This is a genomic window from Vibrio sp. 10N.261.51.A3 (assembly GCF_041471965.1).
Taxonomy (GTDB): Bacteria; Pseudomonadota; Gammaproteobacteria; order Enterobacterales; family Vibrionaceae; genus Vibrio; species Vibrio crassostreae_C.
In genome coordinates, this window is the sequence record NZ_JBFRPK010000021.1 from 1 (window position 1) to 57,671 (window position 57,671).

The 57,671-nt window shown below is 44.5% G+C and carries 44 protein-coding genes and 1 tRNA gene; 9 read left to right on the top strand and 36 right to left on the bottom strand.

Translation table 11 applies throughout. The features are described 5' to 3' along the window. Positions 1 to 68: 68 nt before the first annotated feature. From AB4371_RS05265 to AB4371_RS05290, 6 genes are all read right to left on the bottom strand, one after another. The gene (locus AB4371_RS05265; protein WP_372149187.1) at positions 69 to 3,512 is read right to left on the bottom strand and encodes a hypothetical protein; all 3,444 of its coding nucleotides are present in this window, start codon (positions 3,510 to 3,512) and stop codon (positions 69 to 71) included. Positions 3,513 to 3,585: 73 nt separating this feature from the next. Then, positions 3,586 to 4,575 (bottom strand): ABC transporter ATP-binding protein, encoded by a 990-nt coding sequence (locus AB4371_RS05270; protein ID WP_372149189.1) that lies wholly within the window; start codon positions 4,573 to 4,575, stop codon positions 3,586 to 3,588. 10 nt (positions 4,576 to 4,585) lie between these two features. Next, on the bottom strand, positions 4,586 to 5,539 hold the full coding sequence (locus AB4371_RS05275) for an ABC transporter ATP-binding protein (protein ID WP_019821072.1): 954 nt from the start codon (positions 5,537 to 5,539) through the stop codon (positions 4,586 to 4,588). Beyond that, positions 5,539 to 6,516 carry an ABC transporter permease subunit gene (locus AB4371_RS05280; RefSeq protein WP_019821070.1) on the bottom strand — a complete coding sequence of 326 codons (978 nt, stop codon included), beginning with the start codon at positions 6,514 to 6,516 and terminating at the stop codon, positions 5,539 to 5,541. Before AB4371_RS05280 ends, AB4371_RS05275 begins: the two co-directional genes overlap by 1 nt. Before the next feature lie 20 nt (positions 6,517 to 6,536). Then, a complete protein-coding gene (locus tag AB4371_RS05285) occupies positions 6,537 to 7,511 on the bottom strand; it encodes an ABC transporter permease (RefSeq protein ID WP_017071753.1) in 975 nt (324 codons plus the stop codon). Positions 7,512 to 7,566: 55 nt separating this feature from the next. Next, a complete protein-coding gene (locus AB4371_RS05290; RefSeq protein WP_017071752.1) occupies positions 7,567 to 9,201 on the bottom strand; it encodes an ABC transporter substrate-binding protein in 1,635 nt (544 codons plus the stop codon). 499 nt (positions 9,202 to 9,700) lie between these two features. Between AB4371_RS05290 and AB4371_RS05295 the strand changes: the two genes are divergently transcribed. Beyond that, positions 9,701 to 10,480 carry an ABC transporter substrate-binding protein gene (locus tag AB4371_RS05295; RefSeq protein WP_372149192.1) on the top strand — a complete coding sequence of 260 codons (780 nt, stop codon included), beginning with the start codon at positions 9,701 to 9,703 and terminating at the stop codon, positions 10,478 to 10,480. Positions 10,481 to 10,597: 117 nt separating this feature from the next. Here AB4371_RS05295 and AB4371_RS05300 read toward each other — a convergent pair whose 3' ends face one another. The 6 genes from AB4371_RS05300 to AB4371_RS05325 all read right to left on the bottom strand — a co-directional run bounded on the left by AB4371_RS05300 (position 10,598) and on the right by AB4371_RS05325 (position 18,147). After that, positions 10,598 to 11,851: a D-amino acid dehydrogenase gene (locus AB4371_RS05300; protein WP_372073325.1), complete on the bottom strand. Its 1,254-nt coding sequence runs from the start codon at positions 11,849 to 11,851 to the stop codon at positions 10,598 to 10,600. Between the two features lie 226 nt (positions 11,852 to 12,077). After that, complete coding sequence (locus AB4371_RS05305; protein ID WP_136973584.1) at positions 12,078 to 13,004, bottom strand: LysR family transcriptional regulator; 927 nt, start codon at positions 13,002 to 13,004, stop codon at positions 12,078 to 12,080. Between the two features lie 251 nt (positions 13,005 to 13,255). After that, on the bottom strand, positions 13,256 to 14,470 hold the full coding sequence (gene gltS, locus AB4371_RS05310; RefSeq protein WP_017062061.1) for a sodium/glutamate symporter: 1,215 nt from the start codon (positions 14,468 to 14,470) through the stop codon (positions 13,256 to 13,258). Positions 14,471 to 14,724: 254 nt separating this feature from the next. Continuing rightward, positions 14,725 to 14,815, bottom strand: a tRNA-Ser gene (locus tag AB4371_RS05315). 180 nt (positions 14,816 to 14,995) lie between these two features. Next, positions 14,996 to 15,445, bottom strand: coding sequence for an L-alanine exporter AlaE (locus AB4371_RS05320; protein WP_017062062.1), 450 nt, complete (start codon positions 15,443 to 15,445; stop codon positions 14,996 to 14,998). Between the two features lie 248 nt (positions 15,446 to 15,693). Further along, positions 15,694 to 18,147: an ATP-binding protein gene (locus tag AB4371_RS05325; protein WP_372149195.1), complete on the bottom strand. Its 2,454-nt coding sequence runs from the start codon at positions 18,145 to 18,147 to the stop codon at positions 15,694 to 15,696. A gap of 171 nt (positions 18,148 to 18,318) precedes the next feature. Here AB4371_RS05325 and AB4371_RS05330 point away from each other — a divergent pair, with 171 nt between their 5' ends. After that, on the top strand, positions 18,319 to 18,888 hold the full coding sequence (locus tag AB4371_RS05330; protein WP_017083925.1) for a UPF0149 family protein: 570 nt from the start codon (positions 18,319 to 18,321) through the stop codon (positions 18,886 to 18,888). 75 nt (positions 18,889 to 18,963) lie between these two features. Here AB4371_RS05330 and AB4371_RS05335 read toward each other — a convergent pair whose 3' ends face one another. The 18 genes from AB4371_RS05335 to aspS form a co-directional block, all read right to left on the bottom strand. After that, positions 18,964 to 19,995 (bottom strand): potassium channel family protein, encoded by a 1,032-nt coding sequence (locus AB4371_RS05335; protein ID WP_017063519.1) that lies wholly within the window; start codon positions 19,993 to 19,995, stop codon positions 18,964 to 18,966. A 175-nt stretch (positions 19,996 to 20,170) separates the two neighbouring features. After that, complete coding sequence (gene nadA, locus AB4371_RS05340) at positions 20,171 to 21,232, bottom strand: quinolinate synthase NadA (RefSeq protein ID WP_017062067.1); 1,062 nt, start codon at positions 21,230 to 21,232, stop codon at positions 20,171 to 20,173. Between the two features lie 209 nt (positions 21,233 to 21,441). Then, positions 21,442 to 22,224, bottom strand: coding sequence for a tol-pal system protein YbgF (gene ybgF / locus AB4371_RS05345; RefSeq protein ID WP_017062068.1), 783 nt, complete (start codon positions 22,222 to 22,224; stop codon positions 21,442 to 21,444). A 33-nt stretch (positions 22,225 to 22,257) separates the two neighbouring features. Next, positions 22,258 to 22,800 carry a peptidoglycan-associated lipoprotein Pal gene (gene pal, locus AB4371_RS05350; RefSeq protein ID WP_017062069.1) on the bottom strand — a complete coding sequence of 181 codons (543 nt, stop codon included), beginning with the start codon at positions 22,798 to 22,800 and terminating at the stop codon, positions 22,258 to 22,260. 113 nt (positions 22,801 to 22,913) lie between these two features. Beyond that, complete coding sequence (gene tolB / locus AB4371_RS05355) at positions 22,914 to 24,266, bottom strand: Tol-Pal system beta propeller repeat protein TolB (RefSeq protein ID WP_017062070.1); 1,353 nt, start codon at positions 24,264 to 24,266, stop codon at positions 22,914 to 22,916. Between the two features lie 12 nt (positions 24,267 to 24,278). Next, positions 24,279 to 25,346, bottom strand: coding sequence for a cell envelope integrity protein TolA (gene tolA, locus AB4371_RS05360; RefSeq protein ID WP_017062071.1), 1,068 nt, complete (start codon positions 25,344 to 25,346; stop codon positions 24,279 to 24,281). A gap of 13 nt (positions 25,347 to 25,359) precedes the next feature. Continuing rightward, on the bottom strand, positions 25,360 to 25,803 hold the full coding sequence (gene tolR / locus AB4371_RS05365; protein ID WP_017062072.1) for a protein TolR: 444 nt from the start codon (positions 25,801 to 25,803) through the stop codon (positions 25,360 to 25,362). Between the two features lie 3 nt (positions 25,804 to 25,806). Further along, the gene (gene tolQ, locus AB4371_RS05370) at positions 25,807 to 26,490 is read right to left on the bottom strand and encodes a protein TolQ (protein WP_017062073.1); all 684 of its coding nucleotides are present in this window, start codon (positions 26,488 to 26,490) and stop codon (positions 25,807 to 25,809) included. Continuing rightward, on the bottom strand, positions 26,480 to 26,917 hold the full coding sequence (gene ybgC / locus AB4371_RS05375; protein WP_017062074.1) for a tol-pal system-associated acyl-CoA thioesterase: 438 nt from the start codon (positions 26,915 to 26,917) through the stop codon (positions 26,480 to 26,482). Before ybgC ends, tolQ begins: the two co-directional genes overlap by 11 nt. 172 nt (positions 26,918 to 27,089) lie before the next feature. Then, complete coding sequence (ybgE, locus tag AB4371_RS05380) at positions 27,090 to 27,392, bottom strand: cyd operon protein YbgE (protein WP_372149198.1); 303 nt, start codon at positions 27,390 to 27,392, stop codon at positions 27,090 to 27,092. Beyond that, positions 27,385 to 27,492, bottom strand: a complete 108-nt coding sequence (gene cydX / locus AB4371_RS05385) for a cytochrome bd-I oxidase subunit CydX (RefSeq protein ID WP_000270284.1) — start codon at positions 27,490 to 27,492, stop codon at positions 27,385 to 27,387. Before cydX ends, ybgE begins: the two co-directional genes overlap by 8 nt. Before the next feature lie 31 nt (positions 27,493 to 27,523). Then, entirely contained in the window at positions 27,524 to 28,660 is a 1,137-nt protein-coding gene (cydB, locus tag AB4371_RS05390; RefSeq protein WP_017062076.1) for a cytochrome d ubiquinol oxidase subunit II, read from the bottom strand. Between the two features lie 13 nt (positions 28,661 to 28,673). Further along, complete coding sequence (gene cydA / locus AB4371_RS05395) at positions 28,674 to 30,260, bottom strand: cytochrome ubiquinol oxidase subunit I (RefSeq protein ID WP_017062077.1); 1,587 nt, start codon at positions 30,258 to 30,260, stop codon at positions 28,674 to 28,676. Positions 30,261 to 30,812: 552 nt separating this feature from the next. Further along, positions 30,813 to 31,829, bottom strand: coding sequence for a Holliday junction branch migration DNA helicase RuvB (ruvB, locus tag AB4371_RS05400; RefSeq protein WP_017062078.1), 1,017 nt, complete (start codon positions 31,827 to 31,829; stop codon positions 30,813 to 30,815). A gap of 103 nt (positions 31,830 to 31,932) precedes the next feature. Continuing rightward, entirely contained in the window at positions 31,933 to 32,544 is a 612-nt protein-coding gene (ruvA, locus tag AB4371_RS05405) for a Holliday junction branch migration protein RuvA (RefSeq protein WP_017062079.1), read from the bottom strand. A gap of 92 nt (positions 32,545 to 32,636) precedes the next feature. Then, a complete protein-coding gene (locus AB4371_RS05410; protein WP_372149201.1) occupies positions 32,637 to 34,097 on the bottom strand; it encodes a methyl-accepting chemotaxis protein in 1,461 nt (486 codons plus the stop codon). A 214-nt stretch (positions 34,098 to 34,311) separates the two neighbouring features. Then, entirely contained in the window at positions 34,312 to 34,833 is a 522-nt protein-coding gene (gene ruvC / locus AB4371_RS05415; RefSeq protein ID WP_008219936.1) for a crossover junction endodeoxyribonuclease RuvC, read from the bottom strand. A gap of 172 nt (positions 34,834 to 35,005) precedes the next feature. Beyond that, positions 35,006 to 36,784, bottom strand: a complete 1,779-nt coding sequence (gene aspS, locus AB4371_RS05420; protein ID WP_019821025.1) for an aspartate--tRNA ligase — start codon at positions 36,782 to 36,784, stop codon at positions 35,006 to 35,008. Between the two features lie 280 nt (positions 36,785 to 37,064). Between aspS and AB4371_RS05425 the strand changes: the two genes are divergently transcribed. The 6 genes from AB4371_RS05425 (at position 37,065) to AB4371_RS05450 (ending at position 43,556) form a co-directional block, all read left to right on the top strand. Further along, the gene (locus AB4371_RS05425; protein WP_372149204.1) at positions 37,065 to 37,970 is read left to right on the top strand and encodes a DUF72 domain-containing protein; all 906 of its coding nucleotides are present in this window, start codon (positions 37,065 to 37,067) and stop codon (positions 37,968 to 37,970) included. A 139-nt stretch (positions 37,971 to 38,109) separates the two neighbouring features. After that, entirely contained in the window at positions 38,110 to 38,838 is a 729-nt protein-coding gene (gene cmoA, locus AB4371_RS05430; protein ID WP_017062083.1) for a carboxy-S-adenosyl-L-methionine synthase CmoA, read from the top strand. A gap of 186 nt (positions 38,839 to 39,024) precedes the next feature. Continuing rightward, positions 39,025 to 39,996: a tRNA 5-methoxyuridine(34)/uridine 5-oxyacetic acid(34) synthase CmoB gene (gene cmoB / locus AB4371_RS05435; RefSeq protein ID WP_017062084.1), complete on the top strand. Its 972-nt coding sequence runs from the start codon at positions 39,025 to 39,027 to the stop codon at positions 39,994 to 39,996. 312 nt (positions 39,997 to 40,308) lie between these two features. Beyond that, entirely contained in the window at positions 40,309 to 41,049 is a 741-nt protein-coding gene (locus AB4371_RS05440; RefSeq protein ID WP_372054612.1) for an ATP-dependent zinc protease, read from the top strand. A 17-nt stretch (positions 41,050 to 41,066) separates the two neighbouring features. Next, entirely contained in the window at positions 41,067 to 42,572 is a 1,506-nt protein-coding gene (locus tag AB4371_RS05445; protein ID WP_372054614.1) for an inactive transglutaminase family protein, read from the top strand. Between the two features lie 3 nt (positions 42,573 to 42,575). Next, complete coding sequence (locus AB4371_RS05450; RefSeq protein ID WP_372054616.1) at positions 42,576 to 43,556, top strand: alpha-L-glutamate ligase-like protein; 981 nt, start codon at positions 42,576 to 42,578, stop codon at positions 43,554 to 43,556. Between the two features lie 124 nt (positions 43,557 to 43,680). On the opposite strand, the gene fdhF is transcribed toward AB4371_RS05450, so the two are convergent. The 5 genes from fdhF to cmoM form a co-directional block, all read right to left on the bottom strand. Further along, positions 43,681 to 47,910, bottom strand: coding sequence for a formate dehydrogenase subunit alpha (gene fdhF / locus AB4371_RS05455; protein WP_372149207.1), 4,230 nt, complete (start codon positions 47,908 to 47,910; stop codon positions 43,681 to 43,683). Between the two features lie 402 nt (positions 47,911 to 48,312). Then, positions 48,313 to 52,773, bottom strand: a complete 4,461-nt coding sequence (mukB, locus tag AB4371_RS05460; RefSeq protein WP_372149210.1) for a chromosome partition protein MukB — start codon at positions 52,771 to 52,773, stop codon at positions 48,313 to 48,315. Then, positions 52,770 to 53,576 carry a chromosome partition protein MukE gene (gene mukE, locus AB4371_RS05465; RefSeq protein WP_372149212.1) on the bottom strand — a complete coding sequence of 269 codons (807 nt, stop codon included), beginning with the start codon at positions 53,574 to 53,576 and terminating at the stop codon, positions 52,770 to 52,772. Before mukE ends, mukB begins: the two co-directional genes overlap by 4 nt. Further along, positions 53,557 to 54,894 (bottom strand): chromosome partition protein MukF, encoded by a 1,338-nt coding sequence (gene mukF, locus AB4371_RS05470; protein ID WP_372149215.1) that lies wholly within the window; start codon positions 54,892 to 54,894, stop codon positions 53,557 to 53,559. The genes mukE and mukF overlap by 20 nt, the downstream gene beginning before the upstream one ends. A gap of 125 nt (positions 54,895 to 55,019) precedes the next feature. Beyond that, positions 55,020 to 55,805, bottom strand: a complete 786-nt coding sequence (gene cmoM, locus AB4371_RS05475) for a tRNA uridine 5-oxyacetic acid(34) methyltransferase CmoM (protein WP_017063509.1) — start codon at positions 55,803 to 55,805, stop codon at positions 55,020 to 55,022. A gap of 115 nt (positions 55,806 to 55,920) precedes the next feature. Here cmoM and elyC point away from each other — a divergent pair, with 115 nt between their 5' ends. Then, on the top strand, positions 55,921 to 56,772 hold the full coding sequence (gene elyC / locus AB4371_RS05480) for an envelope biogenesis factor ElyC (RefSeq protein WP_102332487.1): 852 nt from the start codon (positions 55,921 to 55,923) through the stop codon (positions 56,770 to 56,772). Between the two features lie 166 nt (positions 56,773 to 56,938). Here the strand turns inward: elyC and torR are convergent, their stop codons facing one another. Continuing rightward, positions 56,939 to 57,652, bottom strand: coding sequence for a two-component system response regulator TorR (gene torR, locus AB4371_RS05485; protein ID WP_017067841.1), 714 nt, complete (start codon positions 57,650 to 57,652; stop codon positions 56,939 to 56,941). Positions 57,653 to 57,671 lie beyond the last annotated feature (19 nt).

A 57,671-nucleotide genomic window follows, 5' to 3' on the forward strand; every position in this document is an offset into this window, starting at 1 on the left:
ATGCTCGGCGCACAAAGAAAGGCTCTAAGTATTCACTTAGAGCCTTTTTATTTCACTTCAAATTAGAATTAGAGTAACTGGTGCTTTGACAACACGACAACGACTTTCTCAATGAGACCACTACGAGAAAAGAGCTGTGAAGCCATTTCATGATTTAGCGTTAACGATGCAAATGCCTCACTTGTTCCGTCTTTAAACTGAACTTCAATACCCTGTGTTGGCTCATCATTGAGTTGGTAAATAAATGGTACCTGACAGTAAGTAAAAGCCAGTTGCCCAGCCTGAACAATAAAGCTCTGCATTTGTCCTTCAATATTTTGGCAGTCAAAAGTCGCCGCTTTTTGTAAGAACTCTTTAGGACTAAGAAGTGAAGGGTTAATTACAATTGTTCCATCAACGACCTCTAGACCTAGCTCGCCAAAACGGGTAATCACTTCTTCCTTAACTTGTCCTGTCATCCCTGGCTGCTGTGCTCCAGAGTGCTTTGGCGTATGAGAATACGGATCCGTCGGAAACGCACCGTAGTTTTCCGGCGTTTTGTTGAAACCAATACCAGCTCTCACTTTGTAATAGTAATCCGCTAATTTAAGAGTTTCCTGGCTATTAGAATCCATACTCCAAGCATGCTGATAGTTTTCTTGCACAGCTAGCAGCAACTTAGAAACCATATGCCAATAGATACAACCTAAACCTTCATAACCAAACATGGTTCCCGAACGCCCAGTAAAGGCTTTATGGTTGAATACACGCTCATACAAACTAGATACATGACAAAATTCATCATCACTAATTGACGGGTAATCGGCTTTAATTTCATCAATCGCAGCCTGAAGGAAACCTTTGTTTTCAAAGCTTGAATTGAAGTGGTAAGAACCTTTGCTGTCTTGGTTTACTAATCGGTTATCTTTGGCAACAACCATCATGCTTAACAATTTGCTCTGGTCAATGTCTTTAGCGTCTAAACAGTTTTTGTCCATAAAAGAAGCCAGCTCACGGTCAGGGTAAAGCATGAAGCTATTTTGATCAGCACGATACATGTCACTGGCAAACAATTTATCCAACAACTCAACCGCTTGCTTAGATGATAATAGACCCGAGCTCAATACTGCAACTTGCCCTTCTAGCATAGGGTAAAGCTCTTCAACCATTAAGCTCTCACCAGAACAACTCAAGATGTTATACGCATTGTACAAACCGTCTTCACGCAAGTTGTTTGCAATCGTAGAATCTAGGACTTTTAAGCTCGCGCCCATCAATTGAACAATCGCTTCTTTCTCAACTTTCGTTTTCCCTGAGAATCCATTTACTCGGTACACGCGCTCACGATAATTAGCAGCGGATTTAGCCAGCTTAGTCAGCATTGCTTTACGCGTTTGACGAGTGACCGTATCTTGACGAATCTCTGTATTTGCCTCTGAAACGATCTGTGTAACAGAAGACATCCACTCAAACACTTCTTTGGAAATACTGTATGACGATGGTGACTTCTCTAACAGGCGCTGCATAAAGGCAACATAGCGACGCATGTAGTACAAGGTTACCATTGAGAGGCCGTTGCCAACGATAGCGTTGTTTGCATCATTCCATTCTGGACGTTGTGTATTGAGCCAAATACCACCATCAAGCACTAAGTTACTCAATTTCGCCAATAAAGGGACGAGTATCTTCTCCATTAAGTTGACCATATAAACTTCTTGGTCACCCGTCATCAACAAGCGACCGTCACTGCCTAAGCTCTTTACACGTTGCTCTGTCAATTCCTGCAAGTCTTGGTTGAACTCTACGGTATCTTTAGGGTTATCAAAGAGGCCTTGAACTCCACAAAGCTCGTAAGGCACGTTGGCATAACTAAAAATGTCACTCTCTAGTAATTCGATAAGATCGCTTTGCTCAAATTTGTCTGCTAACTCAAGGAATTTTAATAGATAAATGATTTGATGATCGCCCCAGTAACCAATGTTACTCCAAGGATCATCCGCCTCTAACAGCTCCCAATCTACACCATCTTTAGTAATTCGATACGGATTGTAACCATCCACCGTTGAAGCATTAACAAACTTAGAGATGAATGATTTGATGAACCCTGGATAACTAAGAGCCATCGCTTCCCAGTTTTGGAAAATATCACGCCAGTTGCCTTGATAAGAAAGTAAGCGTTCGCCATTTTCATCTTTAAGCTTAATCTCATAGTGGTTCCAAGGGCGACTAGGGTCACCATGACGACGTCCAAAAGTAAGCGGTAGATACTCGTAGCTCAATCGAACTAATTGAGAATCCCCTGTCGCTTTAGCGCGCGAAACTAATTCAGAATGGCTGAAAACATCCCCTAACTGATCAAAAAAGTCTTGATGGCGGCCAGCTACCTGAGAGTTGGCCTTTTCCATAGTTTTAACTACGTCAACCTTTTCTAACATATAGCCGTTTTCAAACACGCCACCACGCATGTTATTGAACAACACATTGGCATAATGGTGAACGCTGGTATTTTCTTCAGCTGTTATTTGCCACGCATCCGCGCCAGACATTAATGTGATCAATTCATCTTGATTATCTGCAACGCTCTTTTCTAAAGCTAGTGCTAGGTTAGCAGGAACAGAGAGCTCAGATTGAAGCTGACAGATATCGGAATGAGTCTTGTCTATATCAGCGACAATCGACCAAACTTTGGTTTGATGTGCTCGCAGCGTCAGAGACTTATGAACTAAATAGCTCCCTCTAACCCCTTTCGTTAAAGGTTCACTTTTAACCGCTCGACCTTTTCTGAACGCATTAACTTGAGCACTCGTCAATAAAATTTGGCTGCTTTCCGTTTCTAAGCTGAAGACTGTCGTCGCTAGCAAAGATTCAGCAGGGTCGGCTCTATCGCTCAATTTCGCGTACATGCTGAACAGAGCTAATGAACTACCATCAACTTGTTCATTCCACTTGTACGCATCAACTAATGCACTTCTTGTTTGGAGAGCTGATAACGGAGCGCCTGAAGGAAGTATATTTTGTAAGCCATCTAGTGCTTCGACTTTACGCTCAAAGCTCGCGAGGTTGGTCAGTTTTGAACGACGAATAAAGCCGTATTTTTCACTCGTATTCCAGCTGTATTGGAACTGTAGTTGCAAAGTATGGTTTATCTCTTCAAATACAATCTTGTCTCCAATCGTATTTTTATAAAGATTGCGTTCAACATCAAAAATACCATCATGGAATGTATTAAACGGTTCCCAAAGTACAACCTTGTCGCCATGTTCAATACGGAAGATGGATTTTGAGCCGGTGTTTTCCGCATTTTCATGAATATGGTCAACAGACTTGTAAGGAAAAAGCGCATTTTCCGGACGAATGCGTCCAGCTGAAAGGCTGCCTGTTGATGAAATAAATAACCAGTGATCGCTCGACGATACAACGCTAATAAAGAATGGCGTCATTTGGTCAACATTAGAGATTTGGTAGTAACGCTCACCATCTAAATCAACGAACTTGCCATCGACCTCTGGTGTTAAGTTGTAGTCTTGTTTCATATCAAAATTCCAAAAATTCTTACACTTAAATTTTGAAAGCGCTTTCTTTTACGTTTCAAAAAGGATTTAAAGTTTACAAATGATGACAACGAGCAAAATGCTCTTCTGCAATTTGAGTCGGTTCTGGTATTGATTGCGTGCAAAGTTTGTCAGCTTTCATACAACGGCTTGCGAACGGGCAACCTACGCTACTTGGCTTCCAAGAAGGGATATCGCCTTTTTTCACGTTCATGTCACGCTTGCCCGATTTACCGACTTCTGGCACAGCTGACAACAACAACTGAGAATACGGATGTTGCGGGTTCTGAGTGACGTTGTCGCTATTGCCCCATTCGACCATATGTCCTACATACATCACCGCCGTTTTCTCAGCAAAATAACGCGCCGTCGCAATGTCATGAGTGATGTACATGAACGAAATACCATGCTTATCTTTCAAGTCAGCCATTAGGTTTAGGATTCCTAATCGCACAGACACATCAAGCATAGAGATAGGTTCATCAGCTAGGATAACTTCAGGGCTAACAGCAATTGCGCGTGCAATTGCGACACGCTGTCGTTGTCCACCACTTAGTTCATGGGGGTACTTCTCTGCGGTCTCTTTAACTGGTGTAAGCCCAACCATTTCAAGCAATTCATAAACGAGGTTCGGAATCGCTTTTTTTTCTGCTCGTTTATGGATAAGTAATGGTCGCGCAATATGGTGGTAAATCGTATGTACAGGATTCAACGAGCCAAACGGGTCTTGAAAAATCATTTGCACTTGGCGTGCATATTCAAGCTCACCATATTTTTCAATATAATCAGACAGAGGCTCACCTTTGAATTCGATATCTCCAGCCGTCTTATCGTAAATTCGGGTAAGAATTCGAGCTCCTGTGCTTTTCCCTGAGCCAGATTCGCCAACAATCGCTAATGCTTCTCCTTTACGAAGATCAAATGAAACATCATTTACGGCTCGCATCATATTGCTTTTGACTGACTGGCCAAGTGGGAAATCTTTTACCAAATTCTTAACTGATAAGATAACTTCGCTTTTATCAACGTTCTTTAAAGTATTCATAATCTTTCGCTCAAACTAGGTGACAAGATACGTGATGCCCAGTCGCAATAGCGCCCAAACGAGGCTCACTTTTAATGCACATTGAAATGCATTCGCCACATCGCTCTTGGAAGTTACATCCTTGAGGTGTATCCAAAAGGTTGACAGGATTCCCAGGGATCCCGTAGAGACGTTCTTTTGGCCCATGAATAGTCGGGAATGAAGAGATAAGCCCTTTTGTATAAGGATGCTTAGGTTCACTAAATACCGTTTTCGCATCACCTAATTCAATAAGGTTACCCGCATACATCACGCCAATTCGATCAGCAATTTCGCCCATGAGGCTTAAGTCGTGACTAATAAACAGAATAGAGAAGCCAAACTTACTCTTAAGCTCATACAGTTCATTCAAGATTTCACGTTCAACCACTACATCAAGTGCCGTTGTTGGCTCGTCCATGATGATCAGTTTAGGTTCCAGCGCCAAAGCAATAGCAATAACAACTCGCTGACGCATCCCTCCACTCAGTTGATGAGGAAAGCTCGACATTCTATCGCCATGAATCCCAACAGTTCCTAACAGCTCGACCGCACGATCGTGAGCCTGTTTATAAGGTATTTTTTTGTGCGCTAGAATAACGTCCGTTAGCTGCTCACCGATGGTAATAACGGGATTAAGTGAATTCATTGCGCTTTGAAAAACAATAGAAACGTCATTCCAACGGAAGTCACGTAGCTGCTTGTTATTCATCTTTAAAACATCCTGCCCTTTGTAGAGTATTTCACCCTCAGAGATAAGCGCTGGTGCTTTATGTAAGCGTGATATAGCAAAAGCCAATGTACTTTTACCGCAACCAGATTCACCGGCAATACCGAGCGTTTCACCGGGCGCAATGGAAATACTAACGTCATTAACGGCTCTTGCTACGCCATTAGGAGAAACGTAATCAACACACAGGTTATTAATTTCTAATAGATTGCTCATTATAGGCCTCGGCGTTTATCTGCTTCTTTTTTAAGTTTGTGCCACAGTTTGATGTGTGGGCCCGTACGTAATTTAGGGTTGCTCACTTGGTCAATAGACATGTTAATCAATGCGAGTCCACCACCAGTAATCGCTAACGCTAGTGCAGGCACCAGCATTTCCCACCATGCACCGGTATATAACGATGAAGAGGTCTGTGCCCAATACAACATAGAGCCCCAACTCACCTCTGTTGCATCACCTAAACCTAAAATACCTAGACCAGCTTCGGAGCCCATTGCGTAGATAACCGTGCCTAGGAAGCCACCAAAAACAATCGAAACTAAGTTTGGTAAGATCTCGACTAAAATAATGCGGATTTTTGACTCCCCCATCACCTCGGCAGAAATGATGAACTCTTTGCTTCTAATTGCCATGGTCTGTGCACGAATCACCCTAGCCCCCCAAGGCCAGGAGGTTATTCCTAACAACACGGTAATAACCAGCGAACCGACCTGCCCTAAGAATGCGGCGAGAACAATCAGCAAGGGTAATTGTGGAAACACAAGAAATACGTTAGTAATGAAGTTCAAGCGTTCATCGACTTTTCCACCAAAGTAACCAGATGAAACCCCAACTAGCACTGCTATTGTCATGGCTATTACGCCCGCAGAGATCGCAACAGTAAGCGACTTTCTTGCTCCAAATAGAACCTGGCTATATACATCACGTCCGCTACGAGTCGTGCCCATAATATGCTCAGAGCTTGGTGCAACATGTGGACGTGCTACGCGCTTTTCTGGGTTATGAGTCGATAATACAGGTGCAAATAACGCCCCGGCTAAGACAATCGTAAGTAAAAAAGTACCTATAATGGCCGGGGGGTTACCGTAGAAAAATGCGTAAGCTTTACCGAGAGTTTTCTTTACGTTTTTCCACGACCATTTTGGCTCACGTACTGGCATATTCGGCTGGTTAGCGGTTTTTTGAGTGTCCATTAAATTATCCATCATGCGCCTCAATTCGAGATTCTAGGGTCAAGCCAGACATATAGGAGGTCGGCAATAAAGTTAGCGGTTAGTACCGCTGTCACCAAGATAAGAAGAATGGCTTGGATAAGTGGGTAATCACGAGCAACGATGCCTTTAAGAAGGATGTTCCCCAAGCCTTGGTAGTTAAAAACCACTTCGGTCATGATTGAACCTGCGAATGAGAATCCGATTGCCATTGCAATAGCGGTCGCAACAGGAAGGATGGCATTTCGACCAGCATAGCGAGACATAACACGATAACTACTCAAGCCTTTGGCCTCTGCCATCGTTACGTAATCCTCACCCAACACGTTGATCATCGCATTACGCATATTGAAGACCCATGTTGCGATACCAACCAAGACCATTGAGCCCATAGGCAACACAGCGTGTTTAGCCACACTAGAAATAAACTCCCATGTAAAACCTGGCTCTAGCGATGGGTCATAAGTGTATGCCAAAGGTAATAGTTCGAGTTTTAAACCGAAGAAATAGAACAACAGTAACGCGGTCACGATGTACGGGAAGTTACTAATAAATGCCAAAACTGGCGGAACAATTTGTCCAAATAGCCCTTCACGTCGATACGATGCATACGTACCAATACTGACACCAATGATAAGAGCAACAATCAGCGAACCAAGCGCTAGGAACATAGTCCACGGCAGTGCCATAGCAAGGACATCTGAAACACTTACAGGAAACATAAGCACTGAAGGTCCCAGATCAAGAGTGAATACGCTTTTCATATACGCGAAGTATTGTTCGAAAACATTGCCATCAACAAAACCGTACATTTCACGAACAGCATCCATTTGAGCAGGATCCATTCGACCTTGAGCTGCAGCGAAAAGAGCATCAACAGGATCTCCTGGCATTAGGCGAGGCAACATGAAATTAAACGAGATAGCGATTAAGAAAGCGGTAAAATAGAAGCCAAATCGGCGAATTAAAAACGACATAAAAATCTTTTAACCTAGGGGCCACAACCTAAGCTGTAGCCCTCTCAAAAATAACTTACTTAAGGTGTAGATTGTTGAGAATTATTACTCTCTTACCACCGTCGTACCATACTGGCTGTACGTATGGGTCTTTTTCACTTGGCCAACCAACAATATGTTTAGTACTGTATTGGAACCAAGTTGGGTTAGAAAATAGAGGGATAAAGGGAAGGTTTTCAGCCGTAAATTCCTGAAGTTCACTCAACACTTTCTCTTGCTGCTCTGCATCACCAATTTTGCCGAAGCTGTCGATCAATGCGTCGATTTCTGGTGAATTAACACCGTGACCAGCATGCCAAGTTTTTCCGATTCGAGACGTTGAGAAGTACTCTTGGTACGCCAAGATTGGATTTGTCGCGACCATTGACCAGTTAATTGACATGGTATATTTGCTTTCTTTCAAATTGCTGTCATATACCGCCCAATCCACAGTCTTAACGTTTGCTTTCACACCCACTTCTTCAAAGTATTCAGATACCATCTGAACCACTTGGATCCAGTCGGTCCAACCGTTTACAACCTCGATATCAAACTCAACCGTTTCCCCGTTTGCTTTGTCGCGGAATCCATCACCGTTTTTGTCAACTAAGCCCGCTTCATCAAGTAAAGCGTTTGCTCTTTCAACATCGTACTTAGTTAGATAACCATATTTCTTAGATACATTTTTATCAATGTGCGTTTCGTATAGCTCACCGATGCCACCAGCATTGAAGTTTGCGGTCGGATAACCGTAAGCAGCAATATCAACGATGGTTTCACGATCAAGAGCCATAGAAAGTGCTTGTCGTACTCTTAGGTCATCAAATGGCGCTTCTTTGGTATTTACGTAAAGGTGGATAGCATCATTCGCTGGATACCAAAAATGGTTATTTTCTTTATCCATATCGACAAATGTTGACTCAACGTCAGCAATAAAATTTGAACCCCAATCAATCTCACCTTTGATTAAGGCAGGTTGGATCTGAGAGTTGTCATTGTAAGAACGGAAGTTGATGCAATCTAAATAAGGTCTATTTTCTAAATAGTAATTTGGGTTTCGGCACAGCTCCATCTGTTGCGGTTTAATGTATTTAACCGTCGTCATTGGGCCACTACCTACCGGGTTAAGGTTGGTAAACGTTGTCAGCTCTTCAACTTTCGACCAAATATGCTTTGGTACAATATGGTAACGCTCTAAGTTCCAAGCAAATGTAGAATCCGCTTCCGTCAGCTCAAACACGACGGTTCGCGCGTCAATAGATTTGATTTCTTTTAAATTACCTGAAGACCAAATACCTTTCTGGTCAAAAGCTGGTGCCTCTTTAGTCAACATAAAGCTAAAAACAACGTCGTCTGCAGTTAACTTTGAACCATCAGACCACTTCAAATTCTCTCGTAACTTAAGCGTCAATGTTTTCAGGTCAGTTGAATACTCAACCGACTCAGCCAGGCGATAATCAACATCACCTGTCATGTTGTTGAATACGACCAATGGCTCAAACATTACCCCATGCAGCAAGTCTTTAGTTGTATAAGGGTTAAAGTTTTCAACAAAGCCAGTATTGATAATTGGCACCGTTAGTGTGCCACCCTGCTTAACTTCATCTGCTTGTACAGAGGCTCCGAATAAAGCTCCAATGGCGAGCGAAGCAATCAATGTCTTTTTGTGCATCACGTTGTCCTTTTAATGATAATAACCAGAAAGAAAGCGCTTTCTTTTAACTTTAAAAAAGGGGGTGTTTTCGTATTCACTATCGGCAACTCGCATCAAGAAACCGCTTTCTTTAGGTGGATAATAAGCCGATAGAATGATTCTTCAACTTACATTTCGGTGAAACGAACCATAGATCACAAATTTAGAATAGATTGAGAATAGAAATACACAACAGTGCCATTCGTCACATTAATTGTTCACTAACACGAAAAATAATTTAAAAACAATAAGTTAAAATTCACTAATGGTACCCCCATGGTCTTTCCTAATCGTCGAACCTCTAACCCATCAATGAACTTATGTGCTTTCTTTAAAATAGCCTTTCCGTCGCGATTCTCAACATACATAGACTGTATCTATGTATGATTCTCTCAAAAACAAAAGAAAGCGCTTTCTTGGACGCTAAACCTATGTCAGCATACCAGTCATAAAATGTAAGTTCCCCCTTAGGACAACTATGTTTAACTTTTGGAATGGCAATAAATCAGGTAAAAGACAGCACTATGAGTTGGAGCTAATTCATAGCTTGTTGAATTGGGATCCGAACGAACCTATTGTCGTTCACAGCGATAATACAGACTTTCCAAGAGCTGAGGATGAAGGAAATATATTCCGCAAGAATTATGATGTACTCGTCACGGTGGCGGGAAACCGTAAATTTGCTGATAAGCCTGCAATCAAACTCAACTCTCCAATTTGTAAAGGCTTATTAGGACACCGTATCCTGATAATTAGGGAACAAGATCAACCCACATTCCATAATATCAACAGCAATAAACTGAAATCACTTATCGCTGGAATTCCTGCGACATGGGCTGATGCTGAGCTGTTTAGAGCAAATGGATATCGAGTACTAGAGCAAGGAACGTTACCAGAGATTCTGAAACTTCTCTCAGATAAAAAATGTGATTATGTGTCACTCGGAGCCAATGAAGTTGAAAGCATATACCAAGAACATACCTATTCCCTGGATGGGTTAGTCATAGAAAAAAGTATTATGCTTTATTACCCTCTTCCTCTGGTCTTCTATGTCCACCCAGACAAGGCTCAACTGGCTCAATTACTTGAGGACAAACTGCAAGACTACAAACTCAGTGGTGATTTCGAGCTATTGTTTAACCAACATTTCTGGGACGTAGTGAGATCCATTGGATTAGAACATCGCAAAGCTATTAACCTCGTAAATAAGGAGCTACCGCCAGAGCTAAGATCATTTAAGTCTCAAGTCATCTCGTGATTATAAATAGAGGAGACTTAAAACCATGCACCTAGATTTACAACATTAGGTGCATCCGCTTCATGCTCCTAATGTCGATATCATCAAACCATAGGCAAGATAACTAACGGCTTGCTTTTACATATAGCGGTGGATACTCAAGTCATCAGTTTTTATATCACTAGCAGAGCCACTGACCACGCTTGCCAAGATCTTTCCTGAGCCACATGCCATTGTCCAACCTAATGTCCCATGTCCAGTATTTGTAAATAGGTTCTTGATAGGCGTCTTACCGATAATAGGCGTACCATCCGGCGTCATTGGTCTTAACCCAGTCCAGTATTCAGCCTTAGAAAAGTCACCCGCTTGTGGGAAAAGATCTTTAATCACCATATCAATCGTGGCTTTGCGTTTTTCAGGGATAAGGTAATTAAACCCCGCAAGTTCTGCCGTCCCTGCAATGCGAATACGATCATCAAATCGCGTCATCGCTACCTTGTAAGTTTCATCCATCACAGTCGAGGTTGGTGACTTATCTGCATTCACGATCGGCAGTGTTAGCGAATAGCCTTTCACTGGATAAACCGGGATCGACAAATCGACTTGCTTCAACAGTTCTCGAGAATAGCTTCCTGAAGCGACCACGTAAGCATCCGCTTTGAACTCGCCTTGAGTCGTTGTAATACTCTCAATGGTTTGATTCTGATGATTGAGCCTAACCACTTCGGTATTAAACACGAACTGAACGCCGAGTTGCTTGGCTTTTTCGGTCAAGGTTAAACAGAACTGATGACAATCACCGGTTTCATCGTGTGGTAAATACAGGCCGCCCACCAGCTTGTCTTTAACGTCTGCTAAACCAGACTCCACTGACAGACACTGTTCAACATCAAACAGCGAGTGTTCGATTCCACTCTCTGTTAATAGCTTCATATCCTGCTGAATAGCGTCCAATTGTTTTTCGCTTCTGAATACTTGCAAGGTGCCTTTCTGCCGGCCCTCATAAGCCAAATCTTCACTGATTCTTAGATGAGTCAGGCAATCTCGGCTGTAGTTAGCGACTCGTAACATCCGCGATTTATTCTGTGCGTACTTGGCTTCATTACAGTTGGCGAGCATCTTAGTCGCCCAAGACATTAACTCTGGAGAAAGAGAAGGCTTCACTTTAAGTGGCGCATGTTCTTGGGTAAGCCATTTCATCGCTTTCAAAGGGATGCCCGGTGCCGCCCATGGTGATGAATAACCGTAAGAAATTTGCCCGGCATTCGCAAAACTGGTTTCTTTGCCACTGCTATCTTGACGATCGATAACCGTCACCGAGTGGCCCTCTTTCGCCAGATACCAAGCACTGGTCAAGCCAATCACACCGCTGCCAATTACAATTACTTCCATTCTCTTCCCCTAATGCCCGACAAAGCCAAAACCAGCCGAACACAACTGTCAGTGTAAAACTCGTTTCGTTAATGGTTTGTAACTTATTCCGTACGTGTTGACTTAACAATAGAGAGAGCGTTGACAAAAACTCAATTCGACTTAAAAACGAATTCGGCAGTTTGAAAGTGTGATATTGGCGGTATTTGAAAGCTTAGGTAGGAGTCGCTAAGTAAATCAACTAAGCCTAGATATTATAAGCGTCATGGCTTAAGAAAGTGGCGTTCTCGAGTAAGAAATCCAACAAGGTTTCGGCTTGTAGCGTAAGTGCACGGCCTTTCAAAGATTGAACCTTAACCGTCGCCTTCGATAGCATCTCCAACTCGGTCGCAACCACTTCAATCTGCCCTGACTTTATTTCATCGATCACAGTGAGCTTAGGCATAAAGGTGACGCCCAACCCTGCTGAAACGAAGTTAGTCAGTGCCGTGACTGAGTTAGTTTGAAGTTTTGGCTGCAAGGTAAGATGGGAAATTTGTTCAGCCTGCTTTACTAGCCTCCCCATACCGGTCGAGTTATCGATCAAGGCGAGAGAAGCGTCTTGAATATCTTGCATTACCACTGGTGCATCTTTCATCGTAAGGAAGTGCCCCTTCGGAGCAATCAATTCGAGCGGATGACTACGCTCGACGTGTGAATGCAGTTTAGGATGAGGTGCAGACGCATAGGTGATCGCGAAATCTATCTGTTGATCTTCTAACATTTTCACGGCATCCAATGCACCTGCAATTTCAATCGATAAATTGATATCAGGGTATCGAGCCATGAAGGTTTGCATCGGTTTAGAGACCAAGTTAGTAATAAATCCTTCTCCAATCGCGATGCTAACATTACCGCCCTTGAGGTTTTTAAGCTTGGTTAGTCGAGCAAGCACAGCGGCCTCTCCACGAACAATGGAACGGTAGTAATTCAGCAGTTCATTACCCGCTTCGGTTAACAGTGATTGGCGGTTGTTGCGCTCCCATACTTTCATTTCCGCTTGCGCTTCTAACTGTGTCAACATCCGACTCATCGCGGCAGGGTCAACGTTCATCATCTTAGATGCCTTACGTAACGACCTGTATTTTGATAACGCGTTTAAGTACTCGAGAGCACGGATATTAAAGTGGTGCATTCAACTTCCTTGTAATTCAACTGACACTTAATCAAGCGTCTCACAAATTTGCTGCGAACATATATCCCAATTTATCAAGATCGTAATTGCTCTTACTAACTTGTGCACCGAGTCACTTCAAGACATCACATCAAAGGCTGATATACGTGTTTTAGCTTGCTGTCGATAAAACAAAGGCGACGACTTTCGTCATCGCCTTTGTGGTCATTATCCCGATGTAAACCTCAAGCAGTCAATAACCGGTCACTTCACTACAGACCAACAAAGAAACTGATCACCAATGCGTTGATCAAATCAACAAAGAAACCACACACTAATGGCACCACAATGAACGCTTGTGGGCTTGCGCCATAGCGGTGAGTTACTGCGGTCATGTTCACAATTGCTGTTGCGGTCGAGCCTAGAGTGATACCACCAAAGCCTGAACATATCACCACAGAGTCGTAGTTTCTTCCCATCAAGTAATAAACGACAAACACAGTAAACAGCAGCGAAAGCAAGATCTGGATACTCATGACAACAGAGATATAGCCAAACAGTCCATCGAGATCCCAGATACGCAACCCCATCAATGCCATGGTCAAGAACATGCCTAAACAAATATCAGAGATCATCGCTAAGCCTTTGCGGCCTTGAGCGATTTTCTCTTGTGTACGACGTTTCTTAAACAGTGCGCGACCAACGTTTCCGATTAGGATACCTGCGATCAAACAGCTAACGAATAACGGCAGTTTTAGGCCCATCGAGTCGATAACTTCACTCAAGCTGTAACCCAGCATTAGTGTTAAGTTAAGAATCAACCACGCCCACAGAACGCCGTAGTGGCTAAGCTCTGTTTTTGTTTCACTCTCTTGGAATGCACCAACCGTAACCTCTTCTTCATTAGAAGGGCTTACTTTGTGTTTATTGAGCAGGTAGTTCGCAATCGGACCACCAATCACACACGCTGCAATTAAACCAACCGTGTTTGAAGCGACACCAAGTTCGAGCGCGTTAGCAATACCAAACTCTTCCACAAACATTGGCGCCCAAGCTAACGTTGTGCCTACGCCGCCTATCAAGCTAACAGACCCAGATAGCAAGCCTGCTTTCGCATCCATTCCAAAGCCAGAAGCGACTGCCATTCCGACTACGTTTTGCAACACGATAAAAATGGCAGCAAGACACAGTAGGATGAACAACGGTCGCCCGCCTTTAATCAGTGTTTTAATATCCGCTTGGAGCCCGATGCCAGCAAAAAAGTAGAGAAGCAAAAAGTCTCTGACATCTAGGCTAAAAGTGATTTGGATTTCAAAAATATAGTAAAGCGCCGCTACGGTCGCTGCGCAGACAAAGCCACCAATCACAGGCTCTGGCAGTGAATACTTTCTTAATACTTCAGATCGCTCGATCAAACCTTTACCGATAAACAGTAATGAAATCGCGATCGTAAAAGAGAGCATTGGAGAAACTAGGGTTTCTGTCATGAGGTTATGGATTCCTAATAGTTAGATTATTCATAATATTGCGTACTATTAATAATCTAGGTTCACGCCAAAAAATCAAGCGATTATCTATGATAAAAACACCTAATATGGTTAATTCTGCGACGGTATTAATAGAGATTATAACTATAAAGCAATGATTAAAGGAACGGATATTAGGGAGGTATACAGATGAGGTGGGATATAGAGGCTCTAAAACGAGAAAACCCCAGCATTTCTGCTAGGGTTTTGAATAGTGGTGGAAGGATGGGGATTTGAACCCCAGATACGCTATAAACGTATACTCGCTTTCCAGGCGAGCGCCTTAAGCCACTCAGCCATCCTTCCACAAATTGTGTGTTGAGCATGTCACTCAACGAGGCGCTACTTTATTGATTCTGCTTGCTTTGGTCAAGGGGCATTCTCAAAAAAAGTGCCTTTTTCGGTTTGTTCGATTACAAATTAACTCATTAGATCAAAAACAAACCAAATTTCATTCTTTCGCTGCACTTACGCTTGTTGCTTTTCTTAAGCTTGTTGATAGTAGCCAGGAACTCGAAACCATTTACGACACATATCGAGGAAGTAGCCGTAAAGTACGCCCATACCGCACGAGATGACTGCATTACTGGTGACAGCCGTAACGATCTGGTCGCCTGAAGCACCCACTGCCAACAAAATACCCGCATACACTGGAGACTGGAATAACACGTATGCCATCAAATCAGACAAGTTTTTCATCAATGAGCTTTCTGAAAGTTTTGCACCATTGCGTAAGAACCAATCACGAAAAACGCCATAAGGCCAAGCGATAGCAATGTTTACAGGAATAGATAACGTTCGAGAAGCAAGAGATTGCTCAAACGTCATACCAGAAATAAACACTTCTACGATCATGCCAGAAATAAAACAGAAAACGACCATAGCAAATGTATCCGCAGCTGCGTTTCGAATACAAAATGGACCACGAGACTTCATTGACGACAAACCTAAAATATATCACTGCTTAATTAGTGATTTAGTAACATATAAACAAGGCACATTTGCACCTCACCAGATAATGTCGCTATTAAATCACAAGATTAGTAGTCATACACTCCAAATTAAAAATCAAGTTGTAAATTAACAACCAAAAACCACTTTAAAAGCAGTCACTTTCACCAAAAAATCCAACCAAGGTCAAATATTGGACAGTTCGTCATTTACTTACCGTAATTAAACAACATTTAAGCCATAGGTAGATTTACAGTAATGATATTAATGACATCTTGTGTAGGTGGTGATCCTAAAGCAACCTGCTCTAACGCTTTATCGACTTGTTCAGTAAGTTCCGCGTTGTTCATAGCTTCAACGTGGACACGTAGGCTCTCTAGTGCAAATTGAATCAGTTCTAGGTTGTTGTCTTCTAGCGCCACATACAACGTCACTAACAGCTCTTCAGTGTTATCTTTGTTGCGAAGATCAGGTTTAGGCAGTGACTCGCTTTTACTTTTCGAATCGTGTGGTTTTACGTCTTGGCTTTCGAGCTCATCCGCTTTTACTTCATGGTATTGATAAAGCTTATTTGAATAGCGGAACAAGGCATCATCCAGTTCACGCTCGTCAATCGGCTTAGCAATAATATAATCCACACCTGCCCCCAACATACGCTCACGAGTCTCTTTAAAGACATCAGCCGTACAACCAAACACCAATACCGATGACACATCGCCTATCAAAGCACGAATAGCAGTGGTTGATTCAACGCCATCCATCACAGGCATATGGTTATCCATGAGCACCAAATCAAAGCGCTCAGCAACCACGGCTTGTATCGCAAGTTCACCGTTTTCGACGCTCTTACAGGTAAAGCCTTTACTGCTCATGAAGGCTTCAATGATCACCGTGTTAGTTCGGTTGTCCTCGACGATCAGTACCTTTAAGCCAGAGTAGTCCAACTTCTTATGTGGCAAACTCTCGATTTCTCCTGGCTGACATGGCTGAATCTTCAAGCGAACATCAAAACTCGTGCCTATCCCTTCTTCACTGGTGACGGTAATACTGCCATCCATCAACTGGGCAATTTTCTTCACAATCGCGAGGCCAAGGCCAGTACCGCCAAAACGCCTTGTGGTCGAAGACTCCGCTTGTTCAAACGGTTTAAAAATACGCTTCTGAGCTTCTTTAGAAATACCAATTCCGGTATCACGAACTCGAATGCTCAGATAGGTGTCACTCCCCTCTACAACTTCTTTCAGGTACACCTCAACAAAGCCTCTGGAAGTAAACTTCACCGCGTTGTTCAAAAGATTAAACAAGATTTGTCGTAGACGTGCTTTATCTGAGAAGTACCAACGACCAGAAGGCACCTCAGAATACACTTTGAATTGAAGTCCTTTCTCTGAAGAGAGTGTGAAGTAGACACTGTTGATACTGCCGATGATCGAATCGAGTGGAAAGCGAGTCTCATCAAGATCCAGCTTTCCCTGCTCGATCTTCGAAAAGTCTAAGATTTCATTGAGTAAGGTCATCATGTGATCACCGGACTCATACAAACTCTTGAGATGCTTCTCTTGTTCAGAATTTAAAGGCGTTTTTAATAGGATCTGAGCAGTACCCAATACCCCATTCATAGGAGTACGAATTTCATGTGACAGGGTCGCAAGGAAAGCGGTTTTTGCATTGGTGGATGCCTGAGCTTTAACCTTTTCCGCTTCGAGATAAATGGTCTTTTCGTTGAACGTTTTAATCAAGTGACCAATTTCGTCTTCACTTGAGTAGTCAACATCTATGATTTCGCCTGCTTTCGAGCTATCTAGCTGTGCGGCAATCGTTGTAATTGGACTAATCAAATAACGGTTCAATAAGTAATAGCCCGCCATCACACAAAGTAGCAATAGCGGAACAATACCGCCCTCAATACTCATCACCTGACGAAATACTTCGTCTGCTACACGTGACTTAGAATTAACTACATCCACTTGCCAACCGAAATCACCAAATTGATTGCTACTGATGTAGATCCCTTCAACGAGATTGAAGTTATGCGAAACTAACACTTGATTGAGTTTATCTCTGAGCATAATGCCAAGATTGTATTCTTCGGCGTGGTTCTTAATAAAGCCAAGCAGCTCTTCGAGCGAGAGATCCACCGTGGCAACACCTGCAAAAATGCCGTCGTAATAATAAGGCGATGAAGCGGTAATCATTCGAACGTGTGTGTATGGATCGATATACACATCGCTCCAAGAGATCGTTCCTTGTTTTTTGTTGACTACAGAGGTGTACCAATACTCTTCTTGATAAGGGCTGTTTTTAGGATTGTTATAAGAAAACAGCTGATCAATTTTTCCATCGTCGGCTTTATTGAAAAAGTGGCTGTTAAGAAGCTTTTTAGGGTCAAGCGCATAAGGTTCAGGCCAAATTCCAGCACTGACGATCGTATCGTCGCTCGCCGCCAACATGAATTTAAAGAGCGGAATAACATCATCACCGTTACGATGCGCTTGAGCAAAGCCAACTAGACTATCAACAAAGCCTTGAGAGCTGCTGAGCGGCTCTGTAATCAATGCGGATAAAAGTTGCGTACGCAAGTCGAGGTTTTGTTGTAATTTGGCGCGCACAGGGGATTCTACGACGTAATACGTCACACTACCGACAATGGCAATAAACATCGCAAGGTATAACCCAAGCGCTACCATACTTTTTTTCTTTAAAGACGACCGTATCTGCATAATTCTTTTATTGTTTTCTTTTCTGTTAAACCTAGTGTTTATCATCCATGACATCAAGCCTTTTTAGATTGAAGCTTGATTGGCACAAGTTCATTGGTACTATAAGCGCAAATATGTTCCCTTTTACGGTACCTCACTTTGACTTTACAAGATATTCTTGCGCTTCCAGAGTTGGAAGGAAAGCTAATCACAGAACACAAAACAATGGGCTTTGTCACTGCAATGGCAGCGGCACCTAATGTGTTAACCCCTCATGAGTGGCTACCGTTCTTATGGGGTGGCGAAGAAGTCGCGCCTTTTACGGATGGTGAGCAGCTAGAGAGCTACATTGAAGTTATCATCACGCTTTGGAATAAAACACGTCCTGAGCTAATTGAAGGAACGTGGGTTTGGCCTGAAGCTTGCCAATTGGATGATGCAGAAGTGGTGAATACCGCTGCTCGCGATTTCTGTGAAGGCTTACTTCAAGGCTGGCAGATCGCCCGTGATGACTGGGAAACATTGATGCCTGAAGAAAGCGAAGACAACGCACTCGTGGGCGGTGTGTTACTTTCACTGAGCATGCTTTACGATCCAGAAACGTCAATTGCGACACTTGCAGAGCAAGGCATCGAAGGCCTAGAGCAATTCGAAGAGATCTTTAACGCTGTTCCTGTGATGCTTTGCGGACTAACGCAGCGTGGCATTGCACTGGCTGAAGCTCAATAACAGTTAGCTTTATACAAGCCAAAAGGCCTCATTATGAGGCCTTTTTTAGTTTTCAAACGAAATAAAATAGTCGCTTTAGAAGCCTTTCCAATCGAAGTCATCAATTCGCTCATCAGCAATATAAAACAGCTTAGTGCCACTGCTGACCACTTGATCTAACTCTGGGTTGAGTTCAATACCGCTCCCCGTATCAATGGCGATCAGAGTTGCTTGATACTTCTCTTTAAACACTGAGAAAATAGGCGCGACGGTGACAGACTCAGCGTCTTCAGGGAAATACGTTGAATACTGTGTCATGCCTCTTGTTGAGCTCAATAATTCTTGGTGAAGCGCACTGGAACCTGGGTCTACCGCAGCCTTTGCTAGCATCTCAGCACCCACCGCTGGAATACATTCTGAGTTAGGGCAATGCTTGTGTAACAAATCGCTCAGCGCTTCATCTTTAAAGTAAACAAGAAGGTGCGCTTTAGGGTTTCGGTTGGCACAGTAAAGCGCCGCAGATAACGTAATGTCGTCTTCTGGGTTATCAATCAGGATGCAACTTGCAGACTCAATGCCCGTTTTCTCCATCTCTTTGCCATCGGTGTAGCTGTTTACTTTGACGAAATTGATTTCACCGGGTAACGGGTTCTCGATATCTGAACGCGTACATAGCACGATTGGTCGTTTACCCGTTTCTTCGTGTTGTAGCATGCGGATGAGATGAATGGTTCTTTGCTCATTCCACCCCAACATCAAAATGTGGTTGTCCACTCTAACTCTCCTTTTTCCTAGCAAGCCCGCTCGCCAATATTCAACACCTTCTGTCGCCACTTTACCGAGCAACGCGGCAAAAAGGCTCAACCCGCCTGGAATCACAAATAGAATAACGATCCACTGCCCCGCTACCGTGGTCGGTGATAAATCACCATAACCAACCGTAGAAGCCGTCACCACCAAGTAGTAAGCGAATACGGTAACCGAACTGGTTAAATCTGTTTCACCCGCCAAATACAGCATCGACCACGATAAAGCGATGTAGCCAAGAAAAGTGAACAGTAAGTTTTTGCCATTCAAAACAAAGATGTTTGCTTTGATCCAGCGTTTGAGTTGTAACCAGATTATCATTCGAGCCTCTAATCTTTTCCTCTTACTTACATGCTAGAAAAAATACGCGATATCAACAAGATGTATCATCAGAAAAAGATACATGACCACAAGATTGATATTGGCGGCCTATACGCAGATACAAAAAAACCAGCACTATTGGCTGGTTTTTTTATTGGTTAGATAAAAGAACGACTTACGCGTTACCTTTTACCTGCACATTTAACTGCTCTGCAAAATCTAGCATGCGGTTCAATGGAATAAGAGACTTCACGCGTAATTCGTCAGAAACGAAGATTTCGTGTTGCTCACCACCATTCTCAAGCGCGTTTTCAATCGCTTCAAGGCCGTTCATTGCCATCCAAGGACAGTGTGCGCAGCTACGACACGTTGCACCAGCACCCGCTGTCGGCGCTTCAATCAGCTCTTTTTCAGGAACCAATTGCTGCATCTTGAAGAAGATGCCTTTGTCTGTCGCAACAATCATCTGTGGATGAGGCAGCTCTTTTGCTTTCTTGATCAGTTGGCTTGTTGAGCCTACAGCATCAGCCAGTTCAACCACGCTTGCTGGTGATTCTGGGTGAACCAAGATAGCCGCTTCTGGGTATACCGATTTCATTTTCTTCAAAGCATCAGCTGAGAACTCATCATGAACGATACACTCACCTTGCCAAAGCAACATGTCAGCGCCAGTTTGATTTGCGATGTAAGAACCTAGGTGACGGTCTGGCCCCCAAATAATGGGTTTGCCTTCAGCGTCTAGGCTTTCAACGATTTCTAAAGCGATGCTCGACGTAACTACCCAGTCTGCACGAGCTTTAACAGCTGCAGAGGTGTTCGCGTATACAACCACAGTGTGGTCAGGGTGAGCATCACAAAATTCTGTAAATTTGTCAGCTGGGCAGCCAAGATCAAGCGAACATTCAGCTTCAAGTGTTGGCATTAAAATGCGTTTTTCAGGAGTAAGAATCTTTGCAGACTCACCCATGAAACGAACACCAGCGATGATCAAAGTGCTTGCTGAGTGACGGTTACCGAACTTAGCCATCTCTAATGAATCGCCAACGAAACCACCAGTTTCTTCTGCCAGAGCCTGAATTTCAGGATCGGTGTAGTAGTGTGCAATTAGAACTGCATCTTTTTCTTGAAGTAGTTTTTTGATGTTTGCGATGTGGGCCTGTTTCTGAGCGTCGCTCAATGGAACTGGCTTAGGCGGAAACGGGTAAACTGTATCGATTTTATCTAGTATATGACTCATTGCTCTTGCTCTACGCAACTTCTTCCGAGAATCCGAGTATTCTACACAGGACAGCGATTGGGATCAAAAAGGATTGGTTGCAAGCGGTGACTAGCTAATGCTTAAAACGCATAAACAAGGCGATGTGTTGTCATCACTAGCAAGAGAAGTAAACACTAAACGGAAGTGAACAGGTATAAAAAAGAGGCGCCTAAGCACCCCTATTTTGGTTATAAGTGGGTTTTGGCCACTTTAGCCGAAGCACTGTTTGGGTGCTCGGTTACGACTTGTTGGTAATATTTCTTAGCTTGCGTCGCGTTGTTGTTGCGCGCTGCTATGTCACCAAGCTTAACCAGTGCATCTGCTCGCTTGTTTGAGTCTTTGTACGACACAACAGCAGCGAAGCTCTTCACGGCTTCTTTATCTTGCTTCTTAGCGAAATAAAGCTGACCTAACCAGTAATGTGAGTTAGGTGTGAAGGTAGAATCTGGGAAGTCTTTTTGAAACTTTTGGAATGCAGCGATAGCACCCGTGTAGTCTCGTTGCTTTAGAATCATATCTACAGCATTTTGATAAGCAGTTTGCTCATCCACATCAGTACTGAACGTACCAGAAGCGTCTTTAGAGCCTTCGCTCGCCGCCACTGCTACCGTTGCTGTTCCTGCTGCTTTCACCTCGCCTCTTACGCGATCCAGTTCAATGAACAGTTCACGCTGACGCTCTAGCATTTGCTTCATATCGTAGCTGTTTCGTTCCAGATCACCACGAAGTTCACTGATCTCCAGTGCCATGTCGTCGATTTGCTGTTGCATTTGAAGCTGAACGAGATTGCGATTTTGAAGCAGGCGCTCTAAACGCTCAATATCTGATTCGTTAGATGCTGATCGAGAGGAAGATGATGAATTGGTTGCGGTGCTATTGAGATCGGATACTGGAGCTGGTGCAGCGAACGCGGTGTTCGCTGCACTTGCCAGTAACGAAAGCAAAATGACTCGCTTTGTGTTACTGAACATGAGGCAATTCCTCAATTATATAGTCTACTAAAATTAGTAAACTAGTACTGCGCGACGGTTTTTAGCGTACACATCTTCAGATTGACCTAGAAGAAGTGGCTTCTCTTCACCGTAGCTTACGATAGAGATTTGGTCAGCTTGAACACCTAGAGCTTGTAGGTATTTCGCTACAGCTTGTGCACGACGCTCGCCAAGTGCGATGTTGTACTCAGGAGTACCGCGCTCATCAGCGTGACCTTCGATAGTAACGTTCATGTCAACGTTCTTAACTAGGTATGCTGCGTGAGCTGCTAGCATTTCTTCGTAATCGCCAGCGATAGTAGAGTTATCGAATGCGAAGTAGATTGTTTGAGTTTCACGTAGCGCTTGCTCTTTAAGCTCTTGCTCAGACAGTTGACCGTTAGCGTCAATTGGCGTTACAACAGTTGTGTCTACATTGCCTTCTGAACCTGAAGTTGTTTGGTTGCTTTCAGTACCAGATGTTGCAGATGTTGCTTCATCAGTTGAGCTACATGCCGTTACTGCCATCACTGGTAGTGCAATCATCAAGCCTTTAAGAACTTTGTTAAGTTGCATCTTTTTTTCCTTACGTTATCAAACTTAGTTTCTACAGCGACTAAGAGTGCTATAGATAGTTAAATGCCACAATAGTTAACACTATCAATAGCTAAAAGAATATGTAATTTTCCCTAGAGGAACGGTGACCATGCAGGCGCTCTTACGCGTCCGTTAGTTGCCGGTAATCTAGCTTTAAAACGTCCATCGATAGAAACCATCGATAGTACATTTGTTTTGTTGTAAATAGAGCTATAGATAACCATACCTCCATTCGGTGCAATACTTGGAGACTCATCTAACAATGTTTTTGTTAGTACCTGAACCGCACCGGTTTCCAAATCTTGCTTAGCCAAGTTAAAACCTGAGTTGCTGCGATTCACCATGATCATGAATCGACCATCAGGAGTGATCTGGCCACCTAAGTTTTGGCTACCTTGCCAAGTAATACGAGAAGTCGAATTATTGGACAAATTTACATTATAAATCTGTGGTTTACCACCACGATCCGATGTGAAAATAAGAGACTTGCCATCTGGGTGCCAGAATGGTTCAGTATTATTCGAACGGCCGCGGGTAATTTGAGTCAGCTTACGGCTAGCAAGGTCAAGTGTGTACACCTGAAGGCTGCCCGTTTTAGACAATACCAATGCCAATGTTTTACCATCTGGCGAGAATCTTGGCGCACCATTGTGACGAGGGTATGACGTCACTTTCTCACGTTCACCCGTGTAAATATTCATGATGAATATTTCAGCTTGGCCATTCTGGAAGCTCACATAAGCTAGCTTTTTGCCGTCTGGTGACCATGCTGGAGACATGAGAGGCTGCTTAGAACGAAGTACTAAACGCTCGTTAAAGCCATCGTAGTCAGCAACACGAAGTTGATACGGGTACTTGTCTTTATCGTTCACTACCACGTAAGAGATACGAGTTAAGAACGCGCCTTTCTCACCAGTTAGCTCTTCATACACTAGGTCTGAGATACGGTGTGCGTACTCTCTCAAGCGATTACCAGGAACCGTAGCCTTCTTATTGAATAGAACGTGATCTTTAGAAAGCACTAATTGGCCTTCATCACTCAGCGCACGACTTTGTCCTTTGGTCAGTTGACCACGAACAATGTCGATCAATTGGTAATTCACCACATACTGCCCTTCGGCATTTTTAGTGATACTACCGGTAAGCAATGAGTCAACACCTAGGTTAGTCCAAGCATCAAAGTTAACCTCAGTTTCGCTGTAAGGCGTTTGAGGCATTTTGCTTGTCGCAACTGGGCTGAATTTACCACTGCGCTGTAAGTCAGAAGCGATAACCGCTGATACATCGTGTGGCAATGGCTCTGAGCCTTCCCAACGGAAAGGTACAATAGCTATAGGTCTTGCAGAGTTAATACCGTCTGTAATAACCAGCTCCAGCGCTGCATGTGCAAACTGGCTGCTTGTAGCTATTAAGAAAACAAAACTCAGTAATAGTTTCTTTAACACAAGTTCGTCCTTTTACTCTGGTGATACAGTTAAGTTAATGTCTTTCAGTGAGTTCACAATGTCTGGGTCTTTAGGCAACGGGTAAGATTGTACTTGTGCCACCGCACGCTTGGTTGCTGCACATAAACGGCTATCGCCATCTAAGATACTCAAACTACCCAATATCGCGTTAGAGCCCGTTGGAATCAGCTTAAGGTTCACTCGACATGAGCGTCCTCGATAGCTGTCTTCTAACAACAGGTTCTGTTGAATCAGTTGGGTATAGATAGCCCCGTAACGTTGCGCTTCATCAGTGATAAATTGTTGTCTTGCTGAAGAGTTTTGAGTCGCTTCCGTTTCAAGCCCAGCAAAGATATCGTTCAATGCGGCTTCTTGTTGTTTACGCTCTTTTTCTGCTTTTGCTGCAGCTTCTTTTGCCTTACGGGCTTTCTCTGCTGCGGCTGCCGCTTCTTTCTCTTTCGCTATGCGTTGCTTTTCCGCGAGTTCAGCGGCTTCTTTCTCTTTACGAGCTTTGTCTGCTGCCTCTTTCGCTGCTTTTTCTTTTGCCACGCGTTCTTGTTCAGCTTTTGCGATTGCCGCTTCTTTGGCTTTACGCTCGTTCTCGGCTTTCACTAACGCAGCTTCTTTTAGCTTACGGTCAGCTTCGGCTTTAGCGGCTTTCTTTTGCTCTTGCTGTAAACGCGCTTCTTCAGCTTTGCGTTGTTTCTCTTTCTCAACTCGACGCTTTTCAGCTTCACGAGTTGCTTTAGCTTCTTTCGCTTGCTGTTCTTTTAGCTTGCGAATATTTTCTTCTTCAGCTTTACGATTCTTTTCAAGTCGTTCGCTTTCACGTCTTAGTTTGTCAAGACGCTCTTGCTCTTTCTTGCTTGCCGCTTCTCTTTGTTGACGAATCTGTTGAGCTTGCTGGCGAACCAACTGAGGATCAATCACCACTGCTTGAACCATCTGCCCTGTAGGCTTTGGCTCTGACATCGTGAAATCCGCCCCCCAAATGAGCGCAACGAATAAAATGACGTGCAGCCCAAGAGAAATAAGAAGCGGTGATCTGAAATTATTGGATTTTTTATTATTCGCTTTCATGAATGCTACGGAGCTATTCCCTTATATCCGTTAAAAGGCCAACCTTTGGCACACCTGCACGGCTTAATTCATCAAGTAATAAAACCACTTCAGCGTATGGCGTTGCGGCATCACCACCAACCGCCACTGGAGAGTTTGGCTTCAGAGACAACTCGGCTTTCACACGGACGATAATATCTTCCATTGATAAGCCACGCTGTACTTCTTCGTCATTAACGCTCAAGCCAAGTTCACCGTCTTTGTTCACTTCAACGATGATGAAACTTGCATTGTCGTCACCCAGTAGGTCTTGTGCCGATTTAGCCGTTGAAGCCTGAGGCAATTCAACGTCAACGCCTTGAGTAACAAACGGCGAAGTCACCATAAAAATGATCAGCAAAACAAGCATAACGTCGATGTAAGGTACAACGTTAATCTCTGCTGTCATTTTGCGTTTTTTAGGTTGGTATCCAGCCATCTATTATTCCCTGCCAGCCATCGCTTGACGGTGAAGAATACTGTGAAACTCTTCAGAGAAAGTCGCGTAGTTGTGTTCTAGCTTGCCTACTCGGCTGCTGAAGCGGTTGTACGCCATTACCGCTGGAATCGCAGCGAATAGACCCATTGCTGTTGCGATCAGTGCTTCTGCAATACCAGGAGCAACCATTGCGAGCGTCGCTTGCTTCACTTCACCTAATGCGATGAATGAGTGCATGATGCCCCAAACCGTACCAAATAGGCCGATGTATGGGCTGATAGAGCCAACGGTCGCCAAGAAAGGTAAGTTAGTTTCTAGTTCATCAACCTCACGAGCAACGGCAACGCGCATCGCACGGCCAGTGCCTTCCATAATGAAGTCAGGTGATGTTGCATTCGATTTACGAAGGCGAGCGAACTCAGTAAAGCCTGCGTAGAAAATTTCTTCAGTACCAGAAAGCTCGTCTTTGCGTTTGTTGCTCTCTTGGTACAGTTTTGCAAGATCAACGCCTGACCAAAATTTGTCTTCAAACACTTCTGTTTGTTTAGAAGCTTGAGATAACACTTTACTTCTTTTTATGATCATCGCCCAAGAAACAACAGACATGCCCATAAGAGTCAGCATGACCATCTTAACTAGTAAACTAGCTTCTAAAATTAGGCCTAAGATTGAGATTTCAGCAGTCACTATTCGTTAGCTCCGTGAGAATAAATGTTGGCATTGCTTTGGGTTTCATTTTTTGATTATCGATACATGCTACCTTAACCATTGCTTTACACAATGCCTTGCCATCAGGATTTACGATCTCTTGACAGAAGACCAAGGTAGCTCGCTTCAACTCGTAAATATTTGTAATGACTTGTAAAGAATCATCAAGACGCGCGCCTTGAATAAAATCAATGTCCATATGTCGGACTACAAAACCGATGTTTTGTTCTAACAATACTTGCTGAGAAACGCCAATTGAGCGCAACATCTCAGTTCGAGCGCGTTCGAAAAACTTAAGATAGTTTGAATGGTATACAACGCCACCCGCATCGGTGTCTTCGTAATACACAGTCACTGGCCACGTAAATAGCTTAGATAATCCCTGCAATTTGCTACCACAATCCAAAACGATAAAGATCTCACTATAACCTAACTCCTTATCATTAATAGTATATCGCTGTGAATTTTTTGATTTGAGAGACGAAAAAAAAGGCCATCTGTATAAGATGACCTCTTTTTGGCTAAAAACCCAACAAGTATAAAGGCTCACGTTGTTATGAACCTAAATCCTTTGCCTTTTATAGAAGGCGCAGCACCGTTAGGTAGAGCAAAATTGTGAGTGAAACATATGGGCTAAACAGTAGCTGCCACATCCAAGCTCTTGGCTTAAATCCGATACCGTAAACCATGCTTGAGCATACTGCCCAAATAAACATTGGTCCGATGATCGCGTTAAAGCCACCGATGCTTGTCGCATACGCTTCAGGATCCCACATCACTAAACCCACATGCATGAAACCCAATGCTAGGGCTAAGGCTCTAAGCAGAGTCTTATCCATTGGTTGATGCAGCTTAGCGATTTGCTCTGCGAGATTACTCACTGTCTTTGTCCATCATTTCTGAATGCTCTAGCCATAGAGCATTGATGATGCCGAATGCACATGCTAGAAGTACACCCAAAATCCATGCGAAATACCACATAAAATTTCTCCTAAGTTATTTAACTTCTAGCTTAGTAAGCTGAAACGTCGTTATCTTCGATGTGTTTCTTATCTAGACGACCGAACATTTTGTAGTATGTCCAAGTTGTGTAGCCAAGAATCACAGGAACCATTACCGCCGCAACGACAGTCATAAGACCAAGCGTTAGCTCACTCGCTGTTGAATCCCACATAGTCAAGCTTTGGTTAGGGTTCAGGCTTGATGGCATTACGAATGGGAACATTGCAAAACCAGCCGTTAGAATAACACCAGCGTTCGATAGGCTTGAGAACAAGAATGCGAAACCACCACGCTCAAAGCGAGATGCAATCACAGCAAGCAGTGGCATTGCTACACCAAGGATCGGCGCAGCCCACATTGCTGGATAAGTTTCGAAGTTTGTCATCCAAGCACCCACTTGAAGTGATACTTCTTTGTTTAGTGGGTTTGAGTCAGCAAACGTATCGATAGTGCTCGTAATTACATAGCCTTCGATAGATTGAACCCAGAAACCACCAATAACGAATAGAGCAATAGCAATTAGGCCAGTGATCTGAGCAACGTTACGAGCACGAGCGTGCAGCGCTTCTGTTGTCTTCATTTGAAGCCATGTTGCACCTTGCATCACGAACAACATCAGAGCCAACACACCACAAAGCAATGCAAATGGGTTAAGCAGAGCGAAGAACGTACCATGGTACTTAGACATCATAAATTCGTTCAGTTCAAATGGAACACCTTGTAGTAGGTTACCAAATGCCACACCGAAAATGATTGGTGGTACTGCGCCACTAAAGCAAAGTGCGTAGTCCCAAGTTTTGCGCCATTTTGGATCTTCGATCTTTGAACGGTAGTCAAGAGCAAGTGGACGTAACCAAAGTGCAGCTAGCGTTACGTACATTGCGAAGTAAAAACCAGAGAAAGACGTCGCGTAAACCAGTGGCCATGCAGCAAACAATGCACCACCCGCAGTGATAAGCCAAACTTGGTTACCATCCCAGTGAGGGGCAATCGTGTTTAGCATAATACGACGTTCAGTGTCGCTCTTACCGATAACAGGTGACAGAGCGGCAACACCCATATCAAAGCCATCAGTTACGGCGAAACCAACCAGTAGAACACCGATCAATACCCACCAAATAAGTCGTAAGCTTTCGTAATCAAACATAATATTCCCTCACTTATACTTCAACTGAACGGCTAACTTTGTCTTCAACAGAGTTATCGTTTTGTTCGAAGTGGTAACGGCCTGTCTTCAAGCTACTTGGACCTTTACGTGCGAATTTCAGCATTAGGTAAACTTCAGCAATCAAGAACACTGTGTAAAGTGCCAGGATAGCGAATAGAGAAGTCCAAAGCTGTTCAATAGTCAGTGCTGATGCAGCAACGTTAACCGGTAGGATTTCACCAACCGCCCATGGTTGACGACCAAACTCAGCAACGAACCAACCTGCTTCAATCGCAATCCAAGGAAGTGGGATTGAGAATAGCGCAGCTTTAAGTACCCATGGTTTCTGTTCGATTTTCTGACGACACGTTTGAACAAACGCAGCACCGAATACAAACAGCATGATGAAGCCACAAGCAACCATCAGACGGAATGACCAGAATAGAGGCCAAACTGTTGGGATAGAATCATCCGCAGCCATTTGGATTTGGTCTTCAGTTGCATCAACAACGTCGTCTGTGTAGCGCTTAAGAAGCAAGCCGTAACCTAGGTCACCTTTCACTTCGTCGAACGCAGCCATGTTTTCTTCAGACTTATCGCCTGCACGTAGCTTTTCAAGCAGCTCGTACGCGTACATACCAGTACGGATACGATCAACGTGGTCATCACGTAGGTCACGTAGGCCCGTTACTTCAGTATCAAGCGAACGCGTTGCGATGATACCCATTACGTAAGGAATTTTAATTGCGTAGTCAGTATTCATTGTCTCTTGGTTCGGAATACCAAAAACAGTAAATGCTGCTGGTGCTTCTTCAGTGTGCCATTCCGCTTCTACAGCAGCGAGCTTCACTTTTTGAACTTCACCAAGCTCGTAACCAGATTCATCACCTAGTACGATTACTGACAAGATCGCCGCCATACCGAAAGACGCTGCAATCGCGAAAGAACGACGAGCAAAGGCAAGGTCACGACCTTTAAGAATGTAGTATGAGCTGATACCAAGGATGAACATTGCACCCGTTGTGTAACCAGACGCTACTGTGTGTACGAATTTAACTTGTGCTACTGGGTTTAGTACAACTTCAGCGAAGCTCACCATTTCCATACGCATAGTTTCAAAGTTAAATTCCGCACCCACTGGGTTTTGCATCCAGCCGTTTGCTACCAAGATCCAAAGCGCAGAGAAGTTAGAGCCAAGTGCTACTAACCAAGTTACCGCTAAGTGCTGACGCTTTGACAGTCTGTCCCAACCGAAGAAGAATAGGCCAACAAAAGTAGACTCTAGGAAGAATGCAACAAGCGCTTCGATAGCTAGCGGAGCACCAAAAATGTCGCCAACATAGTGAGAATAGTAAGACCAGTTAGTACCAAACTGGAACTCCATGGTTAAGCCTGTCGCTACACCAAGAGCAAAGTTAATACCAAACAATTTACCCCAGAACTTGGTCATGTCCTTGTAAATTTGCTTGCCAGTCATTACATAAACTGACTCCATAATGGCAAGTAGAAATGCCATACCTAAAGTCAGTGGAACAAATAGGAAGTGATACATCGCTGTAAATGCAAACTGCAATCGCGACAGATCAACAACATCAATCATGGTAACTCCTTTGTGTCGGCTGAATGACACTTGTGTGATTATTCACCGCAAAAATCCATGTTAAAACAATTTATGTAATTGTTATTACAAGTTGAAATTTGTAGCAAAAACGTACCGTTATAGTTAGATTATTGTTAAGCATGAGCTAATATAGCTAGCGCTAATATTACTGGTAAAATCAGTATGTTTCAAAAGGTTTATGGGAGAACCCTGCGTTGATTTGTATCAAATTTATTCGAGCAAATTAGAGTTATTTTTGTACAATTATGATTAAAATCACACCAATTATGCTTGTCTTAATAACAGCGCATGATATCTGTGACAAATGCTCAGCACCGCCTCAACATCCGAATTACAACTACCCATAAAGTATTAACAAAAAATATGACAACTTATTTCATTTCCTGTTATCTAAATCAAACCTGAAATCAAAGTTTCCATTTTTGAAGCTCCCTTTTCGATCTTTTTATCGACTCGCTCAAAGAGTTGTTATTCAGTAAAAAGCAAAAAAACCCAGCGCTTATGCAACTGGGATCTTTAAAAATGAATAATTTAACGATTGGAGGGTTTATCTATTCCAAAGTGTAAATACGCTCTGTCGGTCGCGATTCGACCTCTTGGCGTCCTTTGTAGGTAACCTTGTTGAATCAAGTAAGGTTCTAACACATCTTCAATAGTGTCTCTCTCTTCACCAATCGCGGCAGCCATGTTGTCGATACCTACCGGACCACCACCAAACTTCTCCATAATCGCCAGCAGAAGCTTTCTATCCATGTAGTCGAAACCTTTAGCATCGACATCCAACATGTTTAGCGCTTTGTCAGCAACCTCCGGACAAATATGCCCGTCGCCTTTTACTTCCGCATAATCACGAACACGGCGCAGTAGACGGTTAGCAATACGTGGCGTACCACGAGCTCGGCGAGCAACTTCTAGCGCCCCTTCGGACTCCATAGAAAGACCAAGGCAGTCTGCACTGCGCTGAACGATGTTTTGTAGATCTTCAACCTTGTAGTACTCAAGACGCTGAGTAATACCAAAACGGTCACGTAACGGCGATGTCAGTGAGCCAGCACGAGTGGTTGCGCCAATCAAAGTAAAAGGAGGAAGGTCAATCTTGATAGAGCGTGCCGCTGGGCCTTCACCAATCATGATATCTAATTGGTAGTCTTCCATTGCAGGGTACAACACCTCTTCAACCACAGGGCTTAAACGGTGAATCTCATCAATGAACAGGACATCATTTTCTTCGAGATTGGTCAGTAACGCCGCTAGGTCGCCTGCTTTTTCTAGAACAGGGCCTGAAGTCGTACGAATGTTGACATCCATCTCATTGGCAACAATGTTCGCCAACGTGGTTTTACCCAAGCCTGGAGGGCCAAATATCAACAGATGGTCGAGCGCCTCGTTACGCAGTTGTGCCGCTTTGATGAAAATCTCCATCTGGCCACGAACGTGATCCTGACCTTGATAGTCAGCCAGTGCTTTAGGGCGTATTGCACGATCAATGACATCTTCATCTTTGAATACTGGGTTATCCGGTGCAATAAGGCGATCGGCTTCAATCATAAATTCTGCTATTCCTAACTATGCTCTTGTTGACTCTGCGCTTCTTGACTCTGTGTAAAGGCAAAGTGAATGAGTCTATTTTGTCGAACACGTATATTGGGTATTAAACCATCGATTTCAGAGCTTCGCGAATCAACTGTTCACTGGTCATGCCATCTTTAGCCACTTGAGAAACCACCTTGGAAGCTTGAGTCGGCTTGTAGCCTAATGCAAGTAGCGCACTTACCGCTTCTTCTTCCGCGTCGTGAACGGTTGGCATAGAATCAATCGGAGCTGCATCTGTCGCTGGAGTAAACAAGTCACCCGCGCCCCACCCTTTCAGGCGGTCTTTCATTTCAACAACCAGACGTTCAGCGGTTTTCTTACCCACACCCGGAAGTTTAACCAGCGTCGAGATGTCTTCACGTTCAACACTTTGAACAAACTGGCTAGCCGTCATGCCTGAAAGAATGCCAAGGCCTAGCTTAGGGCCCACACCGTTCGCTTTGATCACTTCACGGAACAGCGCACGCTCTTTAACCGTGTTAAAACCATAAAGTAGCTGCGCATCTTCACGTACAACAAAGTGCGTGTAGATGATTGCCTCTTCGCCCACGTTTGGTAATTCGTAAAAACAGCTCATTGGCATTTGAACTTCATAGCCAACGCCACTCACTTCGATTAGTAATTCTGGTGGCTGTTTTTCTATTAATGTACCGCGTAGACGTCCGATCACAATTCACTCTCTTGATGGAATATAATTTGAGGGACAGAATATAAAAGAACTGGATGCTTATCCAGTTCTTTGTGTTTATTCGGGTGATTTATTTACGCTTGTTTGGCTTGTGAAACCACGTTATTTAAGCTTTCGACCAGCTCTTTGACAGAGGTAACATGCCCTGTGAGTTCAGAACCATAATTGGCGACTAAGCCGGACACGGATTTGGTTTCCGCAACGCTCTGTGCCACTTCTGAACTCGCGAGATCGAGCTCTTTCAAAGAACTCATCTGCATCGCCATAATGTTGGTGAGCTGATTGACGTCAGTCGAGATAGTTTGAACTCCTGAGATGATGCCGTTCATCTCATTCGCCGTGGTTTCAATTATCGCTCGACCATGTTCCACTTCGTCTTTACTACGGTCCAACAAGGTTCGAATTTCTATCGCGGAATGACTGCTTTTCGCCGATAACTCTCTTACTTGGTCGGCGACTACTGCAAAGCCTCTTCCCTGCTCACCTGCGCGAGCCGCTTCTATTGCCGCGTTTAATGCCAACAAATTAGTTTGTTCCGCTACTGAAGTAATCAAGTCAGCGACTTTCATGATCTCTTGATTACTTTGAATGATCTGGCTGATTGCACTGGTTGAGGCTTCTAATGACTCGGAGCTCTTTTGCGCTTTGGTTCCAACCGCTTCACTGCGCTCTTTCAGTTCACCCACAAATGAATTGGATTCTTCGATACCTTGAGTCATTTGATGTAATTGTTGGCTCATTTGTTCTGCTGCACTCGCCTGAGATTCACAATTGATGTTCAACACCTCAACTTGAGCATGCAGATCTTGCGACTGCTGGTCTAAATGAACAGATACGCCCTGTAAGCTTTCAGAGTTTGAGTTAGCTTGGTCAAGGACAATGGAAAGTCGACCTTCACTTTGCGTCGCTTGGTTGGCAACGTGTTGGCTTTCTGAAATCGCATCCTCTGCCATTTCGATTGCCACCTCTTTTTGCTTAGCGGTAAAGGCTTGGGCAATGCAGATCACCACCAGCGGCATAATCACACCAGACCAAGTTTCAACCACCACCGCTTCCGGAGTAAGTACTAACTGCGGAAATTCAAATCCGTTAAGGTGAGCTGACGTCATCATCAATGAAACGCCAATCACTAACCCACTCCATACCAAGGCGACAATACGTGTTCCTGACAAGAAAAAAGCGACCACTAACAAAGGAACCCAATACGCCTGCGTCGATGCCACCACACCACCGCTTTGGTAGATGATATTCAGCGCATGTACTGCCATACCAACAAAGCCAAAATTGAGTGCAAGGCTCGGTTTACTGGTAACACGCAAGAGCAGTGCGGAGATCAGTTCAAACGCGATAAGGAATACAGATGTAGCGATCAGAAGTTGCTCTTCGTGCTTGGTCCATTTGATTAAGCTGTAGACACCAACAAAGAAGGCGATAAAAGTGAAGAGTAATAAGATATCGGCTTGTCTGACTTCGTTGTTACTCCACCCATTACTTTTAGGTAGAAACAGCGCACGCCACAGCTTGATTGGGTTCATCAGTGATCATCCTTGATTAACTTGTTAGACCTCCGACCAATGTTAATAACATGTTAAATGATACGCAATGTTATTATCTGGGTTCTGTTCGAAAGATCTCATTTCATCAAGGATTTAGCGGCGTAGTATTTTGATATGAGCCAAACAGGGTGTAAGGCTCATCAATAGAATAGGTCTAAAGGCTGTATGTTAGGAGCTAACAAGAGAGCGAGGTTTAACGGTAGCGCCCTTTTCTCGCGCCTGTCGCCTTACCAGCCAGTGCTATCAATGTTTTGTTGGTGTTAGCGTGAGTGATCGCTACGCCTAGAGCATCAGCTGCATCGGCCTGTGGCTTAGCCGGTAGCTTAAGCATACTCATCACCATGTTCTGAACCATAGACTTATCTGCACCACCATTACCTGTCACGGCTTGCTTAATTAAACGAGCCGCGTATTCGTGAACAGGCAAATCCGCATTTACAGCCGCTACGATCGCACTGCCACGAGCTTGTCCAAGCTTAAGTGCAGAATCCGCATTCTTCGCCATGAAGACCTGCTCAATAGCAAACACATCCGGCTGAAACTGAGTGATGATTTCGCTCACACCTGCATAGATCTGCTTAAGTCGACCCGGTAACTCTTTTTCTGAGGTGCGAATACAACCACTCCCTAAGTAATATAGGTGGCGGCCATTTTGACGAATAACACCGTAACCGGTAATGCGTGAGCCAGGGTCAATCCCTAAGATAATAGACATAACTTCAAATACTGATTATTTATACATGCTTTATGAGCTTAGTATATCGAACGCAAAAAAAAATGCCCGTCAAATTAACGGGCATTTTCTAATTTACTGGCAAGTCTTGGCTAATTAATTAAGAGCTCTCTACCAACTAGGATCTCTTCATCAACAAGAAAAGATAACAGGCTTACGCTTGCTCTTTTTTCTCTGCCAATTTAACTGCGATTGCTAGCTCTTCCAGTGATGCTGGGTTCGCTAGGCTTGGCGCGTCTGTTAGTAGACATGCTGCAGCTGTCGTTTTCGGGAATGCGATAACGTCACGGATGTTCTCAGTACCACAAAGTAGCATTGCTAGACGGTCAAGACCGAATGCTAGGCCTGCATGTGGTGGCGTGCCGTACTTAAGCGCTTCAAGAAGGAAGCCGAACTTCTCTTGTTGCTCTTGTTCTTCGATACCTAGGATACCGAATACCGCTGTTTGCATTTCTGCGTTATGAATACGTACAGAACCGCCGCCTACTTCGTAGCCGTTGATTACCATGTCGTATGCATCAGAGTTTGCTGCTGCTGGGTTTGCTTTAAGCTCTTCCGCGTTCACACCTAGTGGCGATGTGAATGGGTGGTGCATTGCGTGTAGGTTACCTTCGCCGTCTTCTTCGAACATTGGGAAGTCAACAACCCACAGTGGAGCCCAAGCAGATGTGTCTGTTAGCTCTAGATCAGTACCTAGTTTAAGACGAAGTGCGCCCATTGCTTCAGCAACGATGCCCGCTTTGTCTGCGCCAAACAAAATGATATCGCCAGATTCAGCTTGAGTGCGATCTAGAATACCGTTGATTACGTCTTCGCTTAAGAACTTAGCAACTGGAGATTGAATACCTTCCATGCCTGCAGCACGGTCGTTAACCTTCATCCAAGCTAGGCCTTTCGCGCCGTAGATGTTTACGTGTTCAGCGTAACCGTCGATTTGCTTACGAGTTAGCTTAGCACCACCTGGAACACGGATAACCGCTACACGACCTTTTTCGTCGTTAGCCGGGCCAGAGAATACTTTGAACTCAACGTCTTTAACTAAATCAGCAACGTCAACTAGCTCTAGTGGGTTACGTAGATCTGGCTTATCAGAACCGAAACGGCGAATCGCTTCAGAGAAAGGCATTACTGGGAATTGGCCTAGTTCAACATCTAGAAGTTCTTTCCACATATCGTGAACAAGCTTCTCAGTCACGTTACGTACTTCTTGAGAAGTCATGAAAGATGTTTCGATATCGATCTGAGTAAATTCAGGCTGACGGTCAGCACGTAAATCTTCATCACGGAAACATTTAACGATTTGGTAGTAACGGTCAAAACCAGACATCATCAGCAGTTGCTTGAACAACTGAGGAGATTGAGGAAGTGCGTAGAAGCTGCCTTTGTGAACACGGCTTGGTACTAGGTAGTCACGAGCACCTTCTGGTGTCGCTTTCGTTAGTACTGGTGTTTCGATGTCTAGGAATAGGTTCTCATCAAGGAAACGACGAACGAAGCTAGAAGCACGTGCACGAAGCTTGATACGGTCGCTCATTTCTGGACGACGAAGATCGATGTAACGGTACTTAAGACGCTGTTCTTCAGAGTTCGTTTGGTTGAAGTCTAGTGGAAGCGCTTCTGAACGGTTGATGATCTCTAGACCAGTCGCGTAAAGCTCTACTTCACCAGTAGCCATGTCTTTATTTACTTGGCTATCAGGACGAACACGTACTTCACCAGTAAATTTGATACAGAATTCATTACGCAGTTGGTTAGCGATCGGGAAGATATCTTTCATATCTGGATCGACAACAACCTGAACGATGCCTTCACGATCACGCATATCAATAAAGATAAGACCGCCTAAATCACGGCGACGGTTTACCCAGCCGCACAATTCTACAGTTTGTCCCGCCAGGGACTTGTTCAGGTTACCACAGTAATGGGTACGCATAATGAATTTCCCAATCTCTTAATAATTTACTAATTTCCAGGCTGTCAGTGGTCATTCCACACAACAGAGCAAAGGAACATTTATACGCGGAAACTCGCTTAAAATCGACCTTCCACATTCGAATTTATTGTGTTTTATCTGGCTTTGCTGCTTTTTAGCCCATCAAGTGCGCAAAGATTCATCAAAACCGAAAAAATTGCGATAATTATATCTCGAAAGTACCTTAATCAGCAAAACTCTCGTACAGTAGATTTTCATTTCGATTAAAAGCAGTAATGTGATGACCAATGGTGCAAAAACGATGGACACTTTACCTCTAAGACTTGGATTAACCATGTGGTCTCATTCTGAGTGGCAAAGTCAGTTCTACGGAAAAGGAACAAAGCCTGCTGAACGCTTAGAGAAGTACGCGCAAGTTTTTCATACCGTTGAGGGCAACACCACCTTTTACGCGACGCCAAGTATGTCGACAGTTCATAACTGGAAAGCCGCCAGTCACGATGATTTCAAGTTCACCTTCAAATTGCCCAAATTCATCACCCACCAGCAACAACTGAGACACTGCCAAGCCGAACTCAAAGAGTTCTTGATGACGATGTCGCCACTGCATGACCGTATTGGTCAATGGACGATTCAGCTGCCGCACAGTTTTGAGCCCAGCATGCTGCCTGCCCTACAAAAGTTTTGCACCTTATTCCCAAAAGATATGCAGCTTGGCGTCGAAGTTCGACACTTAGGTTTCTTTGATAAGGGCGATGCGGAAAAACGCTTCAACCAATGGCTGGTTGAGGAAGGCATCAATCGCATCATTATGGACAGCCGCCCCGTTTTCTCTGCGCCACCCACCACAGAAGCGGTGATCGATGCGCATCAGAAAAAACCGCGTGTTCCTGTTCATGCAATTGCTACCGCCAATAACCCGATGATTCGATTTATTGGTCACCCAGACCAAGAACCTAATATTGAGTTTTTTAAGCCTTGGTTTGCCAAAATCCCAAACTGGCTTAATGAAGGCAAGCAGCCCTATTTAATGATCCACACCCCAGACAATAACCACGCACCTGAACTTGCGATTGCTATTTATAAGAGGCTACAAAAGCAAGTCTCTGAAAATACATCATTATTACTGCCCGAACTGGCTCAGTTTCCAGCTCAAAAAGGCAATCACCAAATCTCGATGTTTTAACCTCTCACTTGTAAGTAGCTTCGAACCTTGAGCTAAATCTCAGTTTTCGTGACAGTGGCGTTTTTTTTACGTAAAATACGCCCCCTTTTATTTGGTACGAATTTTGTGCCAATTACGCTGACTGTCGAGAGAAAATGCTATGAGCAACACAGACAATATCTTTTCCGCTCCTATTGATAAAATTGGAGACTTCACCTTTGATGCAAGGGTTGCTGAAGTATTTCCGGATATGATTCAACGTTCGGTGCCTGGCTATAGCAATATCATCTCTGCAATCGGCATGCTGGCTGAGCGCTTTGTAAAGCCACACTCAAATATTTACGACCTTGGCTGCTCGCTTGGTGCTGCGACACTTTCTATGCGTCGTCACATTCAGCAAGAAGGCTGCACGATTTTCGCGATCGATAATTCAGAAGCCATGGTTGAGCGCTGCAAATTGCACGTTAATGCTTACCGCAGTGACACACCGGTAGAAGTGATTGAAGCCGACATCCGTGAAGTGGAAATCAAAGACGCTTCTGTTGTGGTGCTTAACTTTACGCTGCAATTTCTTTCTCCAGACGATCGATACGCTCTGCTTGAGAAAATTCATGCTGGCTTGCGCCCAGGCGGGATCTTAATCCTGTCAGAAAAATACGTATTCGAAGATGAAAGCTCAAATGAACTGCTTATCGACCTGCACCATGATTTCAAACGTGCTAACGGGTACAGCGAGCTAGAAGTAAGTCAGAAACGTAGCGCAATTGAAAACGTGATGCGCCCGGATTCGATCCCTGTTCACAGAGAGCGATTTGATAAGATTGGCTTCTCAAGCAGCGAAGTCTGGTTCCAATGTTTCAACTTTGGTTCAATGTTCGCGATAAAGTAAACATTTTAGATTACGTAACCGTCGCGACACCGTTAGCACGTACTAAAATGTCATCCTCAAGAGCGAGGAACAAACGAATTGGGGATCTCTTATCAAACACGATAAACGAGATTCCCTAGCATGTTTGTCCACACTCTTAATGGAGTGACAAATTTAATTTCTACACCACCAACTCAGTGAAAACCTATGTTTAATTTTGCCAATTTTTATCAACTTATTGCCCAAGATACTCGCCTTCAGCCGTGGCTAAATGTCCTGCCACAGCAACTGACCGATTGGCAAAATGCAGAGCACGGTGACTTTGACCGCTGGCTACGTGCACTAAACAAGATTCCACAAGACGTGCCAGATCAAGTTGACCTGAAAAATTCAGTGACGATTGGTAGTTCTACGCCATACCACACAGGCGAACTGAAAAAGCTAGAAAGCTTATTGAAGACTTTCCACCCGTGGAGAAAAGGTCCTTATACGGTTCACGACATCCATATCGATACAGAGTGGCGCAGTGACTGGAAATGGGATCGTGTGCTTCCACATATATCTCCATTAAAAAACCGTTCGGTTCTCGATGTAGGTTGTGGCAATGGTTACCACATGTGGCGCATGCTGGGTGAAGGTGCTCGCTTAACGGTTGGTATCGATCCTTCCCACCTATTCTTGGTTCAGTTTGAAGCAATTCGTAAGTTGATGGGCGATGACCAACGAGCTCACCTATTACCTCTAGGTATTGAGCAGCTCCCAAAGCTAGAAGCCTACGACACGGTATTCAGCATGGGCGTGCTTTACCATCGTCGTTCACCACTGGACCACTTGATTCAACTGAAAGACCAATTGGTGTCTGGCGGTGAACTGGTTCTTGAAACCTTGGTAATTGAAGGCGATGAGAACGCAGTATTAGTTCCGGTTGACCGTTACGCGCAAATGAGAAACGTCTACTTCTTCCCTTCAGCTCGCGCACTGAAACGCTGGCTAGAACAAGTTGGTTTTGAAGACGTACGAATCGTTGACGAAAATGTCACGACAATTGGTGAACAACGCACCACAGAATGGATGACACACAACTCTCTTCCAGATTACCTCGATCCGAACGATCCAAGTAAAACGGTTGAAGGTCACCCTGCACCGAGACGTGCGATTCTGGTAGCAACAAAGCCATAGATTTACTGCCCACAAAGCAGTGGCATATTGAGTAAATAAAGCACAAGCCTATTAAGGCAGCAAAACAATTGCTTGCATGGTCAAAAAGCCACTGTTAATTTCGCGGTGAACCTTGCTTCCTTAGCTTAAGAATTGAACAAAAATTGACTTGTGTTTAATAAGTGAGCTATTCCAAATAGCAATAATTGGCGTAGCGCTCACATTGCGATTCAATATGACCAGACTCTTACAATAGGATGCTTCACGCATCCTTTTTTGTGGGCTAAACTTCTAAATAGTCTGAACTATTCTCTAATTCTCAAAGGTTTTTTTATGTTTAAGCGATTATCGCCTATTGTGGCGGTTGGTTTGCTCTCTGGTTGTACTCTTACAAATGGTGCTACCTACCACCAAGAAACTCTCGACGCTATTTCCCGCTCAGAGACAAACATCGCAAATAAGGTTCAAAATCTTGAACTGCAACTAAGCAATCAAAGTGACTATATTGAAAGCTTAGAAGACGAAATTACTACCCTTTCTAGTCAATTAGATACCCATCTAACGAGCATGGAACACAAGGTTATTGAAAAGCTAGAGGAAGGGGAACCGGTCGCTATTGCCGTTGCTCCTATCGCTCCTATATCACAACCGACTATCCTTGGCGGCATCGAAAAAGTGTTTATCGACTCTATCAAGCAAAGCTTTGATGCTCGTGTTGATACAGGTGCAACCACCTCTTCTTTAAACGCTGTCGATATCAAAGAATTCGAACGTAACGGCAAGAACTGGGTTAAATTTCACCTAGACGACAAAGCCCAAGCTAAAGAAGACCAGAAATGGATTGAAGCGCCTGTTGTACGTTATGTAAAAATCCGTCAATCAACCAATGATCAAGCAGAACGTCGAGCTGTGATCGAATTATGGGTGAAAGTTGGAAAAATCCATGAAAAAGCGCAATTTACATTGGCGGATCGCTCTCAAATGAGTCACCCTGTGTTACTAGGGCGCGAATTTATCAAAGACATAGCGCTAGTAGATGTAAGTAAAAAGTACGTACAAACGGAAGTTAAATAACAATAGTAGGGTAAGCTATGACGTCAAGAATTCCATTTTATATCTCTATATTCCTGCTTATTGTGGCAGGTATAACACTGAGTATGTTCAGACATACGACCTACGGTGTACCTTGGACTCCAGGGGAAACCAGACAGGTTTGGGACGTTGAAGCTCGCATCGAGTTCAACGCAGTAGGCAAAGAAGCAAAAGTTTCCTTAGCGGCTCCTCATACTCAGTCTAACTACACACTTATCGGCGAATCGGCTTCATCGCCGGGTTACGGCATCTCTTACTTGAACACAGAATCAGGTCGCCGTGCAGAGTGGTCTATTCGCCATGCTGATGGCCCTCAAACTATCTACTATAAGACTCAATTCCTAGTCGATAACCAAGCGAAAGTTGATGCTATACCACCAGAAGGCGAAATCACACAACCAAGCTTTGATGGTCCTGAAGAAGCTGCTGCGTTGGCATTGATTGACAGAGCAACTAAACGCTCAGCAGACAACATCACTTTCACTCGCGAACTTATCAAAACGCTTAATGACCCAGACAGCCAAAACTCAGCGCTGATTCTGAATAACATGAGCAAAGTTGAAGCGACACATAAGCTACTTTCAGCAGCAAACATCCACAATAAAGTCGTTGGCGTTATCGAGCTAGAAGATGGACGTCGTCGTCAATCTATTCAGCAAATGAACCAGATCTGGGATCACGACCAATGGGTTCTATTCTCTCCAGAATCAAGTGAACAACAAGTTCAGCCAAATCTGCTTATTTGGGATGAATCAAACGTTTCTCTACTGGATGTGGTTGGCGGTCAGAACAGTAAAGTTCACTTCTCTATGATTGCGCAGGAGGTTACTCCTACTGAAGCAACTAATAGCAAAGTCTCTGCTGATCAACTGTTAAACCTTTCAATTCACAGCCTACCGCTAGAAGAGCAAGCGATGTTCAAAACCATCATGCTGATTCCTATCGGTGCTCTGATTGTTGTATTCCTGCGTGTCATCATTGGTTTAAAAACGTCTGGTACCTTCATGCCAGTACTGATTGCAGTAGCCTTTGTACAAACACAATTGGTAACGGGCATTGTCGGCTTCCTACTGATTGTTGGTACGGGTCTTATTATTCGAAGCTACTTGTCCAAACTTAATTTGCTACTGGTCGCCAGGATATCCGCCGTAATCATCACGGTAATCATGATTATCTCTGTGTTTACTGTAGTCGCATTTAAAGTGGGTCTAACAGAAGGTCTGTCTATTACGTTCTTCCCAATGATTATCCTATCTTGGACTATCGAACGTATGTCTATCCTATGGGAAGAAGAAGGCGCGAAAGAAGTAATGCTACAAGGTGGTGGTTCTCTATTCACTGCGGTTCTTGTTTACTTAGGCATGACTAACCCGTTCATTCAGCACTTAACGTTTAACTTTATTGGTTTACAGCTTGTTATTCTAGCGACCATTTTGCTACTAGGTAACTACACAGGCTACCGTCTAACAGAGCTTCGTCGCTTTAAACCGCTAGCGGAGGACTAAGTTATGTTTGATCAATTTACTTCACCGTTTAAGTTGAAAGACAAAGGCATAATGGGAATGAACAAGCGTAACCATAGTTATATTGGTCGCTACAATGATCGTTCCAAGTATCCACTCGTTGATGACAAGCTTAAGACTAAGATCATTGCTGAACAGGCTGGCGCTACTGTGCCAAAACTAATTGGCGTTATTGGTCATCAAGCTGAAGTAAAAACAATCCACAAGATGGTAAAAGAGTGGCCGGGTTTCGTAATCAAGCCGGCTCAAGGTAGTGGTGGTAAAGGTATCCTTGTTGTGATCTCTCACAAGGACGGCGTTTACACCAAGCCATCGGGTTCGACTATCAATGAAGAAGACGTAGAGCGCCACATCAGTAACGCTCTCGCGGGTCTTTTCTCACTCGGTGGTAAGAACGATGTTGCTGTAGTTGAAAACCTCATCAAGTTTGACGAGTGTTTTGACGGCTTCAGTTACGAGGGTGTACCAGATGTACGAATCATTGTATTCAAGGGCTACCCTGTAATGGCGATGATGCGTCTATCGACTTCGGCTTCTGATGGTAAAGCTAACTTGCACCAAGGTGCTGTGGGCGTAGGTATTTGTATCGCTACGGGTAAAGCCGTTCGTGCGGTTCAATTTGACCACCCAGTGACTCACCACCCAGATACGGGTAAAGAGTTGGCGCTACTACAAGTACCCCATTGGGAAAAGCTGCTGACACTTGCATCAAGTGCTTGGGAAATGACAGGCCTTGGTTACATGGGTACGGACATGGTTTTAGACCAAGAAGAAGGCCCGATGGTACTGGAGCTAAACGCTCGCCCTGGATTAGCAATACAGATTGCAAACGGCGCAGGTTTATTACCTCGCTTGCATCATATTGAAAACCTGGGCACACCAGCTGAATACCCAAAACCAGCAGAGCGCGTTGCCTACGCTGCTAAGCAATTTGGTGTTCACGGTAGCGAAATTGTTCAAAACTAAGCTCATCTAAATTAAAGCGAAACGACTCAGTTATTGATACTGAATCTAGCTCGATAAAAAGGCCGCATAACTCTGAGAGTTACGCGGCTTTTTAATGCCAGCCGTCTTCACCGAGCTAATATGATTAAGCCTCTGTTACTTCACTCTCAGGCTCACGAATAGGATCAATACGCACAGCCGCCACCTTAAATTCAGGGATCTTCGCGTGTGGATCAGTCGCTGTGGTAGTCAAACGGTTAACTGGTGATTCAACAAAATGGAATGGAATAAATACCACACCCTTTTGCATTCGTTTAGTCACAAAGGCCGCGATTTCGATTTCACCACGACGTGTTGAGACCTTAAGCATCTGACCATTCGAGATACCTAGCGCTTCAGCATCATGAACACTCACCATGGCACGCGGCCCTGCTAAGTTATCCAACCCTTTTGTTTTACGTGTCATGGTTCCGGTGTGGAACTGTTCTAGAATACGGCCTGTCGTTAATACTAACGGGTATTCCGCATCCGGTAGCTCAGCAGCGTATCTAAACGGAATCGCCTCCATTTGACCACGCCCACGCGTAAATTGGGTCTGGTGCATGATACGTGTGCCATCAGGGTTGTTCTTATTACTTGGCCATTGCACGCCGTTCACCGTAATGTTCTCCCAACGTAAACCACCATACTGTGGCGTGACACGCGCTATCTCATTGGTGATATCAGCAACCGAGTCATATTCCCAATTGCCGCCCATCGCATTAGCCAACATTTGGATAATCACCCAATCTTCTTTCGCTTCACCAGGAGGCAATACCGCCGGGTTAATACGCTGAACACGACGCTCGGTATTAGTAAAATGACCAGACTTCTCAGCAAACGAACAAGACGGCAGAACCACATCGGCATACTGAGCGGTTTCGGTTAAGAAAATATCTTGAACCACTAGGAAATCTAACGCTTCAAGGCCTTCAATCACATGCGCTTGATTCGGGTCACTCAACACTGGGTTCTCACCCATGACATACAGACCGCGAACATCTCGATGGCACGCTCCATCAATAATTTCGGTGAGCGTTAACCCCGCTTCCGCTGGTAAGTCAGAAACACCCCACTCCATCGCGAATTTTTGACGAACTATCGGGTTATACACTTTCTGATAACCTGGAAGGTTGTTCGGCAATGCCCCCATATCACACGCGCCCTGAACATTGGATTGACCACGTAATGGGTTGATACCACCGCCTTCGATACCAATGTTGCCACACAATAGTTGTAGATTAGCGATTGAACGTACGTTGTCGTGACCAGTAGTGTGTTGCGTAATACCCATCGAATAATATACTGCGGTGCGCTCTGCAGTACCAATCAAGCGAGCCATCGCGAAGATATCTTCCGCTTTCACGCCAGTCACCAATTCGACTTTATCAAGTGAGTAGCTTGGTGACATGACTTCTTGCAATAAGGTATCAAAGCCGTCGACACGATCATCAATATAATCTTGATCGTACCAACCGTGTTTGATGATCTGCTGCATCACACCATTAATCAGCATCACATCGGTGCCCGGTCGGTGCGCTAAGTAAAGCTCAGCGTGGTCAGCAATATCGATTCGTTTTGGATCAGCAACGATCAATCGTGCTCCACCATGCCTCACCGCTTGCTTGATGTGCGAGCCAATAATTGGGTGTGCTGAAGTCGTGTCTGAACCGATAATAAAGATCACATCTGAGTGCTTGATGCTTGGAATATCATTGGTCATCGCCCCGCTACCCAGCGAAGCCTCTAAACCGGTAACAGTCGAAGCATGACAAAGACGTGCACAGTGATCGACGTTATTGGTGCCTAATTCGCGGCGTATGAATTTTTGGAAGGCATAGTTGTCTTCATTGGTGGTTTTCGCCGACGAGAAGCCCGCCAAAGCATTGCTACCAAAGCCCTGTTTAATCGCCGTAAATTTATCAGCAATGAGCTTAATCGCTTCTTCCCAACTTGCAGGTTGCAACCAGCCATCTTTACGAATTAATGGTGTGGTTAAACGCGCATCACTGCCCACAAAATCGAAGCCGAATCGCCCCTTAACACACAACATGCCTTCATTAACCGGGGAGTCACCGCCTTCGATATAACGGATTTTGTTTTTCTGTTCATCGATATGCATGGTTAGCTTACAGCCCACACCACAATAGGTGCAGATGGTATCGACTTTCTTGAGTAGGCCTGTGTCTCCCTGCTTTCTATCACGAGCATCCACCATTGCACCGGTTGGACACGCCTGAATACACGATCCACATTGAACGCAGTTTGAGTCGCCCATTAAGGTCTTGTCTGCCCCAAAATTAGGACGACATTCAGGTCTTGATGTAGGCTTGCCATCAGATTGATTCATGAAGCTTAAAACACCATGAACATTCTGTTCACGGCACGCTTGGATACACTGCCCGCAACTGATGCAGCGGTTGGCATCAAAGATAATAAATTCTGAACTGTCATCAACTGCAAATTTTTGTCTTGTTAAACCGACCTTCGCTTCTTCTACGCGTATCGCCTGCCAACTCTCATTCGAAGCCACATCGATTTTGTACTCTGGATGCGTTTGCGTTGCTTTGTATTCGGTCGAGTAGTCTCGTAGGTCGCAATCTGTATTAGCTTGGCAGCCACACTCTAGACATCTTGCAGCTTCAGCGATTGCATCGGCATTATCAAACCCTGTTTCTACTTCATCGAAGCTTTGTTCACGCTGTTCGGGCGTTAGCTCAGGCATGATCTTGCGCGCCATGCGTTGTATAGATTTGTATTGCTCAGGATCCACCGCTTTGAGCTGTTTGTGCTTTCTTGAGTTAAACGGTTTAGCCGGAATATTTTCCATATCACCATGGAAGAAGCGATCGATCGCTTGTGCAGCAATACGCCCATCCCCAACCGCTTCGACTGCAGTTGCAGGGCCGCGTCGGAAATCACCAATACTGAAAATATTTCCGGTTCCGGTATGCATGGTTTGTGGATCAGCATCTGCGGTATTCCAACGAGTAAGAGGAATATCAATTGCTTCATTGTCCATAAAACTCAGATCAGGCTTTTGTGACACGGCAGCAATAACCGTATCAAACGCTTCAACAAAGAACTCGCCCGTTGGTTTAGGGCTGCGACGACCTGAAGCATCAGCCGGACCCAAAGCCATACGCTCTAATCGTATTTCTGATACATGACCATTTTCATCGGCTATGTTTGCTGCCGGGTTGGTTAAGAAATGGAACTTCACACCTTCATGCTCAGCTTCTTCGATTTCGTAATCTTCTGCAGGCATCTCATCTCGAGTACGACGATAAATCAGCGTAGTATCCGCGCCATCACGCACCGCTGTTCGAGCGCAGTCAATCGCGGTATTACCGCCACCAATTACTGCGACCTTTTTACCTGTGACATACTGCTGATCGGTCACGTAATCTTTCAGATAATCGACACCCAAATAACAACCGCCGAGTTCACTACCCGGGTAATTCATTTCAACCGCTTGTGATGCGCCAACGGCTAAACAAACCGCATCAAAATCGTTACTTAAATCAGACAGTGTAAAATCAACACCGAGTTTTTTACCGCACTCAACCACCATTCCGTTGCGACACATCAACTCGATTTCTTTATCTAGAATCGACTTAGGTAAGCGATATTCAGGGATACCGTAACGCAGCCAACCACCCGCTTTGGGCATCGACTCATAGACACTGACTTCATAGCCTTCGTTAGATAGGTAATAACCCGCCGTAAGCCCACCGGGGCCACTACCAACAATAGCAATGCTCTTGCCTTTATTTGGTTTCTTCGCTGGCATGTAGCTCTCTTGAGCCGCTAGGTCCGCATCGGCAGCGTGTCGTTTGAGTTGGCGAATCGCAATGGATTCATCGACCAAGTTACGACGACATTCGGTTTCACAGAAAGCAGGACACACACGACCAATTGAAAGCGGCATTGGCAATGTCTTTTTGATCACTTCAATCGCTTTAATGTGATCATTTTGAGCAATATGGTGCAGGTAAGATTGGATGTCGACCCCAGCAGGACAGGCTGTTTGGCATGGCGCCTCACAGTCAGCGTAGTGATCGGTCATGATGCGATTCAACGCTTCTTGTCGATGATTCGTTAACTGTTTTGACTGAGTGGTAATATTCAGCCCATTAGACACTTCAAGCTCACAAGAGCGAGTAACACCAACGCCATCAACTTCCACAACACACAAATCACACGGCACTTTATCCGCTGTTTTATTCAAACCACATAAAGATGGGATTTCCAAACCACATGTTTTTGCCGCTTCAAGAACGGTTTGTCCTTGCTCGACGATTCGATATTTCCCATCAATAACGATTTGAATCATACCTAAGTCCTACCTTTACCTTTCGCACACGCGAGTTATCAACAATTAAAATTTAAGTAATACAATATTATTAATATTATTAAATCTATGTCATTACCATACATTATTTGTGGTTTTGTGCGTGTGACCTCAAACAAGTTCCATTGATAATAACCATAATGTATGAGTGGTCTTATCAGTGTCGACGAAAGGATTAAGCGGGAGGGGTTCTGCTGTAGAAGTAAGAAGTAAGAAGTAAGAAGTAAGAAGTAAGAAGTAAGAAGTAAGAAATTAGATTCAAGGTACAAAAAAGCCCCTAATGATTAGGGGCTTTGAACAAATATCATTGAGTCGCTTTCGAGCTTATAGCTAAGCTATCAAGGTTATTGCTCGGCTATCAAGATTATAATTCGGCTATCAAAGTTATTGCTCAGTTTCTTCGATAAGCTCTTGCACCGGAGATGCTGGTTTGTTTTGAGCAAAACCGCGCAGGCCAACAACATGTACGTGTTCGTGGTCTTTGAAGACCTTACGAACCAGTTTGTAGGTTGTACCTTTCTCTGGGCTAATGTTTTCAGGTGCTGCAATCAGAAGTTGCATACCCAAACGGTCACACAGTTCAAACAGCGTAGAGATCGACTTAGAATCCAAACGTGCTGCTTCATCAAGGAACAACAAACGACATGGAACGATATCTTTACTGCGAAGTCGACGAGATTCCTCTTCCCAGCTCTGAATAACCATCAATAGGATTGACTGACCCGTACCGATCGCCTCACCCGTAGACAATGCGCCCGATTCAGCTTGTAACCAACCATCTGAACCACGGTTAACTTCAACACTCAGCTCTAGGTAGTTACGGTAATCCAGTAGCTCTTCACCAAGAACCTGTGGAGAACGTTGACCCATATCGATATGCGGGTTCACTCGTTGGAACAACTTCGCCATCGCTTCTGAGAAGGTAAAGCGCGTTGATTCAAACAAGTCTTTGTGTTGCTCTTGTTGAGTTGCTAGCCCTGATAGCAAGATCTCGTGGCTTTCACGGATCTTAACGTTCAGACGTACGCCTTTAACCTGACCAAAGTAAATGTTAGACAAACCTTGGTTCAGCATTCGAATACGGTTCTGCTCGCGCTGAATCGTTTTCTTGATGATGCTTGCTACCGACTCAGAGCTGATCGCCAAGCGGTTTTCACGCTGCGTCAGTTCTTCTGTTAGTCGGGCTAGCTCAACTTCCATCTCTTCGATTGCTTCAACCGGATCATCCGTGTGAATAATATCTTGGCGAATACGCTCACGAAGGTGTTGGTAAACCGCAATGTAGAACAGAACTTTACGCTCTGGATGCGCGTTGTCTTCAGATAAACGCAGCGAATCACGCAGGTCGTCATTGTCGGCTACCGCCAGACGTAGCGCACCCAGTGATTTATCCGACATAGAGCGAAGCTCGCCTGCCGTTAGATAAGCCAGTTCACGTTTATGCAGACGACGTTCAACATCATTCTCACGCGCTAAACGAAGTACTGAACACCAACCCGCTTTCGCTGCAACAACGAAAGTACGAAGCTCGGTGTACTCTTTTTGAACTTTCTTAAGACGCTTAGCCAGTGCTTTCATCTCAAGTTCAGTTGACGTAATCGTACGCTCGTATTCACTCTTACGGCTGCGAGATGTGTGCAGACGCTCTTGAAGCTCGTCACGACGACGTACAGCACGCTCTTCAGCGCCTTCGTCAGCGTTTACGCCGAACTCTTGTAGCTCTTGTTTGAACTCTTGAACCGTTTCTTGCTTCGCTTGATGTGAGCTCTTCAGTGCCGCCAATACTTGGTTGTATTGGTTCATCTGTTCGCGAGCTTGCTTCAAGCCATCGCGGCCTTTGGTTCTTGCTTGTTCAGCTTGAACCAACTTCGCTTTCAGTTGCTCGCTCAGTTCACTGCTCTTGTTTAGCAAATCAACAGAGTCCGCGTAAGCAAAGTAGTGACGACGCTCAATCAAATCAGACAGCGCGAACACTTTGCCTTTTAGGGTTTGTAGTGCGTAATCGGCTTGACGATATTCGGCTTCCAAGGCTTCGAACTGCTCTGGGTCAGCATCTAGTGCAGATACGATTTGCTCTAGAGAAGTAAGCGCTTTGCCATGACTATTCAAGTAAGACTTAGCTTCACTTAAACGCTCTAGTTGTGCTTCTAATTCAGCTAAGCGCTCAGCCAATGTTTCGTCTTCAAGAATACGAACCATTGGCGCTAATTTATCTAATGCACCAAGTGCCTGCTTGCTTTGTAGAAGCTGGCTACGTTGCTGCTGCTCTTTAGAGTTAAGCTCAGCCAGAGAACGAACAATTTGATTGCGCTTATCACGAATCGCAGTAAGTGCTTGTTCTGGGTCTGCGTTAAACGCAACGTGTAGGTGCTTCGCAACAAAGCTGTTGAATGCTTGGTATAGGCGATTCAGTTTTTGAGAGTCAAACGCTGCCTTCGCGTGGTTTTCAACCACAACGTCACGCTCTTCGCGCAATTTCTCTAGACGTTGTTCACGAGCCGCACGGCCAAACAGTGGGATCTCAGGGAAACGAGAGTAACGCATTTGGCGATCGTTCAGCTGAACACACACTGCGCCTTCAAGCTCATCGGCATTGAATGAACTGTCATCAAACGCGTCGACATCGCCTTCTAGGATGTAAAGGTCTTCTGGACAATCATCAAGATCCACCAGCTTCTCTTTAATACCATCAAGATCAGAAACCACAATTGCGTGACGAGCCGGGCCGTACATCGCACTGAAGTACGGCGCATCACCAATAGTGATATCATCGTAGATCTCAGAAAGCAACACGCCACCAAGCGTATCCGCCAGACCTTTCAAACGAGGATCGTTAGAGCCACCTGGAGAGGCTAAACGCTCAATCTCTTGCTCAAGTTCAGCTCGGCGCGTAGCCAACTGATCTTTTGCTACCGCTTGAGATTTCTCATCTTCAAGCACTTGCTGCATTTGAGTCATCACCGCTTGGCTATCTTCTAGCTCAGCGTCGGTTTGATCTCTTAATGCTTCAAGCGCATCGTTTGCCGTGATCCACGCTGGAGCAATGGACTCAAGCTTTTGAATCTCTTGGTCGTGGTTTTGTTGCACACGGCGTTGCTCACTCTTCGCTTCACGCAGTTCTTCTTGAGCGTACTCAAGCGTTTCGATCTGCATAGCGTGACGTTCACGTTCTTCATCGAAAACCGCTTCGTCAGTCAGTGAGATGTTGTGTTGCTTTTGGTATTCAGTCGCAAGCTCTTTTGCTTGACGCTGCTGAGCCACATCACGAGCCATATCACGGTGCTGAGCACGCCACTGCTGTTCATTTTCAACAACGTGTTTTGCGTTACGACCTTTCTCTAACGCTTGTTTAGCGCTGTGGGAGGCTTCTTTACGCTCAACGTCACCAACGATACTTTTAACAAGAGCGAGCGCTTTGTCGAACTGTGCAGAAGCAGCAGAAGACATGTCTAGTTTATGCTTCGTCGACAGTAGCGTTTGAGTGCTTGATTCTTCTTGTGCTTTTAGCTCTGAAACCAGAGTTAGTGCGCTTTCTGCCGTAATAGATTCATCACCAAGCAACTGCTTAGTTTTCTCTAATGCTTGAACCGCTTGCTGGTATTGAAGTGCACGCGTTTGCTGAACATCCAACGCTTGTTGGTAGTCAGCAAGCTGAGTTTTCAGGCTATCCACTTCTTCTTCAGTGATGGTTGCCTGCTCTTCAGCAAGAAGTACTCGCTCTTGAGCTTCTTCAACCACCATCATTTGCTCTTCTAGACGCTCGTTAAGCTCTTCTAGATCTTCGCTGTAGCGGGCAATTTTCTCTTGCTGACGAAGTGCAGTTTGAACTAATTGCAGATGATCCGAAGCCGCTTGGTAATCTTGCTCTAGTGCTGATTCTTGATCGACAAGTAACTCTAGTTCTTCTTGAACGCGGTTCAACAAGTTGTTTTGATCAAGCAAGGTTTCTCGAGAACCAAACAGCTCACCACGGAACTTCATGGTTTGATCAAGATTGTTGCGACGATCGTTAGCATGGCGCATGTAATCTGCTGCTACGTAGTTCGTAGATTCAGTGATCAAGTGCTTAAACAAATCACGATCCGACTGAGTCGTTTTGATCGCTTCTAGCGTCATACGGTTTTCGCGTAGTGCTGATTCCATGTCTTGGAACGCTTTCTTCACACCACCATTTTGCGGTAACAGGTAATCACGCAGAGAACGCGTAATCGCACTTGAGATACCACCGTAAAGTGATGCTTCAATTAGGCGGTAGAACTTAGAACGGTCGCTGCTGTTACGTAGTTTCTTCGGTACCACACCGTATTCAAACATTTGCGAGTGGTAATCAACAATCGAAGAGAAGGCCTTAAAATGCGAGCCTTCGTATTGTGCAACCGCCGCTTTCACGTCGTTCAACTGACATACGCGAGCGTGGCTGTCTGAAACGTTCTGAATCAACACATCCGTTGGTTTCACATGGCTTGGAAGGCCTTGGATAACGAACGGTTTAATGTCGACTTTCTTATCACGACCCGCGACTTGCTGCAGTTTTACTGCAAACAATAGACGCTGATTACGAGAGTTCACAACATCTAGTGCGGCATAACATGCGCCTGGCTGAAGCTTACCGTAAAGGCCTTTATCACGAGATGACTGTGAGCTACCCGCTTCCGTTGTGTTACGGAAATGCAGAAGGCTTTGGTCAGGGATCAGTGCTGTGATGAATGCCGCCATTGTGGTCGACTTACCCGCACCGTTACCGCCAGAAAGCGTTGTAACCAATCCATCAATATCAAATGTACGCGCAAAGAAGCCGTTCCAGTTGACCATGGTTAATGATTGATACTTACCTCTTTCAATCATGCTTCACCTTCTACTTTTGTTTGTTCGCCAGCATTTGACTCAAGGTCAAAGTCAGCTTGATCGTTAAAAATGTCTTGTTGACCGTTTTCGTCTACGTCTGCATCTACTTCTGATGTGGCTTCCGCTTGTTCTTCATTCAACAAGCTACCTTGGTTAGGCTCTTGGGTATGCACCACAGCTTCACCATCACGGATAAGACGTAACTGCGCTTCTTTCATATCATCGCCAACACGAACGTCAGCGCCAAAACGGAATACCGCTTCGCTGATACGGAACTTGCCGGTTTCACCAATCGCAATCAACATACCGATACGGCGTAAGCGACGTAGAGAAGTACGTACTTTTTCGAACAGCTTTTCTTTATCTAGGTCAGAACCAGACGCACGGTTGGTTGCTAGCTTCATGAGTTTTTTCTCATCCGCTAACGACATCAACTCATCAAACAGTTCTTGGTTGGTGAAGATACCTTCATGAGCAAGACGTTCTGGGCTTAGGTATAAGAAACACAACACCTTGCCAACCAACATGTCGAGCTCAGACAACACACTACGACCAATCAGAGACGTAGAACGCGGACGCAGGTAATAGAAACCTTCCGGCGCTTTTACCAATTCCGTATTGTAGCGTTGATAGAAATGCTGAAGCTCAACTTCAAAATCAGACAGCAACGCGTGGTTATCTAGGTCTTCTGTTGAAACATGCTTACCTGAACGCAGCATGCTATCTAGCACAGGGAACAGTGGGTTCGCTATCGCTTTTACCAGTTTCTCTGGCATGTAATCATCAGTACTTGTTAATGACATTTGCTTGTACCTTTGCACCGAAATCGTTAATTGCCTGCCAATCTGGCTGAATAGCCTGATAGTCAGACGCTGAGTAACCTAAGCGCACGGCTTGGTCGACAACAATTCTGGCTAAATCAAAATGGTGTGTGCGAGGGTGTGCTGCGAGGTAATCGCGTAGCACAAGGCCAAGGTCAATTGGCGCGCCTTGCTGTTTATGAGCTTTTAACATCTCTGCAATTCGCTCTGAAAGCAGATCATTCACTTGCTCAAATTCTTCGTACTCAACGTCGATTGGCGCTTGTCCCATTACTTCATCATCACGAAGCACGAGCGCTTCATCACGAAGATCCGTCAGCTTCTCAGCATCGGCGTAGGTCAATAACCAAGGCGCATCAAAGTAGTCAGTGACTGACTGACGCAAGCGCTGGCTAAAGGCGCGGTTTTTATCCATATCAATCGCGGTACGGATGAACTTGTGAACATGGCGGTCGTAGCCGATCCATAAATCGATGGCTTGTTGGCCCCAACTGGTGATTCGGTCTAGCTTCATCTGCAAGCCGAACAGGGTTTCGCCAACGAACTCGAGTTCATCGTCACCGTAAACAATTTCTTGAATATCGAGGATCTGTGTTTGCAGTTCATCCCCCGCCGCTTGCAAGGTGTCTTGCAATTCTTTTAGTGTGGACGAGGTTTCTGAAAGCAAGGTTTCACAGTTGTTAATCGCCTCTCGCCAATCCTTGTTTAAAAGGTCGGCAATTTGCTGTTTAACGGTTTGCTGCTGCTCATCCATAACACGTTGGTTAAGATCAATCTGATCGAAAATTTCACCAACAGAATACTTGAGCACGCCGTAAACATTCTTTCTCCAATGTCCTGGAGTTCCGCCTTTTTGTGCTGCTTCAATGGCTTTTGCCATCTCGTCCGCAACCATAGAAAGCTGGATAGACAGTTTTAACTTAGAGAACTGACGGTGGCGTAAATAATAATCTGAAATACCAATCGCCAATGGTGATAAGCGATAAATACTCGCACCATCGGTGATTTCGCTGGTAAAGCGGCTAATCAACTTCTGTTTAACTAACTCGTTGATGGCATTGTTGGCACGAAACGCGGACGCTTCGCCAGTATCTTCAAACAGTCGAGTGACGATGGTAAATGCATCGTGCAGTTCACCCTCGCCCAACTCTTCATCGAACCTTTCATTGCTTAGTACTGCGATAGCAATCAAAAATGCTAAGCGCTCTGGTGGCAAGTTTAATGAAAAATCATGCTGCTTGACCCAGCCCACCAACTCATCAATTGGCTGCTCTTCGGCAGTTTGAGTCATTTCACTCATTGTGGTTCCTGTTACTGTTCTTCGTCATATCGAATGTATTAGATATGACGCCTATTTCTTTATGACGCGGGCTTCTTACGATTGCATAGCGCATGTTGTGGCTTCTTTTACCACATTCACCGCTGTTATTGCGCAGGTTTTTGAGCCCAAACGTGAATATAACGGCCTAGTGACAGATATGGCTCTTGGCGACATAGCTGTTTTTCCAGTTCCAATACATCTTCAAATTGGTAATCGCCCATGTACTCCATATTACCTATGTAGTCACTGAAAGAGCGAATGCCTGATTTACCACAGATTTCTAGACCAGCGTCTTCTATCCATTGATAAACCTCTTCCGGCTTCAAGCCTTTTTGTGGTTGCAGCTTAAACCGTTTTCGATGTGGCATCCCATTCAATACATGAGGAATGTTGCCACAAATCACATTTTTCAGGACTAATCCGTGGTGGTTGTAAAACATTATCGAGGCAACACCACCTGGCTTAACTTGTTCAAGCAATAAATCAAGCGCCTCTTTAGGATCGGCTAACCATTCCATTACGGCATGAAACATCACAAAATCGACTTTCTCATCGAGATGTTCTGCGACTTTTTGTACCGGTGAATGAATAAATCGATATTGCTCTAGCAAACCCGCTTCGCTGATACTTTCTTCGGCGAGCTTCAGCATTTCAGAAGAGAGATCACACAGAGAAACGTTATGCCCAAGCGACGCAATTTTTTGCGACATCTGCGCAAGGCCGCCTCCAGCATCAAGTACATGCAGCGGCGAAGCTGATTGCTCAAACTTGCTCAAAGCTTGTTCTAAATCTTCCCATACGATGATCTGACGGATCTCTCCTTTGTCAGAGCCGTAAATATTTTTTGCAAATTTGTGGGCAATATCGTCGAAATTACGGTCTTCAGTCACGGCTACTTGAGTTATTATGTCCTATCGTGCCTGCTATTCTGTCACAGGAATTTCAGGAATAAAGAGGCGATGTCTCTTTTTACTACTAAGTGATGTTTTTTCGGACTATTCGGATATGTTTGAGCTGAAAAAAGTAGTGTCTTCGCTATTGATGCCACTGCCAGCAATGTTAATTCTCGCTTTTCTGGGTTTAGCCCTAGTGATGTTTACTACCAAAAGGAAGACGGGTTGCTTAATCACCCTTTCAGCCCTATGTGGTATTTTCCTAATCGCTTTCCAACCAGTTTCTAGTCAACTTTTAATGCCAATGGAAAGGCAACACACCGCTTTTTTACCTGTCGATGAAACCGTCGATTACGTAATGGTTCTCGGAAGTGGTCACGTCGTAGACGACCAAATTCCACCGACATCAGAACTTAGCCGCACCGGCCTGATGCGTTTAAGTGAAGGGATTCGTATTCTACGCCTCTACCCTGGTGCAAAACTCATTTTGTCTGGCTATGGCGCAGGCACTGAAGTAAGTAACGCAAGAATGATGGCTAAAGTGGCTTTAGCACTTGGCGTAGCAAAGCCCGACATCATTCTGCTTGAAACCGCAAAAGACACTTGGGAAGAAGCCCGCCAAGCCGCTGCGTTCGTTAAGAATAAAAGAATGGTGTTGGTGACTTCAGCGAGCCATATGACTCGCGCACTGAACGAATTCAATGCTGCTGGAATGAAACCACTGCCGGCACCAACTAACTACCTTGCACAAGAAGGTATAGTTGAGCCGTGGGAAAAGTACATGCCGAAAGCGCTATACCTTGAGCAGACTGAGCGTTACTGGCACGAAACCATGGGATTGGTTTGGCAAAGCCTGCGTGATTGGCTAGATACAAGCAATGACATTGTTGAAGAGCCTGTTATTCCAGAAGCTTCCAGCTTAATTGAAGATGACGGTGAAGTTTCCGCGGCTCAGCCTCAATAAGCCCATTGAATCTTTAAACTCATCTTAAGCATACAGAGTCGCCAAGTATTTGTAGATTCTCTGGTCGTTAACAGTAAAAGCTGAGTAATAAAAAAGCCGAGACATCAATGATGTCTCGGCTTTTTACGTTTAAATGTCGTTGTTAATTAATCACTCCCGAAGGAAATCAATCACCAGCGAACATGTAACCTTCACCGTGAACCGTCACAAAGATTTGTGGGTTCTTAGGATCGAACTCCATTTTTGCACGCATACGACGAATCAGCACGTCGATAGTACGGTCATTAGGCGCGTCCACTCGGTGGCTAATCATATTCAAAATACGTTCGCGGCTTAATACTTGATTAGGGTAAGAAGACAAAGCCACTAGCAGTTCGTATTCTGCTTTGGTCAGTTTCACTGGTTCGCCGTTCTTGCTTAACGCACGACGAGGGATATCAAATGTCCACTCACCAAAACGAACCACAGACTCATCTGATGTTTCTTCTACAGCGCCCGCTGCTGTTTTACGAGCAGCAGAGATACGCCAAAGTAGGTTTTTAACTCGAACTAATAACTCGCGAAGTTCGAAGGGTTTAGTAACGTAATCGTCAGCGCCCATTTCAAGGCCTACGATCTTGTCGATGCTATCCGTGCGTCCAGTAACTAAAATAATTCCAATGTCTGATTGACTGCGTAATTCGCGAGTTAGCATCAATCCATCTTCGCCTGGTAAGTTGATGTCCAGCATAATGAGGTCAACGTTGTTTTCTTCTAACACGTTTCTCATTTGAGCGCCGCTTTCTGCTTCGCTCACTGTGTAACCCTCGTTCTGGAAGTATCCAACCAGTTTACTGCGGGTTACCACATCATCTTCTACGACTAATACGTGATAGCTCATCTACACCACTTTTCTTATT

Coding starts and splice junctions, on each gene's coding strand:
- AB4371_RS05265 (WP_372149187.1), bottom strand. CDS start 3,512: ATGAAACAAGACTACAACTTAACACCAGAGGTCGATGGCAAGTTCGTT.
- AB4371_RS05270 (WP_372149189.1), bottom strand. CDS start 4,575: ATGAATACTTTAAAGAACGTTGATAAAAGCGAAGTTATCTTATCAGTT.
- AB4371_RS05275 (WP_019821072.1), bottom strand. CDS start 5,539: ATGAGCAATCTATTAGAAATTAATAACCTGTGTGTTGATTACGTTTCT.
- AB4371_RS05280 (WP_019821070.1), bottom strand. CDS start 6,516: ATGGACACTCAAAAAACCGCTAACCAGCCGAATATGCCAGTACGTGAG.
- AB4371_RS05285 (WP_017071753.1), bottom strand. CDS start 7,511: ATGTCGTTTTTAATTCGCCGATTTGGCTTCTATTTTACCGCTTTCTTA.
- AB4371_RS05290 (WP_017071752.1), bottom strand. CDS start 9,201: ATGCACAAAAAGACATTGATTGCTTCGCTCGCCATTGGAGCTTTATTC.
- AB4371_RS05295 (WP_372149192.1), top strand. CDS start 9,701: ATGTTTAACTTTTGGAATGGCAATAAATCAGGTAAAAGACAGCACTAT.
- AB4371_RS05300 (WP_372073325.1), bottom strand. CDS start 11,851: ATGGAAGTAATTGTAATTGGCAGCGGTGTGATTGGCTTGACCAGTGCT.
- AB4371_RS05305 (WP_136973584.1), bottom strand. CDS start 13,004: ATGCACCACTTTAATATCCGTGCTCTCGAGTACTTAAACGCGTTATCA.
- gltS (WP_017062061.1), bottom strand. CDS start 14,470: ATGACAGAAACCCTAGTTTCTCCAATGCTCTCTTTTACGATCGCGATT.
- AB4371_RS05320 (WP_017062062.1), bottom strand. CDS start 15,445: ATGAAGTCTCGTGGTCCATTTTGTATTCGAAACGCAGCTGCGGATACA.
- AB4371_RS05325 (WP_372149195.1), bottom strand. CDS start 18,147: ATGGTAGCGCTTGGGTTATACCTTGCGATGTTTATTGCCATTGTCGGT.
- AB4371_RS05335 (WP_017063519.1), bottom strand. CDS start 19,995: ATGATAATCTGGTTACAACTCAAACGCTGGATCAAAGCAAACATCTTT.
- nadA (WP_017062067.1), bottom strand. CDS start 21,232: ATGAGTCATATACTAGATAAAATCGATACAGTTTACCCGTTTCCGCCT.
- ybgF (WP_017062068.1), bottom strand. CDS start 22,224: ATGTTCAGTAACACAAAGCGAGTCATTTTGCTTTCGTTACTGGCAAGT.
- pal (WP_017062069.1), bottom strand. CDS start 22,800: ATGCAACTTAACAAAGTTCTTAAAGGCTTGATGATTGCACTACCAGTG.
- tolA (WP_017062071.1), bottom strand. CDS start 25,346: ATGAAAGCGAATAATAAAAAATCCAATAATTTCAGATCACCGCTTCTT.
- tolR (WP_017062072.1), bottom strand. CDS start 25,803: ATGGCTGGATACCAACCTAAAAAACGCAAAATGACAGCAGAGATTAAC.
- cydX (WP_000270284.1), bottom strand. CDS start 27,492: ATGTGGTATTTCGCATGGATTTTGGGTGTACTTCTAGCATGTGCATTC.
- cydB (WP_017062076.1), bottom strand. CDS start 28,660: ATGTTTGATTACGAAAGCTTACGACTTATTTGGTGGGTATTGATCGGT.
- cydA (WP_017062077.1), bottom strand. CDS start 30,260: ATGATTGATGTTGTTGATCTGTCGCGATTGCAGTTTGCATTTACAGCG.
- ruvB (WP_017062078.1), bottom strand. CDS start 31,829: ATGATTGAAGCCGATCGCCTTATTGCACCGGATAACCCAGTATTCAAA.
- AB4371_RS05410 (WP_372149201.1), bottom strand. CDS start 34,097: ATGAACCCAATCAAGCTGTGGCGTGCGCTGTTTCTACCTAAAAGTAAT.
- ruvC (WP_008219936.1), bottom strand. CDS start 34,833: ATGTCTATTATCTTAGGGATTGACCCTGGCTCACGCATTACCGGTTAC.
- aspS (WP_019821025.1), bottom strand. CDS start 36,784: ATGCGTACCCATTACTGTGGTAACCTGAACAAGTCCCTGGCGGGACAA.
- AB4371_RS05425 (WP_372149204.1), top strand. CDS start 37,065: ATGACCAATGGTGCAAAAACGATGGACACTTTACCTCTAAGACTTGGA.
- cmoA (WP_017062083.1), top strand. CDS start 38,110: ATGAGCAACACAGACAATATCTTTTCCGCTCCTATTGATAAAATTGGA.
- cmoB (WP_017062084.1), top strand. CDS start 39,025: ATGTTTAATTTTGCCAATTTTTATCAACTTATTGCCCAAGATACTCGC.
- AB4371_RS05440 (WP_372054612.1), top strand. CDS start 40,309: ATGTTTAAGCGATTATCGCCTATTGTGGCGGTTGGTTTGCTCTCTGGT.
- AB4371_RS05445 (WP_372054614.1), top strand. CDS start 41,067: ATGACGTCAAGAATTCCATTTTATATCTCTATATTCCTGCTTATTGTG.
- AB4371_RS05450 (WP_372054616.1), top strand. CDS start 42,576: ATGTTTGATCAATTTACTTCACCGTTTAAGTTGAAAGACAAAGGCATA.
- fdhF (WP_372149207.1), bottom strand. CDS start 47,910: ATGATTCAAATCGTTATTGATGGGAAATATCGAATCGTCGAGCAAGGA.
- mukB (WP_372149210.1), bottom strand. CDS start 52,773: ATGATTGAAAGAGGTAAGTATCAATCATTAACCATGGTCAACTGGAAC.
- mukE (WP_372149212.1), bottom strand. CDS start 53,576: ATGTCATTAACAAGTACTGATGATTACATGCCAGAGAAACTGGTAAAA.
- mukF (WP_372149215.1), bottom strand. CDS start 54,894: ATGAGTGAAATGACTCAAACTGCCGAAGAGCAGCCAATTGATGAGTTG.
- elyC (WP_102332487.1), top strand. CDS start 55,921: ATGTTTGAGCTGAAAAAAGTAGTGTCTTCGCTATTGATGCCACTGCCA.
- torR (WP_017067841.1), bottom strand. CDS start 57,652: ATGAGCTATCACGTATTAGTCGTAGAAGATGATGTGGTAACCCGCAGT.